Origin of the sequence: Microvirga flocculans ATCC BAA-817 (genome assembly GCF_000518665.1) — a bacterium.
GTDB lineage: Bacteria > Pseudomonadota > Alphaproteobacteria > Rhizobiales > Beijerinckiaceae > Microvirga > Microvirga flocculans.
Genome location: NZ_JAEA01000003.1, coordinates 54,675 through 110,108, shown reverse-complemented (window position 1 = coordinate 110,108; position 55,434 = coordinate 54,675). Strand labels below are relative to the sequence as shown.

General features: G+C 65.4%; 52 protein-coding genes (2 of these 52 running past the window's edge). 25 read left to right on the top strand and 27 right to left on the bottom strand.

The genetic code is table 11. The annotated features are described in order from the left end of the window. The 5 genes from L879_RS20585 to L879_RS0105555 all read right to left on the bottom strand — a co-directional run. On the bottom strand, positions 1-1,653 hold the 5' portion of the coding sequence (locus tag L879_RS20585; protein WP_084020742.1) for an ABC transporter permease. It extends 156 nt beyond the left edge of the window; only the first 1,653 of its 1,809 coding nucleotides appear in the window; it begins with the start codon at positions 1,651-1,653; the stop codon falls past the left edge of the window. Then, positions 1,650-2,627, bottom strand: coding sequence for an ABC transporter substrate-binding protein (locus L879_RS0105570; protein WP_027315235.1), 978 nt, complete (start codon positions 2,625-2,627; stop codon positions 1,650-1,652). The genes L879_RS20585 and L879_RS0105570 overlap by 4 nt, the downstream gene beginning before the upstream one ends. 149 nt (positions 2,628-2,776) lie before the next feature. Further along, entirely contained in the window at positions 2,777-3,973 is a 1,197-nt protein-coding gene (locus L879_RS0105565; protein ID WP_027315234.1) for a site-specific DNA-methyltransferase, read from the bottom strand. A 157-nt stretch (positions 3,974-4,130) separates the two neighbouring features. Beyond that, complete coding sequence (gene rnhB / locus L879_RS20580) at positions 4,131-4,772, bottom strand: ribonuclease HII (protein WP_051435080.1); 642 nt, start codon at positions 4,770-4,772, stop codon at positions 4,131-4,133. Positions 4,773-4,859: 87 nt separating this feature from the next. Next, positions 4,860-5,945 carry a PA0069 family radical SAM protein gene (locus tag L879_RS0105555; protein WP_245265176.1) on the bottom strand — a complete coding sequence of 362 codons (1,086 nt, stop codon included), beginning with the start codon at positions 5,943-5,945 and terminating at the stop codon, positions 4,860-4,862. Positions 5,946-6,390: 445 nt separating this feature from the next. Here L879_RS0105555 and L879_RS0105550 point away from each other — a divergent pair, with 445 nt between their 5' ends. Beyond that, the gene (locus L879_RS0105550) at positions 6,391-6,882 is read left to right on the top strand and encodes a glycosyltransferase family protein (protein WP_027315232.1); all 492 of its coding nucleotides are present in this window, start codon (positions 6,391-6,393) and stop codon (positions 6,880-6,882) included. A gap of 1 nt (position 6,883) precedes the next feature. Here L879_RS0105550 and moaB read toward each other — a convergent pair whose 3' ends face one another. The 10 genes from moaB to L879_RS0105500 all read right to left on the bottom strand — a co-directional run bounded on the left by moaB (position 6,884) and on the right by L879_RS0105500 (position 16,004). Next, entirely contained in the window at positions 6,884-7,438 is a 555-nt protein-coding gene (moaB, locus tag L879_RS0105545) for a molybdenum cofactor biosynthesis protein B (RefSeq protein ID WP_027315231.1), read from the bottom strand. A gap of 251 nt (positions 7,439-7,689) precedes the next feature. Next, on the bottom strand, positions 7,690-8,208 hold the full coding sequence (locus tag L879_RS20575) for a hypothetical protein (protein WP_051435077.1): 519 nt from the start codon (positions 8,206-8,208) through the stop codon (positions 7,690-7,692). A gap of 24 nt (positions 8,209-8,232) precedes the next feature. After that, positions 8,233-9,552 (bottom strand): GGDEF domain-containing protein, encoded by a 1,320-nt coding sequence (locus L879_RS20570; RefSeq protein ID WP_161634635.1) that lies wholly within the window; start codon positions 9,550-9,552, stop codon positions 8,233-8,235. A 424-nt stretch (positions 9,553-9,976) separates the two neighbouring features. Then, a complete protein-coding gene (locus tag L879_RS0105530; RefSeq protein WP_027315230.1) occupies positions 9,977-10,627 on the bottom strand; it encodes a hypothetical protein in 651 nt (216 codons plus the stop codon). Beyond that, positions 10,624-11,247 (bottom strand): hypothetical protein, encoded by a 624-nt coding sequence (locus L879_RS0105525; RefSeq protein ID WP_027315229.1) that lies wholly within the window; start codon positions 11,245-11,247, stop codon positions 10,624-10,626. The genes L879_RS0105530 and L879_RS0105525 overlap by 4 nt, the downstream gene beginning before the upstream one ends. Beyond that, positions 11,244-12,206, bottom strand: a complete 963-nt coding sequence (locus tag L879_RS0105520; protein WP_027315228.1) for an ABC transporter substrate-binding protein — start codon at positions 12,204-12,206, stop codon at positions 11,244-11,246. Before L879_RS0105520 ends, L879_RS0105525 begins: the two co-directional genes overlap by 4 nt. Next, positions 12,203-12,967, bottom strand: a complete 765-nt coding sequence (locus L879_RS20565; RefSeq protein WP_051435075.1) for an ABC transporter ATP-binding protein — start codon at positions 12,965-12,967, stop codon at positions 12,203-12,205. Before L879_RS20565 ends, L879_RS0105520 begins: the two co-directional genes overlap by 4 nt. Continuing rightward, entirely contained in the window at positions 12,960-13,736 is a 777-nt protein-coding gene (locus L879_RS0105510; RefSeq protein ID WP_027315227.1) for an ABC transporter permease, read from the bottom strand. The genes L879_RS20565 and L879_RS0105510 overlap by 8 nt, the downstream gene beginning before the upstream one ends. Before the next feature lie 494 nt (positions 13,737-14,230). Further along, complete coding sequence (ypfJ, locus tag L879_RS0105505; RefSeq protein ID WP_027315226.1) at positions 14,231-15,097, bottom strand: KPN_02809 family neutral zinc metallopeptidase; 867 nt, start codon at positions 15,095-15,097, stop codon at positions 14,231-14,233. A gap of 94 nt (positions 15,098-15,191) precedes the next feature. After that, a complete protein-coding gene (locus L879_RS0105500) occupies positions 15,192-16,004 on the bottom strand; it encodes a uracil-DNA glycosylase (protein WP_027315225.1) in 813 nt (270 codons plus the stop codon). Between the two features lie 308 nt (positions 16,005-16,312). Here L879_RS0105500 and L879_RS0105495 point away from each other — a divergent pair, with 308 nt between their 5' ends. The 3 genes from L879_RS0105495 to L879_RS0105485 all read left to right on the top strand — a co-directional run bounded on the left by L879_RS0105495 (position 16,313) and on the right by L879_RS0105485 (position 20,969). Further along, positions 16,313-17,977: an electron transfer flavoprotein-ubiquinone oxidoreductase gene (locus L879_RS0105495; protein WP_027315224.1), complete on the top strand. Its 1,665-nt coding sequence runs from the start codon at positions 16,313-16,315 to the stop codon at positions 17,975-17,977. 224 nt (positions 17,978-18,201) lie between these two features. Continuing rightward, a complete protein-coding gene (locus tag L879_RS0105490) occupies positions 18,202-19,989 on the top strand; it encodes a tetratricopeptide repeat protein (RefSeq protein WP_027315223.1) in 1,788 nt (595 codons plus the stop codon). A gap of 107 nt (positions 19,990-20,096) precedes the next feature. Next, entirely contained in the window at positions 20,097-20,969 is an 873-nt protein-coding gene (locus L879_RS0105485) for a 4-(cytidine 5'-diphospho)-2-C-methyl-D-erythritol kinase (protein WP_027315222.1), read from the top strand. A 93-nt stretch (positions 20,970-21,062) separates the two neighbouring features. Here the strand turns inward: L879_RS0105485 and L879_RS0105480 are convergent, their stop codons facing one another. Both L879_RS0105480 and L879_RS0105475 read right to left on the bottom strand, forming a co-directional pair. Then, on the bottom strand, positions 21,063-21,872 hold the full coding sequence (locus L879_RS0105480; RefSeq protein ID WP_027315221.1) for a MetQ/NlpA family ABC transporter substrate-binding protein: 810 nt from the start codon (positions 21,870-21,872) through the stop codon (positions 21,063-21,065). Between the two features lie 357 nt (positions 21,873-22,229). After that, positions 22,230-23,249 (bottom strand): polyprenyl synthetase family protein, encoded by a 1,020-nt coding sequence (locus L879_RS0105475; RefSeq protein ID WP_027315220.1) that lies wholly within the window; start codon positions 23,247-23,249, stop codon positions 22,230-22,232. 109 nt (positions 23,250-23,358) lie between these two features. On the opposite strand from L879_RS0105475, the gene L879_RS0105470 reads away from it, so the two are divergent. Further along, positions 23,359-23,583: a putative signal transducing protein gene (locus tag L879_RS0105470; RefSeq protein WP_027315219.1), complete on the top strand. Its 225-nt coding sequence runs from the start codon at positions 23,359-23,361 to the stop codon at positions 23,581-23,583. Continuing rightward, complete coding sequence (locus L879_RS0105465) at positions 23,576-24,328, top strand: tRNA1(Val) (adenine(37)-N6)-methyltransferase (protein ID WP_051435074.1); 753 nt, start codon at positions 23,576-23,578, stop codon at positions 24,326-24,328. Before L879_RS0105470 ends, L879_RS0105465 begins: the two co-directional genes overlap by 8 nt. Before the next feature lie 27 nt (positions 24,329-24,355). Here L879_RS0105465 and L879_RS20560 read toward each other — a convergent pair whose 3' ends face one another. Beyond that, on the bottom strand, positions 24,356-24,661 hold the full coding sequence (locus tag L879_RS20560; RefSeq protein WP_051435073.1) for a hypothetical protein: 306 nt from the start codon (positions 24,659-24,661) through the stop codon (positions 24,356-24,358). 186 nt (positions 24,662-24,847) lie between these two features. On the opposite strand from L879_RS20560, the gene L879_RS0105455 reads away from it, so the two are divergent. The 5 genes from L879_RS0105455 (at position 24,848) to L879_RS0105435 (ending at position 30,444) form a co-directional block, all read left to right on the top strand. After that, on the top strand, positions 24,848-25,708 hold the full coding sequence (locus L879_RS0105455; protein WP_027315217.1) for a S49 family peptidase: 861 nt from the start codon (positions 24,848-24,850) through the stop codon (positions 25,706-25,708). A gap of 180 nt (positions 25,709-25,888) precedes the next feature. Then, positions 25,889-26,830, top strand: coding sequence for a glycine--tRNA ligase subunit alpha (locus L879_RS0105450; RefSeq protein WP_027315216.1), 942 nt, complete (start codon positions 25,889-25,891; stop codon positions 26,828-26,830). Positions 26,831-27,005: 175 nt separating this feature from the next. Beyond that, on the top strand, positions 27,006-27,434 hold the full coding sequence (locus L879_RS23130; protein WP_084020738.1) for an endonuclease domain-containing protein: 429 nt from the start codon (positions 27,006-27,008) through the stop codon (positions 27,432-27,434). Positions 27,435-27,447: 13 nt separating this feature from the next. After that, positions 27,448-29,703: a glycine--tRNA ligase subunit beta gene (gene glyS / locus L879_RS0105440; RefSeq protein ID WP_027315214.1), complete on the top strand. Its 2,256-nt coding sequence runs from the start codon at positions 27,448-27,450 to the stop codon at positions 29,701-29,703. A gap of 99 nt (positions 29,704-29,802) precedes the next feature. Further along, positions 29,803-30,444: a L,D-transpeptidase gene (locus tag L879_RS0105435; RefSeq protein ID WP_035458786.1), complete on the top strand. Its 642-nt coding sequence runs from the start codon at positions 29,803-29,805 to the stop codon at positions 30,442-30,444. 68 nt (positions 30,445-30,512) lie between these two features. Here the strand turns inward: L879_RS0105435 and L879_RS0105430 are convergent, their stop codons facing one another. Then, positions 30,513-31,616 carry a calcium-binding protein gene (locus L879_RS0105430; protein WP_154664097.1) on the bottom strand — a complete coding sequence of 368 codons (1,104 nt, stop codon included), beginning with the start codon at positions 31,614-31,616 and terminating at the stop codon, positions 30,513-30,515. Positions 31,617-31,949: 333 nt separating this feature from the next. Here L879_RS0105430 and ppdK point away from each other — a divergent pair, with 333 nt between their 5' ends. The 3 genes from ppdK to L879_RS0105415 are packed head-to-tail and all read left to right on the top strand — an operon-like array spanning position 31,950 to position 35,275. Beyond that, positions 31,950-34,628, top strand: coding sequence for a pyruvate, phosphate dikinase (gene ppdK / locus L879_RS0105425; protein WP_027315211.1), 2,679 nt, complete (start codon positions 31,950-31,952; stop codon positions 34,626-34,628). Positions 34,629-34,633: 5 nt separating this feature from the next. Continuing rightward, positions 34,634-34,903 (top strand): hypothetical protein, encoded by a 270-nt coding sequence (locus L879_RS0105420; RefSeq protein WP_154664096.1) that lies wholly within the window; start codon positions 34,634-34,636, stop codon positions 34,901-34,903. Positions 34,904-34,924: 21 nt separating this feature from the next. Next, positions 34,925-35,275, top strand: a complete 351-nt coding sequence (locus tag L879_RS0105415; protein WP_084020736.1) for a GFA family protein — start codon at positions 34,925-34,927, stop codon at positions 35,273-35,275. A gap of 59 nt (positions 35,276-35,334) precedes the next feature. Here L879_RS0105415 and L879_RS0105410 read toward each other — a convergent pair whose 3' ends face one another. Continuing rightward, a complete protein-coding gene (locus L879_RS0105410; protein WP_051435071.1) occupies positions 35,335-35,736 on the bottom strand; it encodes a hypothetical protein in 402 nt (133 codons plus the stop codon). Between the two features lie 122 nt (positions 35,737-35,858). On the opposite strand from L879_RS0105410, the gene L879_RS0105405 reads away from it, so the two are divergent. From L879_RS0105405 to acuI, 5 genes are all read left to right on the top strand, one after another. Beyond that, entirely contained in the window at positions 35,859-36,698 is an 840-nt protein-coding gene (locus L879_RS0105405) for a helix-turn-helix domain-containing protein (RefSeq protein WP_035458785.1), read from the top strand. Between the two features lie 120 nt (positions 36,699-36,818). After that, a complete protein-coding gene (locus L879_RS0105400; protein WP_027315206.1) occupies positions 36,819-38,042 on the top strand; it encodes a cell wall hydrolase in 1,224 nt (407 codons plus the stop codon). Between the two features lie 165 nt (positions 38,043-38,207). After that, positions 38,208-39,572, top strand: a complete 1,365-nt coding sequence (locus L879_RS22615) for a M10 family metallopeptidase C-terminal domain-containing protein (protein ID WP_051435070.1) — start codon at positions 38,208-38,210, stop codon at positions 39,570-39,572. Between the two features lie 169 nt (positions 39,573-39,741). Then, the gene (locus tag L879_RS0105390; RefSeq protein WP_027315205.1) at positions 39,742-40,983 is read left to right on the top strand and encodes an MFS transporter; all 1,242 of its coding nucleotides are present in this window, start codon (positions 39,742-39,744) and stop codon (positions 40,981-40,983) included. An 85-nt stretch (positions 40,984-41,068) separates the two neighbouring features. Further along, complete coding sequence (acuI, locus tag L879_RS0105385; protein ID WP_027315204.1) at positions 41,069-42,055, top strand: acrylyl-CoA reductase (NADPH); 987 nt, start codon at positions 41,069-41,071, stop codon at positions 42,053-42,055. Position 42,056: 1 nt separating this feature from the next. On the opposite strand, the gene L879_RS0105380 is transcribed toward acuI, so the two are convergent. After that, on the bottom strand, positions 42,057-43,001 hold the full coding sequence (locus tag L879_RS0105380; protein ID WP_027315203.1) for a LysR family transcriptional regulator: 945 nt from the start codon (positions 42,999-43,001) through the stop codon (positions 42,057-42,059). Positions 43,002-43,172: 171 nt separating this feature from the next. On the opposite strand from L879_RS0105380, the gene wrbA reads away from it, so the two are divergent. Next, entirely contained in the window at positions 43,173-43,775 is a 603-nt protein-coding gene (gene wrbA, locus L879_RS0105375; RefSeq protein ID WP_027315202.1) for an NAD(P)H:quinone oxidoreductase, read from the top strand. A 22-nt stretch (positions 43,776-43,797) separates the two neighbouring features. Here wrbA and L879_RS0105370 read toward each other — a convergent pair whose 3' ends face one another. Beyond that, a complete protein-coding gene (locus L879_RS0105370) occupies positions 43,798-44,787 on the bottom strand; it encodes an L-threonylcarbamoyladenylate synthase (RefSeq protein WP_027315201.1) in 990 nt (329 codons plus the stop codon). A 105-nt stretch (positions 44,788-44,892) separates the two neighbouring features. Here L879_RS0105370 and L879_RS0105365 point away from each other — a divergent pair, with 105 nt between their 5' ends. The 4 genes from L879_RS0105365 to L879_RS0105350 are packed head-to-tail and all read left to right on the top strand — an operon-like array spanning position 44,893 to position 49,321. Beyond that, on the top strand, positions 44,893-46,671 hold the full coding sequence (locus L879_RS0105365; protein WP_027315200.1) for an acyl-CoA dehydrogenase family protein: 1,779 nt from the start codon (positions 44,893-44,895) through the stop codon (positions 46,669-46,671). 4 nt (positions 46,672-46,675) lie between these two features. After that, a complete protein-coding gene (locus L879_RS0105360) occupies positions 46,676-47,527 on the top strand; it encodes an SDR family oxidoreductase (RefSeq protein WP_027315199.1) in 852 nt (283 codons plus the stop codon). A 39-nt stretch (positions 47,528-47,566) separates the two neighbouring features. Next, positions 47,567-48,562, top strand: coding sequence for a magnesium transporter CorA family protein (locus L879_RS0105355; RefSeq protein ID WP_027315198.1), 996 nt, complete (start codon positions 47,567-47,569; stop codon positions 48,560-48,562). 9 nt (positions 48,563-48,571) lie between these two features. Beyond that, positions 48,572-49,321, top strand: a complete 750-nt coding sequence (locus L879_RS0105350) for an SOS response-associated peptidase (RefSeq protein WP_027315197.1) — start codon at positions 48,572-48,574, stop codon at positions 49,319-49,321. Positions 49,322-49,567: 246 nt separating this feature from the next. On the opposite strand, the gene L879_RS0105345 is transcribed toward L879_RS0105350, so the two are convergent. Together L879_RS0105345 and L879_RS0105340 are read right to left on the bottom strand one after the other, a co-directional pair. After that, positions 49,568-50,818 carry a class I SAM-dependent RNA methyltransferase gene (locus L879_RS0105345; protein ID WP_027315196.1) on the bottom strand — a complete coding sequence of 417 codons (1,251 nt, stop codon included), beginning with the start codon at positions 50,816-50,818 and terminating at the stop codon, positions 49,568-49,570. Further along, complete coding sequence (locus L879_RS0105340) at positions 50,811-51,539, bottom strand: TlyA family RNA methyltransferase (protein ID WP_027315195.1); 729 nt, start codon at positions 51,537-51,539, stop codon at positions 50,811-50,813. The genes L879_RS0105345 and L879_RS0105340 overlap by 8 nt, the downstream gene beginning before the upstream one ends. 104 nt (positions 51,540-51,643) lie before the next feature. On the opposite strand from L879_RS0105340, the gene L879_RS0105335 reads away from it, so the two are divergent. Further along, on the top strand, positions 51,644-52,357 hold the full coding sequence (locus L879_RS0105335; RefSeq protein ID WP_027315194.1) for a superoxide dismutase: 714 nt from the start codon (positions 51,644-51,646) through the stop codon (positions 52,355-52,357). On the opposite strand, the gene dxs is transcribed toward L879_RS0105335, so the two are convergent. The 3 genes in view from dxs to L879_RS0105320 are tightly spaced (at most 18 nt apart) and all read right to left on the bottom strand, a layout consistent with a single transcriptional unit that may run on beyond the window. After that, positions 52,358-54,265 (bottom strand): 1-deoxy-D-xylulose-5-phosphate synthase, encoded by a 1,908-nt coding sequence (dxs, locus tag L879_RS0105330; protein WP_027315193.1) that lies wholly within the window; start codon positions 54,263-54,265, stop codon positions 52,358-52,360. It abuts the gene before it with no gap. Between the two features lie 18 nt (positions 54,266-54,283). Then, positions 54,284-55,306, bottom strand: coding sequence for a PrsW family glutamic-type intramembrane protease (locus L879_RS22610; protein ID WP_051435068.1), 1,023 nt, complete (start codon positions 55,304-55,306; stop codon positions 54,284-54,286). Next, positions 55,306-55,434, bottom strand: the end of a protein-coding gene (locus L879_RS0105320) for a DUF2628 domain-containing protein (RefSeq protein ID WP_035458782.1). The gene runs 396 nt beyond the window's last position; the window shows 129 of its 525 coding nt (coding positions 397-525); its start codon lies beyond the right edge, outside the window; its stop codon occupies positions 55,306-55,308. The genes L879_RS22610 and L879_RS0105320 overlap by 1 nt, the downstream gene beginning before the upstream one ends.

The following is a 55,434-nucleotide window of genomic DNA, read 5'->3' as shown; positions in this document are numbered from 1 at the left end:
CATGGCGAGGGTCACCACGGCGACGATCGCGATGGCGACCGCCGAGGCCTGGCTGGCGAGGCCCGCCTCTTCGAGATTGTAGAGCACAACGCCGATGGTTTCCGTCCCCGCCGACCAGAGCAGGGCGGAGACGGTGAGCTCGCCGAAGGCGAGCAGGAAGGCCATCAATCCGCCCGCCACCGCCGCGGGCAGAAGCGAGGGAAGGATGATGTCGACGATGCGTCTCATCATCTGCGCGCCGTCGAGGGCGGCGGCCTCTTCCTGCGCGATGTCGACCTGCGCCATGCCTGCGAGAACGGGTTTGAGGGCCACGGACAGGAAGCGTGCGAGATAGGCGAAGACGATGATCCACGGCGTGGCGTAGAGCGCGATTCCGACGAGCGGCAGCGGCTTCAGGAACAGCAGGATGCAGGCGATGGCCAGTACGATGCCGGGCAGCACATAGGCGATTTCGAGAAGGGCGGCCGCCGGAATCCGGGCCGGTCCCATCAGGCGCACCAAACCGTAGGCCAACGGGATCGAAAGGCCGGCGAGCAGGCAGGCTGCGCCGCCGGCATAGAGCAACGAATTCACAAACGCGCGCATTGTCACGTCCTGCCGGGCCAGAACCTCGACGAAGTTGTCGAGGGTGATCGTGGCGAAGGTCAGGGGCATGCCGTAGGATGGCACGAGCGCCGATGCCAGCAGCGACAGCATGGGCAGCACGAGCGTCGCTGCGATGACGAGCACGACGAAGCCCTCGGCACCCAAGCGGGCGCGGCGAAGAGCCCAGAAAGGCATGAGAGGCGCGTCCTCCTCCAGCAGGACGTCGCCCCGGCGCATGAGCATCTGGCTCGCCACGACGCAGGCGATGGCGATGGCCGCGACGAGGAGGCCGAGCGTTGCGACATCGCCGAGGGCGCCCGTGCCGAAACTCGACAGGCGCCGATAGATGAGCACGGGCAGGGTGAGGTAGTTCACCGGTGCGCCGAGGAGGGCGGGGATGCCGAAATTGCCGATGCCCGCGACGAAGGCGAGCAGGGCCGCGCCCATGAGATGCGGACGCAGCAGCGGCAGCACATGGTCGGTCACGATCCGCAGCGACGGCGCGCCGTCGATCCGCGCTGCTTCCACGATGGCAAGCGGAATGCGCTTGAGGCCTGCGCTCATGACCACATAGACGAGAGGCGCATGGTGCAGCCCCATCACAAGGACGATGCCGCCGCGCCCGAGCATCGGGTTCGTGCTGCCCGCCTCCGGCGCGAGGCCCAGGGTGTGGAGAATCGGCGAGGCGGGACCTGCGAGGTGGAGAAAGGCCAGGGCGATCACCTGCGGCGAGATCATCACCGACAGGACGAAGAGAAACGAGGCGATGCGGCGTCCGCGCATGTCGGTGACGCCGAGCACCAGCGCCATGAGGGTGCCGAGCGGCACCGCCAGAAGGCTGGAGAGGAAAGCGGTCTCCAGCGTCGCCTGCGCGGCGCGCAGGGCCGAGCGGCCGGAGAGGACCGTGAGCGCCTTGGCCGCGTCGAAGACGCCGCCGGGCGCGAGGGCCGACGCGAGCAGGCGCGCGGCAGGCAGAACGTCGAAGACGGCTATCGCCAAAGCGACGAGAGCGAGGAGGCCGAAACCTCCTCGCTCCAGGAAAGACCTTGCGTGCGCGGAACGCTTCACTGCCCGAAGATATCGGCGAAGGCCGCCTTGTTCTTGGTCTCGTCGGCGAGCGCCCTGGCCGCGTCGAAGCTCATGACCTTGATCTGCTCGCGCGCCGGATAGCCGGGCGGCAGCGCGACCGCAGGGTGAGCGGCGATGTAGCCCTGCTTGAGCGCCAGTTCCTGGCCCTCCTTCGAGAGCAGGAAGTCGACGAAGGCGCGGGCGGCGTCCGGGTTCTTCGTGCTCTTGAGAATGGCGACGGGTTCGGACACCGCCGAGACCCCTTCCTTCGGGAACACGAATTCGACCGGCGCGCCCTTGGCCTTCTCGCGGATCGGCATGTAATCGACGATGACGCCGTAGAGCTTCTGGCCGCCGGCCACCTGCTTGAGCACGTCGCCGTTGCCGCCGCCGGCCACCGCATCGTTGTCCTTGAGCGCCTCGTAATATTTCCAGCCGCCTTCGAGATGGCCCGTGAGCGTCGCCGCATGGATCAGCGCCGCGCCCGAGGTGAGCGGGCTCGGCATGACGAGCTGGCCCTTCACCTCGGGTTTCGTGAGATCGAGCCAGGAGGTCGGCTTGAACGACGCCTTCGTGTTGTAGGCGATGCCTGTGGTGATGAGCTTGGTGGCGAACCAGAACTTCTGGGCATCGTGCGTTCCCGCCGGATAGGCCGAAACATCCGCCTTCTCGTGGGCGAGCAGGCGTCCTTCCTTCTTCAGGCCCTCCATGGTGACGCTGTCGGCAATCAGCAGCACGTCGGCCTGGGGCTGCCCGGCCTCGAACTCGGCGCTCAGCTTCGCGAGGATCTTCGGCGTGCCGTCGCGCACGAAGGTGACCGTGACGCCCGGATGCTTCGCCTTGAAGGCGTCGATGGTCTGCTGGGCGTCGGTGTTCGGCTGGCTCGTGTAGAGCACGAGATTGCCGGACAGGTCCTGGGCCTGCGCAATGGCAGGCACGATTGCGGCGAGAAGGGGGAGAAGAAGACGCTTCATGGACACGGGGCGGTTCCTCGTTTCGGTAAGGCTGTCCCCGCGCTAGCCGGATTGGATGACGCCTCTGTGACGAGAAGAGTAGTGCGAAAAGCGAAAAGGGCCAGCGATCCGCCGACCCTTTACATGATTGGGATTGCGACCGGAAGTCTTCAGGCCGCCAGCTCCGCCCGCACCTTCGCGCGGAACGCGTCGATGGAGACGAGCTTGCCGTCCCGCTCCACGTTCCAGAAGGTCCAGCCGTTGCAGGAGGGGAAGCCCTGGGTGAGCGCGCCGATCTTGTGGATCGAGCCGACGATGGCGCCGAGCGCCAGCGTGCCGTCGGCGCGCACTACCGCCTTGTGGCGGCGGCGCTCGTCCACCAGCGTCTCGCCCGCCTTCACGAACCCCGCTTCGATGAGGGAGAGGAAGGGTACGCGCACTTCCGTGCGCTTCTCGGGCGCGGCCGCAATCGACACGTCGGAGAGCGGAACGACCGCGTCGATGCGCCTGCGCGCGGCGTCGGCATAAGTCGGATCGCGCTCCAGGCCGATGAAGTTGCGGCCGAGCATCTTCGCGACGGCGCCGGTGGTGCCGGAGCCGAAGAAGGGATCGAGCACCACGTCGCCGGGATTGGACGAGGAGAGCAGCACGCGGGCGAGCAGCGCCTCGGGCTTCTGCGTGGGATGCACCTTGCGCCCGTTCCCGTCCTTCAGGCGTTCGTCGCCCGTGCAGATCGGGATGAACCAGTCCGAGCGCATCTGCACGTCTTCGTTGCCGGCTTTCAGCGCATCGTAATGGAAGGTGTAGCCCTTCGACTCCGCGCTCTTCGAGGCCCAGATCATGGTCTCATGGGCATTGGTGAAGCGACGCCCCTTGAAATTCGGCATCGGGTTGGCCTTGCGCCACACGATGTCATTGAGGATCCAGAAGTTCAGATCCTGAAGCGCCGCGCCCACGCGGAAGATGTTGTGGTAGGAGCCGATGACCCACAGCGTCGCGTTCTTCTTCATCACGCGGCGGACGGCGAGAAGCCATGCGCGGGTGAAGGCGTCGTAATCGGCAAAGCTCGCGAACTTGTCCCAGTCGTCGTCGACCGCGTCGACGAGGCTCTGGTCCGGGCGCGTGAGCGCCTGTTCGAGCTGGAGATTGTAAGGCGGGTCCGCGAAGACCACGTCCACGCTCTCGGGAGGAAGCTTCTCGAGATTGGCGATGCAGTCGCCGAGAAGGATCTCATTGAGAGGAAGGGAGTGCGGCAGGACGGAGAGGGAGGCTTTACGCCCCGTCCGAGGTGCCGGCGCAGACCGCCCGGTACGCGAGACATGGATCCGGGAGGCGGCGCCGGCAGCCCCGGTACGCAAGGTACCCATGGGTGATCACCGGTTACGCAACTGACACTCCGGATCATGATCGGTTAGGGTAAAGAGGAGGTTTCCAAATGCGGAAATTTCCAAATATTTTGGATCGGCAAAACTTGCCTAGATATTGGAAAGATTGAGGTTTTTCGTTAATCAGCGTTAAGGGAGGTTACAGATCCAGTAACCCTTGGCGCAGCGGCGCGAAACTCAGGCGATGAAACGGGCAGGGGCCCTCGCTCGCGACCGCCGAGAGATGCGCCTTCGTGCTGTAGCCCGCATTGCTGGCAAACCCGTAAGCCGGATAAGCGTTTCCAAGCCGCGCCATCATGCGGTCGCGGACTACTTTCGCGACGATGGAGGCCGCCGCGATCGAGGCGATGCTCGAATCGCCCTTGACGACCGCTTCCGTCGCGCAGGGCAGGCGCGGCGGGTCGTTGCCGTCCACGAAGGCCATGTCCGGCGTGCAGGGCAGCGCCGCGAGCGCACGGCACATGGCGAGCAGCGAGGCCTGACGGATGTTGATCGCATCGATCTCCGCATGGGACACGGAGGCGATGCCCACATGCGACGTCGCCAGGATCTCGCCGAAGAGCGCCTCGCGCCTGGCGGCGGTGAGCGCCTTCGAATCGGCGAGCCCCTGCGGCACGTTGTCGAGATCGAGCACGACCGCAGCCGAAACGACCGGCCCCGCCAGCGGCCCGCGCCCCACCTCGTCGAGGCCCGCGATGCAGGCATAGCCCTGGGCGCGGGCGGCAAGCTCGCGCTGGAGGCCGAGGCCGGCTGTCTTCGGGGTGCGAATCGGTGCGGTCATGGGCGGGGATCAAAGCGCCCCGGGACGGCCTTGTCATCCCTCCCGCTTCGGAAGCATGTGCGGCCCTTTCGCGGGGCCGAGCCGGGATCAGAACAGCGACAGCTGCCCCGTCTCCTTCGGGGGCACCTGGAACAGGTCCGTCCTCAGCCTCAAGGACCGCTGGTTGAGCCCCAGACGCTCGGCGGCGGTCTCGAATCTCCGGCCGATCATCCAGGCATAGGGGCCGACGCCCGATTGGCGGGTGCTCCATTCGGCATCGTAATCCTTGCCGCCGCGCGCCTCCTGCAGGAGCGTGAACACGTGCTTGAGCTTGTCGGGATAGTTCTCGACGAGCCAGTCGCGCATCAGGTCCTTCAGGTCGTGCGGCAGGCGCAGGAGCACGTAGCCCGCCTCCTGAGCGCCGGCCTCGGCGCAAGCCTTGAGGATCGCCTCGATCTCATGATCGTTGATGGCCGGGATGATGGGGGCGACCAGCACGGTCACGGGAATCCCGGCCTCCGAGAGCTTGCGGATCGTGTCGAGACGCCTGGCGGGCGTGGCGGCGCGGGGCTCCATCCTGCGCGCGAGCCTCGGGTCGAGTGTCGTGACCGAGATCGCCACCTTGACGAGCTGGCGGCCGGCCATCCGGCTCAGGATGTCGAGGTCGCGCGTCACGAGGGCCGATTTCGTCACGATGCCGACGGGATGGTTCATCCGGTCGAGCACCTCCAGGATCGAGCGCGTGATGCGGAACCGCCGCTCCACGGGCTGGTAGGGATCGGTGTTGGAGCCCAGCGCGATGGTGCTCGGCTGGTATTTCGGGGCCCGGAGTTCCTTCTCCAGCAATTCGGCGGCGTTGGGCTTGGCGAAGATCTTGGTCTCGAAGTCGAGGCCCGAGGACAGGCCCTGATAGGCGTGGGTGGGCCGCGCGAAGCAATAGGAGCAGCCGTGCTCGCAGCCGCGATAGGGGTTGATCGACTTCTCGAAGAGAATGTCGGGCGAGTCGTTCCGGGTGATGATCGTGCGCGGCTTCTCGACGATCACCTCGGTCGGCAGGGGAGGAAGCTCCTCCTCGATGCTCCAGCCGTCGTCGAACGCCTCCCGCTGCGCGGGCTCGTAGCGCCCGGACGGGTTCGCCGAGGCGCCCCGGCCCCGGCGGCGCTCCATCTCGACCCGGTAGGCCGGATCGTCCATGCGCCGCCGCGCGGCCTCGGCGGCCTCCAGGGGGGAGCGCTTCACGGGTCTCGAACCGACGGGATCGCGGGCGGAACTGTTGGCGCGAACGGTCATTGGCGGCCTCGAACGACTCTGTCATCGGAAGCTGCGAGTTTAAGAACAAAACAGGAACAAAATCAAGCGGCCATTGGTGGTATCGATCCGGGACCGCGCCGCTGACGTGCAAGCGGCTCATGTCTTCTCGGTCTGTCGTTCTTTCCGCGAACCCGGGTCGCTTCTTGAAAAAGCCCTGGCGACGAGCCGGCAAAGAAGGGCTAAAGCATCGGACCCAAAAGTGGACTTGCACTTTTGGGATCCATCCGATGCTTTCTTCTTGAGTGAGAGCATCGTTGAGAGCGGACCCGAAGGGCCGCGTCAGCGAAAACCGGGTCCACTTTTCCGCACGATGCTCTATAGGGTTCTCATGATTACCGTTCTCGTGCGCGTGACCTGTGGGCCGGAGGCCCTGGCCGCAACCCTCAGTGCGCTCGTTCCCGCCGTGGCCGCCGGTCTCGTCGGCGATGCCGTCATCCTCACGGAGGGACCGGATGAGACTCTGGACAAGGTGGCCGATGCCGCCGGGGCGACCCTGGTCGTGGCGGAGCGTGGCTCCTGGGCGGAGGGCGCGAAGGCGGCACGGCGCGACTGGCTCCTGTGCCTCGACGACGGCGACATCCCGCAGGAGGGCTGGATCCGGGTCCTCGACCGGTTCGTGGCCCTCTCCAGGCCCGAGCAGGGCCGGGCGCGGATGCGGCGTCACGGAGTTGGCCTGTCCAACCTCCTGCGCCGCGCCTTCGCGCGTTCGTCGGTACGCGCGGGAGATCTCGTCCACCGCCGCGTCCTGCTCGACGGGGCGAAGGCCCGGCCGCCGGTGCGCCTGCCTGCCAGCATCGAGCGCGATCCGCTGTTCGGCTGATTCAGCCCTGCAGCTTTCCGCGCTTCAGGTGCTCGTCGAGGCGCGGCATGATCTCGACGAAATTGCAGGGGCGGTAACGGTAGTCGAGCTGCGTGGAGAGGATGCCGTCCCACGCATCCTTGCACGCGCCCGGCGAGCCCGGCAGCACGAAGACGAAGGTCGCATTCGCCACGCCCGCCGTCGCGCGCGACTGGATCGTGGACGTGCCGATCTTGTCGTAGGAGATGCGGTGAAAGACGGCGGAGAAGCCCTCCATGCGTTTTTCGAACAGGGGCTCGACGGCTTCGGGCGTTACGTCGCGGCCGGTAAAGCCCGTGCCGCCCGTGGTGATGACCACGTCGATGGCGGGATCGTCGATCCAGCCTTTCACCTTCGCGCGGATCGCCTCCACGTCGTCCTGAACGATGGCCCGGTCGGCGAGCCTGTGGCCCGCCTTCGCGATGCGCTCGGCGAGGGTCGCGCCCGATTTGTCCTCGTCGAGCGAGCGCGTATCCGACACGGTGAGCACCGCGATGGAAAGGGGAACGAAGGTGAGCGTTTCGTCGATACCCGGCATGAGAGACATCTCGCGTGATGCATGAATATCTATCGCAATGCCGTCCGTTCGGCCATACGCGCCATTCCTGAGGAGAGCGGATGTTGGGGCAACATGCTTCTGATAGGGCTTGCGTCCTGGGCCGAGCCGCAGGTCTTGCCAAGTCCGACGCAGGGGAGCCTCCTGGATGAAACCCTGGTCAGATCGGGGTGAAGGCCTGTGGGCGCCGTTCCGTCCGGCCCCGCTGTTGCCGGATCACGAAAAGGGGAGGATCAAAACGACACGAGCTCGGCGCGATACTTTTCGCGAACCGCCGCCAGGGGCGCTCCGTCTTCACCGAGGACGACGGCTTCATGTTCGAGGACGGATTTCGAGAAATCTGCCTGCGTCGGAACTGGAAAAGAAACCGACAACGTGCGCCGGAACGGTTTGAGCGGGGCGATCGCCACGGCAAAGGGAATATCCGTCGCTGCAAGAGTATCCGCAGCCTCAGGCGACAGGCGTTGCGGGATGAACCAGTTCTCCGCATCGCTCAGGACGAGGCTGCCCCGGACCAGCTGAACCCGCCGATACCAGATGGTTTCCCCTGGACGGGTTTCCAGCTTGACGAGGACGTCCTCAGGGGGCTCAGGGGCGTGGGCATGGTGAAGGCGGACAACTGAAATCGGCCCCTGGGAGAGGCGATGCTCCTCGCACCACGCATGAAGGGTTCCGGTCGCCGTCGAGCCCTCGATGAGGCGCGCGCTCAGCTCCTTTACCCGCTCACGGACATCGGGTCCGTCAGTCGTCATCGGCATCTCATTCGGATCTGTGGTTCAGCCCGACGCCACCGTCGTCCGGTTACGTCCGGCCTCCTTCGATCTGTAGAGCGCCCTGTCGGCGGCGTCGACGAGGTAGGCGTAGTCCGGATGTCCCTCGTAGGTCGCCAATCCGATCGAGATGGTCACAGAGATTTTCGTGTCGTCGGAAAGGCGAAGTTCCCGTCCCAGGAGCGCTTGCCGCATGCGCTCGGCGATCTGGAAGCCCTGTTCCGCATCGGTTTCGATAAGCGCGATCAGAAATTCCTCGCCGCCATAGCGAAACACGAAATCGCTCAGCCGCACCGTGTCGAGAACGATCTCCGCGATCTGGCGCAGGATGGCATCGCCCGCGGAATGTCCCCAGCGGTCGTTGATCTGCTTGAAGTGATCCACGTCGATCATCAGCACCGTAAACGGCGTACGGTTTTTGGACGCAATGGAGATTTCGCGACTGAGGATCGACGGCAGGAAGCGGCGATTGAGCGTTCTGGTGAGGGGATCGCGTCCATTCTCAAATCCAGCGGCGCTCTGAAACAGATCCGCCAGCAGAAACTTGATTTGCTCGACCAGACCCTGCAGATCCTCGACGAGCCCTGTCAGGGATGGGTCCTGGGTCGCCCTGGCCTCATCGATCTTCGGCAGCAGCACCCTGTCGATCTGTTCCATCGCACCCTCGATGCTTTCGAGAGCGGGAGCATCCTGGAACATCACGCCGGCCCGATGGTAGAGCCACAGGCCGAAGGGGGAGCTGGAAATAGGCTTCAGCCCTGTCGCGGACCCGCTGCCGAACAGGGCGAAGAGAACGGCCTGGCTCCACTCCATCAGAGCAGCGCGTTGGCTCTCGCGCTCGAGGGTGATGTCCTGACCGAGAGCGAAAAGCCGAAAGGACTCGTCGAGCTGGGCGCGGCGCATGGATCCGGAAACATAGGCTTGGCTCATCAGCTGCATGCTGTAGTCGATCCGCCGACCGAGCTGCATGAGCGCTTCCCCCAGCACCTCCCGGCTGAGGTCGAGCTGCATGAGATGCCTGGCGACAGCGCCCTTGACCAGGGCCGCGCCTTCCAGGACCAGATGGATCGGTATCTTGATGCGGGCGTGAACCTCACCGATGGCGCGTTGCCTGTCCTCAAACCTGGATTTCTCCTCGGATGTGTCGGCGCGCAGGAGATTCAGCAGCCAGTCGCGGAGGGAGTGGCTGAGACGGCTATGGACGACCGAGTGGCTCAGGAAGGACGATGCTTCTTTGTCTTGAAGAAACGTATCGTAGAAGAGGCGAACGAGTTCGTCAGCCTTCTGCGTTACGACTGTCGCTAACACGTCTCGTGCGAGTGACACCGATTCACCGTCTGCTCGCGCCATGCTGCTGCGAGCAGACAAGACATCGTGCGTCATTTTTGACACCCTCTGCGATCCATCGAGAAGTTTGGTGGGCTAGAGCATTTTTCGGCGAAGTGGATCCGGTTCTTCGATAAAAAATGCGGCATGGCAAAGACGAGAGCCGATTCCACGTCAGTGAAGTCGGCTCTAACGGTAGCGCATGGGGAAGGCAAGAGGTCCGCTCGTCCCGCGACGGGCCGGATCGTCCCGGCTTTCCGTATGCTATATCGGCATACAAGTCCCAAAGAGATGCGGGTCAAGATAGCATGCTCGGGATGTCGGATATAGTTGCGGCGGGAGAAGACCGCACTCGTTCCGAGGCTCGTCCTGCGTTTGAACAGGAAGCCCGCCGCGCAACGGTCGCGCGGCGGAGAAAGGCTCTTCAGGGAGAGAGCGTCTTCCGGTTTCTGAACGCTGCGTCCGTCCAGTCCAGGAGCCCGGTGAGGAAGCGCTGCGCCGCCGGCATGAAATAGCTGCCGGTGTGATAGAAGGGGTCGAGGGTCGTCACGATCAGGCGGCCCTTGCCGTCCGCGATGCCGCGGTGATCGTAGAGGATCGTCCCGTCCGGGCCGCCGCCCGCTTCCGGCGCGATCGTCACGAGCGGAACGGCCCCTTTCGGCGGATGCAGCAGGCCATGGAAGTGCCAGATCACATCCTTGGGCGCCACATGCCGGAAGATCTCGTGGTCGGGCTCCACGATCCTGTGGCCGGGGTCCACGTCCTTGTCGAGCCACCACCAGAAGTTCGTGGGACGGAACGTCCATTCCACGCCGGGAGCCCAGGTATGGGCCTGGTTCTCGCCCAGCACGATGAGGGTTCCGCCGTTCTGGAGGAAGGCGTGCAGGATGCGCCGCTTCTCGCGCAGGATCGTCGGGCTGATCCGGTCGGCGACGATCAGGGCCTTGACGCCTTCGAGCGCGCCATCCGTCAGATCCGGCGCATAGATCGCCCGGTCGAAGCAATGGCGGAAGCGTTCCCCGTAGATGATGTCGTGGTGGTAATAGCAACCGCCATCGAGCACGGCGACAGTCATGGGCGTCCTCCCTGAATGCCGGCGCGGAGCCAGTCGAGCAGTTGCGGGCCGATGCGCGCCGCGCTGGAATCGGCTTCGAGATAGCCCCACAGATCCGCGCCCGCATGGACCAGGAGACGTCCGCCCGCGGCGGGCCTGCACTCGAAATCGACCGGGTGCCGGTCCGGCCCGAGGCCATGGATGATCGTCGCGCCCTGCGGAGGCGGATTGAAGCCGCGCCCATAGAATCCCGCGACGCCCCGCCGCCAGGTCAGGTCTTTGGTGTCAACGCCTGCCCAGACCGGGTGCTCGCAGACGCGGGATACGTCCAGATCCTCGACCCTGTAGTTCTGGATCGGCCGATAGGGATGAAGCTCGGGAAGGATGGGATAGGAGACATGGCCGCAGAACACGACCGTGCCGCCTCTTGCGAGATAAGCCTCGATCTGGGCCCGGCGGCCTGCGAGATAGCGCTGGTCGGCGTGGAGGCCGATCAGCAATCCGCGATAGCCGGACAGGTCCGTCCGTTCGAGACCGTAGAGGTTGACGACATCGAGCCTGGAGCCGAGGTCGGGCCGCTTCATGAGAATGTTCAGCCCGCCCTCGGTCTGCTCGCAATCGAGGAGCAATGCGTCGATCATTTCAGTTCGAATGCCTTCGGAGCGATGAGATCGGCCTTGATGTCGATGGTCTTCTTGAGCATCCCGCTCGACACCATGAAGGCCTGTTCGTCGGCGAGGTTCGCCACGTCCTTGTCGGTCATGCGGATGGAGAAATCGTACCAGCCCATCATGCGGCGGGCGTCGTCGAGGGAGATCTTCTGCTCCTCGGCGGCGAGCTTCAGGGCCTCATCCGGATTCTCGGCCATGAAGTCGAGCGCCTTGCGGTGGGCTGCAAGATAGGCCTCGACGAGATCGGGATGGTTGCGCAGGAACTCGCCGCGCACGCCGATGACCGTCGTGGGCGCGATGATGCCGTCGCCGTTGGCGATGATCTTGCCGCCGGCCTGCTCGACCGCGAGGGCGTTGTTGCCTGCGAGCGTCGCCGCATCGACCTTGCCCGCCAGGAGCGCCGCGCGGGCCGCGCCCAGGTCCATGTTGACGTGATTGACGTCGCTGAGGGTCAGGCCTGCCTTCGCGAGGGCGGCGGCGAGGAGCTGATGCAGGGTCGTGCCCTTGGGACCCGCGACGGTCTTGCCCTTGAGATCCGCGACGGAGGAGGGGCCGTCGCCCCGCGCCAGGATGCCGAAGGCCTTCGGGCTGCGGCTGTAGGCGGCGATCACCTGGACATCCGCGCCGTTGGCCTTGCCGAGAATGGCGGAAGTGCCGCCGAGCACGCTGGCGATCTGGATCTCGCCGGCGGCGATGGCCTGGACCTGCGCCGCGCCGGACGTGATCTCGGGAGATTCGACGCGAATGCCGAACGGCTTGAACGCTTCTTCCAGGTAGCCCTTGGCGCGCATGACGATGGAGGGCACGTTGAAGGGCGAGGACACATAGGTGATCCGCACCACCTCGGGCTTATCGGCCGCGCGCGTCTGTGGCGCGAGGCCCATGACCAGGGCAAGGCCGAGGGCGGCGCTTTGGAGCAATGTCTTCATGAGATCGACTCTTCTTGGTTGGTGAGAGGGGAGACAGCGGAGACGGGCTGCGATAGCCCTGCGAGAATGCGGCGTCGGAGCGCGATGAGGGCGGGATCGGTGGGCTCGCGCGGATGGCGCAGCGGGACATGGATGCTGTCGACGATGCGGCCTGCATCCATGTGCAGAACGGTATCGGCCAGAAGCACCGCTTCTTCCACATCGTGTGTGATGAAGACGATGGTCGGGCGCCGTGCATGCCAGATGGCCGACAGCTCCTGCTGGAGGCCTCGGCGCGTGAAGGCGTCGAGGGCCGCGAAGGGCTCGTCGAGAAGCAGCAGCTCCGGCTTCATGGCGAGCGCGCGGGCCAGGGCGACCCGGCTCGCCATGCCGCCGGACAATTGGTCCGGATGCGCATCGCGGAAGGCCGTCAGGCCGACGAGATCAAGGGCGCTTGCGATCCTGGCGTCGAGCTCGGCCTTTGGGAGCTTCCCGCTCAGCCCGAATGCGACGTTGCGGGCGACCGTGAGCCAGGGCATGAGACGCGGCTCCTGGAACACGCAGCCGATATTGGGCTTTTGCCCGCCTGCGTAATGAATGCTCCCCGCGCTCGGTTCGGTGAGGCTCGCGAGGAGGCGGAGCAGGGTCGACTTTCCGCAGCCCGAGCGCCCGACGATGGCGGTGAAGCTGCCCGGTTCCAGCCGGATGTCGACCTCCGACACCGCCGCAACATGGCGGCCGGGAATGGCGAAGGTCTTGCCCAGGCCGCGCGTCTCAAGCATGGCGCAGCTCCGTGCGGGCGGCGAGCCACGGGGCGGTCCGCGCGATCAGCGCGCGAATGCCGAGATCCGCCAGCACGCCGAGGCAACCGATGACGACGATGCCCACGAGGACGATGTCTGTGCGGGCCAGGTTCTCCCCATCGACGATCATGTAGCCGAGGCCCGCGGATGAGGCGACGAGCTCCGCGCCGACCAGGGCGCGCCAGCCATAGCCGAGGGCGATGCGCAGGCCGATCACGATGGAGGGCAGCGAGGCGGGAAGCACGACGCGCCGCAACACCTCCTGGTGCGTCAGCCCGCAGGACCGTCCCACCTCGACCAGCTTGGGATCGCATTGCGCGATGCCGCCGACGACTCCGAGAAAGATCGGGAAGAAGCAGGCGAGGATGATGATGCCCGCCTTCTGCGCCTCGCCGATGCCGAGCCAGAGGATGAGCAGCGGCATGAGCGCAAGCGGTGGAAGCTGTCTCAGGAATTCGAGCATCGGCTCGAGAATGCTGCGCAGCGATGAAGACGCGCTCAGCAGAAAGGCGAGGGGAAGCGCGAGGAGGACGGCGAGACCGTAGCCGACCACGAGACGCCGCACGCTGACCAACGTGTGGTGGAGGAGGCTTCCATCGAGAAGGGTCTCGATTCCCGTCGCCAGCACCGTCGAGGGGGGAGGAAGCAGAAACGGCGACACGAACCCGCTGGCCGCGACCAGCCACCAGGCTGCGACGATGAAGAGGAAGGAGGTGGCTCCTCTGAATATGTTGCTGGGGGTCTTCATCGGTGCTTTCGACGTATTCCGCTGCGGGCGGAGTAAATCAATGCAAGTGTCGAAGGCAATAGGCCCTAGCAAAAATTAGAATATTTTAATTTTGAAGTAGTTTTTAATAGTTCTAAAATGAAGAAAATAATAAAATTACTTAAGATTTATTGCGCAAAAAGATTCGTTTATGAGGGGTCGTTCATAGTAGGGCGGGTTTTGTCGAAGCGTTTCGGCATTTCGGCAAGGCAGTTCAGCCTAAGCCTCTGGCAAGGTTAGAGCTGCCGGTTGTTTTGACCGTCATTGTGATGGTTCGAAGATCCTGCTGCGCATCTACTGACGGCCGGGCGGGATCCCGGTGCGCGCAATCTTAAAAAGACATGACCGACCGAAGCGTCTTCCTCGATCGCTGGGCATCAAACCGTGGGTAGCGCCCGATCCCCTGCTGCGGCCCGGTCCGCGTTGAGCAGAAATGCGAAGCCGGACCATCCGATGGCGAGGGGGCGTCCCTCGATTTAGAGCCGCGCCGCCCTGAAGGTATCGCAGGCCTGGATCTGGCCGCTCTTCAGCCCCGTCATGAGCCAGCGCATGCGCTGCTCGGAGGAGCCGTGGGTGAAGGAATCGGGCACCACGCGGCCCTGGGACTGCTTCTGCAACCGGTCGTCGCCGATGGCTTCGGCGGCGCGGATCCCTTCCTGGATGTCGCCTTCCTCGAGGGACTTCCAGCGCTGGTTGGAATGATGTGCCCACACGCCCGCGAGGCAGTCGGCCATCAGCTCGACGCGCACGGAGAGCTGGTTGCCCTCCGAACGGCCCACCTGCTGCTGGCGCTCCTGCACCCGGGGCAGGATGCCCAGTTGGTTCTCCACATGATGGCCGACCTCGTGGGCCAGCACGTAGGCATAGGCGAAATCGCCGCCCGCGCGGAAGCGGCGCTGCATCTCCGCGAAGAAGGAGAGGTCGATGTAAACGGTCTGGTCGAGCGGGCAGTAGAAGGGCCCCATGGCCGATTGCGCGCCGCCGCAGCCGGAGCGGGTCGCTCCTGAGAACAGGACTAGCTTGGGCGGATCGTACCGGCGGTTGGCCTGCTGGGGCAGAACCGCGCTCCACACGTCCTCCGTGTTGCCCAGGATCGCGGATGCGAAGCGTCCGGCCTCGTCCTGCGGCGTGCCCTGGCGGCCCTGGCTCTGCTCATAGCCCGACCCGCCTCCGTTGAGCATTTCCGCGCCGCCGATCAGGAGGCGGGGATCGATGCCGAGCGCCCAGCCGATCAGGCCGAGAACCACGATGGTGCCGATGCCGAGCCCGCCCGCGCCTCCGGGAACCCCCATGCCGCGACGGTCTTCCACATTGGATGAGGTTCGAAAGTCTTCCCAGCGCATGATTCACCTTTTTCGCACGGCACAGGCCGCTCATCCCGCATGAGCTTAAAACGTAACCATACGGGCCGGTTCCAGGCAGCCCGCGCGGCGGCTCTCATTCCCGCCCGTCGAGCGCCCTCCGCAGGGCCTGGAAATCCCGCCACCCGAGACGCTTCTGCAGGGGCTGGCGCAGGAGATAGGCCGGGTGCAGGGTCGGAAGCGCCCGGATCTCGCGTCCGTCCTCGGTCTTGTAGGTGAACCATCGGCCCCGGGTGCGCAGGATTCCGTCCTTGAGCCCGAGGAGGTTCTGGGCCGCCGGGCCGCCGAGGCAGAGCAGGAATTCAGGCGACGCCAGCTCGATCTGCCGTGCGATGAAGGGCTTGCAGATGGCCACTTCCTGGGGCGTCGGGGTGCGGTTGCCCGGCGGACGCCAGGGCACGATGTTAGCCACATAGACCTGGGTCCGGTCGAGCCCGATCGTGGCGAGCATCCGGTCGAGCAGCTGGCCCGAGCGGCCCATGAAGGGCTTGCCGATCCGGTCCTCGTCTGCGCCGGGAGCTTCGCCCACCAGCATCACCCGGCCCTCCGGGTTGCCGTCCGCGAAGGCGAGGTTCTTGGCGGAGAATTTCAGGGCGCAGCCGTCGAAGCCCGCCAGGATCGCCTCGAGCTCCTCCAGGGACAGGGCATGCCGGGCCTGCTCGCGGGCGAGGCTGGCCACCTCCTCGGGAGCGCTCGCCGCCGCCTTCGGCAGGGCGCGGGGGGAGGGCGCGGACGGAGCCGGAGCGGCCTTCGGAACAGGCGCTTTCGCCGGGGCGGGCTCGGCAAAGCGGTTGTGCGGCGTCTCGTCGAGCGCAAGATCGACCCCCGCCTCGACATGGAAGTCGAGCAGCGCCTGAAGGGCATCGCGATCTGAGGGGAAGTCCTGCATGGGATCTATGTAAGCGTCCTGAGGGCTGTGAACAACTCGCATGCGGTGTCGGCCCCCCAGGAAAGGCGCGGGCGCCGGTCCCGCTCTGCTCCCGGCTGCCGCGAAAGCCGCCCATTGCCGCGAATCGGAGCCCGCGCATCCTCCAAAAAGCAGATGCTTTCGCATGACCTTATGAGGAAACAGAACTTTCCGTGTCGCTGCAACGGCGCTAGGAGAGCGTCGAGGACGAGAGCCGGACTTGAGAAGTCGGCTCGATTGTTCATATATAAACTATATGCCGCTTGAGAGTGCGCCCAGGAGGAGCCCCCATGTCCGATCTGCCCGCCCGTGAATCGATGGAGTTCGACGTCGTCGTCGTGGGCGCGGGTCCGGCGGGCTTGGCCACCGCCATCCGCCTCAAGCAGCACGCCGCGGAACAGGGCGCCGACATCTCCGTGGTCGTTGTCGAGAAGGGCTCCGAGGTCGGCGCGCACATCCTCTCAGGCGCGGTGATCGATCCCATCGGCCTCGACGCCCTCCTGCCGGACTGGCGCACCGATCCCGACCGGCCGCTCAAGACGGAAGTGACGGCGGACGAGTTTTTGTATCTGGGCCATGCCGGCGGCGTGCGCCTGCCGAACCTGTTCATGCCCAAGCTCATGAACAACCACGGCAATTTCGTCGGCTCGCTCGGCAATGTCGCCCGTTATCTCGGCCGCAAGGCGGAAGAGCTGGGTGTCGAGATCTATCCCGGCTTCCCGGCTTCTGAAGTGCTGGTCGAGGACGGCAAGGTGGTGGGCGTCGCCACCGGCGACATGGGCATCAGCCGCAATGGCGAGCCCAATGCCAACTTCACCCGCGGCATGGAGCTGCGCGCCAAGTACACCATCTTCGGCGAGGGAGCGCGCGGTTCGCTCACCAAGCAGATGGTCGAACGGTTCGGCCTGAATATGGGCCGCGATCACCAGAAATACGGCATCGGCATCAAGGAGCTCTGGCAGGTCAAGCCCGAGAAGTTCCAGGCAGGCCTCGTGCGCCACTCCATGGGCTGGCCGCTGCCGAACGATGCGGGCGGCGGCTCCTGGCTCTACCATTTCGACGACAATCTCGTCTCCGTCGGCTTCGTGGTGCACCTCAACTACAAGAACCCGACGCTCTCGCCCTTCGACGAGTTCCAGCGATTCAAGACGCATCCGATGGTGCGGGACGTGTTCGAGGGCGGAAAGCGCATCGGCTACGGCGCGCGCGCCATCATGGAGGGCGGCTGGCAATCGGTGCCGCGCCTGAGCTTCCCGGGCGGCTGCCTCGTCGGCGACAGCGCGGGCTTCGTAAACGTGCCGCGCATCAAGGGCAGCCACAACGCGATCCTGTCCGGTATGCTCTGCGCCGATCACGTCTTCGCAGCGCTCCAGGCGGGCCGGGCGAATGACGAGGTCGCATCCTACGAGGAGGCCTGGCGCTCCTCGCCCATCGGCCACGATCTCAAGCGGGTGCGCAACGTGAAGCCGCTCTGGTCGAAGTTCGGCACGGTGGCAGGCGTGGCGCTCGGCGGGCTCGACATGTGGCTCAACGAACTCTTCGGCTGGTCGCCCTTCGGGACGATGAAGCACGGCAAGGCGGACCACGAATGCCTGCTGCCGCTTTCCCAGGCAAAGCCCATCAAGTACGACAGGCCGGACGGGGTGCTCACCTTCGACAAGCTGTCCTCGGTGTTTCTGTCCAACACCAACCACGAGGAGGACCAGCCGGTTCATCTCAAGGTGAAGGATATGAGCCTGCAGAAGGCCTCCGAGCACGATGTCTTCGGCGGCCCCTCGCAGCGCTACTGCCCGGCGGGGGTCTATGAATGGGTCGAGGGCGAGGGCGGCCCGCGGTTCCAGATCAACGCGCAGAACTGCGTCCACTGCAAGACCTGCGACATCAAGGATCCGAACCAGAACATCACCTGGACCACCCCCGAGGGCGGCGGCGGGCCGAACTACGTGAATATGTAATGGCGCTGACTTGCGAGCCGCCATCCCGGATAGCAGCCGCGTAAGGCGCGTGTTTCCCTCCCCACAAGGGGGAGGAAGGCCTGCTCTCCTCTCCCCTCACGCGGCTTTTACGCCCCCAGCGGCAATTGTCCCCTTGCGGCTCTCGGAGGGAGACGCCATTCTCCGGCCTGATTTGGCGCACATCTCCTCCCGATGAGATGTCGCGATGATTGGAGCCGCGCTTCGTGCCCACCTTGAAAACGCCTCTGGTCCGGAAGGGCCTGCCTGCCCTGATGCTGATGGCCGCCAGCCTCCTGGCGGCGCCGGTCGCCGCCGCGAATACGGACGATGAGATCCTGAGGCCCGCCCAGAGCCTCGAAGGCAACTTCCTCTCGGCTTATGTGGCGGGCTCCGCGCGGGATACCGAGGCGGCGTCTATCTTCTTCCGCGAGGCGATCCAGGAAGATCCCCGTAACCAGGAGCTTCTGGAGCGCGCCTTCGTCGCCTTCCTGGCCAACGGCTCCATGGCGGATGCGATCCGCGCGGCGGAGCGCCTCTCGGCCCAGGACGCGTCGAACAATCTCGCGCAGTTCGCCTTAAGCGTCCGCTCCATGAAGAACCAGAAATACGCCGATGCCCGGGCCCGGCTCTCGAAGAGCATCCGCGGCCGGCAGGCGGACCTGACGGCGACGCTCCTGACGGCCTGGACCTATGCCGGATCCAAGGACGGCAAACAGGCGCTCGCGACCGTCGACAAGCTCAAGAACGAGCGCGCCTTCGACCAGTTCCGCGAATATCACGCCGCTCTCATCGCGGATGTGACCGGCAACCCGAACGAGGCGGAGAAGCGCTTCAAGGCGGCCTACGAGGGCGAACGCAACACCCTCCAGGTGGTCGACGCCTACGGCCGCTTCCTCGCCAAGCGCGGCCGCAAGGAAGACGCCCTGAAGATCTACAAGGCCTTCGACGAGGTGGCCCCGCGCCATCCCATCGTCCGCGCCGCCATGGAGGCTCTGGAGCAGGGCAAGCCGCTTGCGCCCCATGTCACCAATGCGCAGGAGGGCGCGGCGGAGCTGCTCTACGGCCTCGGCGTCGTGGGCAATTCCCAGGGCGACGAGCTGACGGCGATCATCTATCTGCGCCTCGGCCTCGATCTCAAGGGCGATCATGCGCTTGCCCTCATCACCCTCGGCGACGTCTATGAGCGCCTGAAGCAATACGACAAGGCGAACGCCATCTTCGACCGGGTTCCCAAGGATTCGCCCATTCGGACGAGCGCAGACATCTCCATCGGCCACAATTACGAGCTGCTGGGCCGGGGCGACGACGCCATCTCCCATCTCGACGCGCTCATGAAGGCGCGCCCGGACGACGTGGAAGTCATCATGGCGCTGGGCAACGTCCAGCGCTCGCGCAAGAAGTTCGCGGACGCCGCCGAGACCTACGACAAGGCCATCAAGCTGATCGGCCAGCCGGAACGCGGCCACTGGATCCTCTATTTCTATCGCGGCACCTCCTATGAGCGCGCGAAGCAATGGGACAAGGCCGAGCCGGACCTGAAGAAGGCGCTGGAACTCGTTCCCGAGGGGCTGCCGGCCGCCAGGGCGCAGGTGATGAACTATCTCGCCTATTCCTGGGTCGACCAGAACATCAACATCGACGAAGCCTTCAAGATGCTCACGAAGGCCGTGGAGCTCGCCCCCCGCGACGGCATGATCATCGACTCGCTCGGCTGGGCCTATTACCGCATGGGCCGCTACGAGGACGCCGTGCGCGAGCTGGAGAAGGCCGTGGAGCTGAAGCCGGGCGATCCGACGATCAACGATCACCTGGGCGATGCCTATTGGAGGGTCGGGCGCAAGCTCGAGGCGAAGTTCCAGTGGGATCACGCTAAGAACTCTGATCCGGAGCACGAGGAATTGGTGAAGATCCTTAAGAAGATCGACAACGGCCTGGGAGAGGACCCGAAGCCCGCCGCCGCCGAGAATGCGCCTCCGCCCCAGCCGGAAGCGCCGAAGCAGAACGGCGGGTAAGGCTTCTCCCGAAGCGGTTGATCCTGCATCGTGGCCGGGCTCGTCCCGGCCGCTTGCGTGTCAGGGCCGCTCTTCCCAACCGCCCCGCTCTGGGGCATGGAAGCGCCATGCCCCTGCCGCTCGCCACCCGCGCTCCCGCCAAGATCAACCTGACGCTCCACGTGCTCGGGCGCCGGGCGGACGGCTATCACGACCTGGAGAGCCTCGTGGCCTTCGCCGGAACGGGCGACGATCTGCGGCTCGAACCGGGGCGGACGCTCGCCCTCGATGTCCGCGGCCCGACGGCGCCCCTTGCCGGGAGCGATTCCGACAATCTCGTCCTGAAGGCGGCGCGCCTGCTCGCGGAGCGCGTGGAGGGTCTCAAGGTCGGGACGTTTCATCTCGTGAAGCGTCTGCCCGTGGCGGCCGGAATCGGCGGCGGTTCGTCGGATGCAGCCGCGGCCCTGCGGCTGCTGGCGCGGCTGAACGGCCTGTCCCTGACCCACCCGGCCCTGCGCGAGGCGGCGCGCCTGACGGGAGCCGATGTGCCCGTCTGCCTGGAGCCGAGGGCCCGCATGATGCGCGGGGCGGGGGAGGAGATCGGACCGCCGCTCGGCCTGCCGCGCCTCTTCGCCGTGCTGGTCAATCCGCGCGTGCCTGTGGAGACCCCGGCCGTGTTCAGGGCGCTCGGCCTTCGGCCGGGAGAGGCGCTGCCCGGCGCGCGCCACCCGGCGGTCGCAGGCCTTTCCGCGAACGCGCTTGTCGGGGTTCTTCAGGAGGGCCGCAACGATCTCGAGGCGCCCGCGCGCGCCCTTCAGCCCCTGATCGGCGAGGCGCTGGGCCTGTTGCGGGACACGCCGGGCTGCCGTCTTGCCCGCATGTCCGGCTCCGGAGCGACGGCGTTCGGGCTCTACGGCGATGCCGCCACGGCCGCCGAGGCGGGCCGGCGGCTCAGCAAGCTGCGGCCGGGCTGGTGGGTGCGGGCGACGAGCCTGCGGTAGATTCCCGGGTCGATCCGACCTCCACGAAACGAAATGGCCGGGACAAGCCCGGCCATGACGTGCAGCGATGATGAAAGGCTGCGGAGCGGCGGCTTACCACGCCGGAATGATGGCGCCCTTGAAGCGCTCGTCCAGGAACTTCGCGACCTCGGGCGACTGATAGGCCTCCACGAAGGTCTTGATCTCCGGGCGGTTCTCGTCGCCCTTCCGGGCGGCGACGAAGTTCGCGTAAGGATTGCCCTCGCGCTTCTCGACCGCGATCGTGTCCTTGCGGATGTCGAGACCGCCATTGAGCGCGTGGTCGGTGTTGATCACGGCCGCGTCGAGATCGGGCAGGGCGCGAGGCAGCTGCGCGGCATCGAGCTCCGAAATCTGGATGTTCTTCGGATTCTCGGCGATGTCGAGGAGCGACGGCGACAGGCCCTTGCCGTCCTTCAGCTTGATCAGGCCCTGGGCGGCGAGCAGGTTGAGTGCGCGTCCGCCGTTGCTCGGGTCGTTCGGGATGCCGATCTTCGCGCCGCTCTTCAGCTCTGCGACGGCCTTCACCTTCTTCGAATAGAGGCCGATGGGCTGCACGAAGGTGAAGCCGACGGGCATGATCTTGTAGCCGCGGGCGGCGATCTGCGCGTCGAGATAGGGCTTGTGCTGGAAGGCGTTGGCGTCGAGGTCCTTGCGCTCCAGCGCCTCGTTCACGAGCGCGTAGTCGGAGAAGGGAACGAGCTCGACGTTAAGGCCCTTCGTGGCCGCGACCTTCTTGACGACCTGCGCCACCTCTTCCTCGGCGCCGGACATGACGCCGACCTTGATGCTCTTCTGCTGGGCCGCGACGGGCAGCGCGGTGGTCAGGGCAGCGCCCAGCGCGATGCTGGCGGCCAGAAGGGTGCGGCGGGTGAAAACGGACATAGGAGTACCTTTCAGGCAAAGTTCGCCCGGTCTTCGGCACGAAGCCGGACATGTGGTTCGGGATGGAGGGAAAGGAATCAGGCCGTGAAGCGACGACACCGCTCGGCCGGAAGAGGCCGATGGGACAACAGGAATGCCGTCATAAGGAGAAGGCGCGTCATGGCCATGGATCCTCGTGAACCACGAGGCGGGATACGCTCCGTGGCGCTTTAGCGTTTGATCACGCGGCGCAAGCTGCTCGTCTCAAATCACCGCGGCCCCGGGGCGGCCGAAGCCGTCCCGCGACAGGAACCTTTTTAAACCTGATGATTTTTATGTCAACCGTTTTGTTCTTTAAAAAGAACAAATCTGCTATGCTCAATACGCCCGGGCGATGCAGAAGTCGACGGTGTCGAGAAGAGCCTGCTTCATGGGACCGGACGGGAAGAGGGCGAGCGCATCGCGGGCCATGGCGCCGTAATGGCGGGCGCGCTCGACGGTGTCCTCCAGCGCCCGGTGGCGGCGCATGATGGCGATGGCCTGTTCGAGATCGGCCTCCTCGATCTCGCTCCGCTCGAGCACGCGCTTCCAGAAGGCGCGCTCCTCCTCCGATCCGCGGCGGAAGGACAGGACGACGGGCAGCGTGATCTTCCCCTCGCGGAAATCGTCGCCCACGTTCTTGCCCAGCGTCGCGGCCTTGCCGCCGTAATCGAGGGCGTCGTCCACGAGCTGGAAGGCGATGCCGAGATTCATGCCGTAGGAGCGGCAGGCGGCCTGTTCGGCCTTGGGGCGTCCGGCGATGACCGGGCCCACCTCGCAGGCGGCGGCGAAGAGTTCCGCGGTCTTGCCGCGGATCACGGCGAGGTACTCGTCCTCGGTCGTCTCGGTGTTCTTGGCGGCGGCGAGCTGCATCACCTCGCCCTCCGCGATCACTGTCGCGGCGGCGGACAGGATGTCGAGGGCGCGCAGCGAGCCCACCTCCACCATCATGCGGAAGGCCTGGCCGAGGAGGAAGTCGCCGACCAGCACGCTCGCCTCGTTGCCCCACTTGATTCGGGCGGCGATCTTGCCCCGGCGCATGTCGCTCTCGTCCACAACGTCGTCATGGAGGAGGGTGGCGGTGTGCATGAACTCCACGGCGGCCGCGAGCTTCACATGCCCGTCGCCCTTGTAGCCGGAGAGGCCGGCGGTCGCGAGGGTCAGCATGGGGCGCAGGCGCTTGCCGCCCGAGGAAATCAGGTGATTGGCCACTTCCGGGATCATCGTGACGTCGGAACCGGTGCGCGACAGGATCATCGCATTGACCCGTTCCATGTCGGAGGCCACAAGGGACACGAGCTTTTCGATGCTCGCATTCTTTTCGGGATGCTTGTCTTCGAACGGAACGACGACGCCCACTTGTCATGACCCGGGTTGCCGGCCGGGATGGCCGGTAGGAATATGGACTGGCATGGCACTTTCCATGCTGCAAAGCAAACGCTTACCGCAAAGGAAGGGGCGCAAGCCGATGATCGAAATCGTCCGAACCAACGATCTCGTCCTGATCGGCTTCCTACAATCCTTGTTGGAAAACGCCAATATCCCGGTTCTCGTTGCGGATGCGCATATGAGCGCCCTGGAGGGCATGATCGGGGCCTTCCCGCGCCGGGTCCTCGTTCCCGAAGGGCATATGGCGCAGGCCCGCCGCCTGATCGCCGAGGCCGGTCTCGAATCCGAGCTGCGCCATGTCTGAGACCACCCTTGAGATCACGCAGGATTTACTGCTGGGCGGGCGGGTCCGCCTCCTTCAGCCCGCGAAGGGCCATCGCGCGGGTACCGATGCGGTGCTGCTGGCCGCCGCCGCCCCCGTGAGGCCCGGCGACGTGGCGATGGACGTTGGCGCGGCGACCGGCGCGGTCGGCCTCATGGCGGCGGCCCGCGTGCCGGATGCGCGTTTCGTCTTCGTGGAGCGGGATCCCGCGCTTGCCGCGCTCTGCCGCCGCAATTGCCGGGACAACAATCTGCATGGGGAGGTCGCCGTCGCCGATGTGCTCGACAAGGCTTCCCGCCACGATGCGGGCCTGAGGCCAGAGAGCGCCGATCTCGTCCTGACCAATCCGCCCTTCCTGGAAGAGGGGCAGGCCCGGATCTCGCCCGATCGGAGCCGGGCTGCGGCCCATGCCCTGCCGGCGGGCGGATTGGAGGCTTGGCTCAAGGCTTGCGCGGGCCTGCTCAAGCCCAAGGGGAGGCTCGTGATGATCCACCGGGCCGACCGGGTCGCCGAATGCCTCGCGATCCTGGAAGGGCGCCTCGGCGGGATGGAGCTGCGCTTCGTTCACCCGGCGGCCGACAGGCCTGCGATCCGCTTCCTGCTCTCCGGGACCAAGGGCGCCCGCGCGCCCTTGACCATTCTGCCGCCCGTGATCCTGAACGGCCCCGACGGGCGCTTCACGCCCCAGGCGGAGGCGCTGCACCTGGGCGAAGCGGCTCTTCTATGAAAAGGGCGCCTTTCGGCGCCCTTATGGTCAGTACCTGTAGTAGGGCCGCTGAACCGTGCGGCAGACCTCTACAGGACGGCGCACCCAGCCGTAATTCGTCCAGACCCTCCGTCGCTCGACCCAGCAGCGCCGGACCGTGCGGACCGGACGATAACCGTAATAGGGACGATAGGGGCGATAGCCGCGATAGGGGTGGCCGTAACGGTACTCGATCACCGGGCGATGGCCGTATCCATAGCCCCGGTAATAGGGCTGCGCTTCGGCCGGCTGGACGGAAACGGCGCCGAGGCCGAGGGCGGCAAAGCCGAGAAGGCCTACAATCAAACGACGCATCGACAATCTCCTCACCTTTGCTCCGGGCGGGCCGTGACGGCTTCGCCGCAGGGCTTTTCTCCATGCTTTCTGTTTAAACGGCCGTAACTGAATGGTGGCCAACAAGTTCCCTAACGGCACATTCATCTTGGGAAGCAGGGCCGTACACCCTACATAGGGGGCATGGCTCAAACTTCGTTCTCATCCATGCTTCCCGAACGTCTTCAGTTCCTTCTTCCGAGCAAGTATCGTCGCTACACGGTTCCCATCGTTCCCGTGGTGCGCCTGTCGGGCGCCATCGGCGCCGTGATGCCCCTGCGGCCAGGGCTCGCCATGTCGAGCGTGGCGCCCCTGCTGGAGCGCGCCTTTTCCGTGCCGGGGGCGAAGGCGGTGGGCCTCGTCATCAACTCCCCCGGGGGCTCGGCGGCCCAGTCGCACCTGATCTACAGGCGGATCCGCAGCCTCTCGGAGGAAAAGAAGATCCCCGTCATCGCCTTCGTGGAGGATGCGGCGGCCTCCGGCGGCTACATGATCGCCTGCGCGGCGGACGAGATTTATGCCGATCCGGCTTCCATCGTCGGCTCCATCGGCGTCGTCTCGGCCAGCTTCGGGTTCCATGAACTGATCGAGCGCATCGGCATCGAGCGCCGGGTCCATACGGCGGGCAAGAGCAAGGCGATGCTCGACCCCTTCCGGCCCGAGAACCCGGAAGACGTGGTGCGCCTGAAGGGGCTCCAGCGCCGGATCCACGACGTCTTCGCCGAACTCGTGCGCGAGCGCCGGGGCGAAAAGCTCAACGATTCCTACGACGACCTCTTCTCGGGTGCTTTCTGGGTGGGCGCGGAGGCGCTCGAACTCGGCCTCGTCGACGGCCTCGGCGACATCCGGCCCATCCTGCGCCAGCGCTTCGGCGAGACGGTGCGGTTCCGCATGATCGAGCCCTCCGGCCCGCCGCTGCTGGGCCGTCTCTTCGGCCGCCGGTCGCTCGGCCAGAGCAGCCTCATCGATCCCGGCGAGGTGGTGGGAGCCCTGGAGGAGCGGGCCGCCTGGGCCCGGCTGGGGCTTTAAGGTCTCGGTGGCCTTCAGGGCCTGCGACAGGATCCAGGGCCTTGAGCGGGCAGGGAAATTCCGTTGCCCGCCATGACCCTATCGACCGCGAATGACAGGGATGCCGCCCCAACGCTTGACTTGGGGCCTCCGTCATCCCAAGGGTTCGCCAGAGATTTTCAAGACAAACCGGACGCCGACATGACGAGCGAACCCGCGCACATGAACCCTGCGCGCTCTTTCCAGGGCCTGATCCTCACGCTCCAGCGCTATTGGGCGGAGCAGGGCTGCGTCATTCTCCAGCCCTACGACATGGAGGTCGGCGCGGGCACCTTCCACCCGGCGACGACCCTTCGGGCGCTGGGCCCGAAGCCCTGGCGCGCGGCCTATGTCCAGCCTTCCCGCCGCCCGAAGGACGGGCGCTACGGTGAGAACCCCAACCGGCTTCAACACTATTACCAGTTCCAGGTCATCCTGAAGCCGAACCCGCCGAACCTGCAGGAGCTCTATCTCGGCTCGCTCAAGGCCATCGGCATCGACACGGGTGTCCACGACATCCGCTTCGTCGAGGACGACTGGGAAAGCCCGACGCTGGGGGCCTGGGGCCTCGGCTGGGAATGCTGGTGCGACGGCATGGAAGTGTCGCAGTTCACTTACTTCCAGCAGGTGGCGGGCTTCGAGTGCTCGCCCGTGGCGGGCGAGCTGACCTACGGGCTCGAGCGCCTCGCCATGTATCTGCAGGGCGTGGAATCGATCTACGACCTCAACTTCAACGGCCTCGAAGGGGACCGGAAGGTCACCTATGGCGATGTGTTCCTCCAGGCCGAGCAGGAATATTCCCGCCACAACTTCGAATATGCAGACACGGAGATGCTATTCCGGCACTTCCGCGACGCCGAGGCCGCCTGCCGCAAGTATCTGGAGGACGGCGAGCCCAAGTCCGGTTCCAACGACCAGCGCCATCTCATGGCCCTGCCGGCCTATGACCAGTGCATCAAGGCCAGCCACATGTTCAACCTGCTCGACGCCCGCGGCGTGATCTCCGTCACCGAGCGCCAGAGCTACATCCTGCGCGTCCGCGAACTGGCGAAAGCCTGCGGCGCGGCATGGCTGAAGACCGAGGGCGGAGGCGCGGCGGCTTAAACAACAGATCTGGCCCTTCTCCCTCCCCCTTGTGGGGAGGGATCAAGGGTGGGGGTGCCAGCGCCAGAGCTGCATAGGTTATCGCTCACACCCCCACCTCCATCTCCTCCCCACAAGGGGGAGGAGGGTCGGGGCAGCGGTTCAAGCGAGAATTTGATAACGGAACAGACCTGAGATGCCTTCAACCCGCAAAATCGGCACGTCCCGATCTCGCGCTCTGCGTCGGAATGCAACCGATGCGGAAAAGGCTCTTTGGCGCGCCCTGAAGAACATACCAGTCTACGGCAGCCACTTCAGGCGGCAGGTGCCGCTCGGCCCCTATGTTGCCGATTTCGCCTGTCTGAAGGCACGTCTCATCATCGAGCTCGATGGCGGACAGCACGCCGAAGATGAGGTCGCTGCCCGTGACGAACATCGTACTCGCTGGCTTGAAAGCGAGGGCTACCGCGTCATGCGGTTCTGGAATGCCGAGCTGAGCAAGAATATGCCTGGCGTCCTCGACACCATTTACGCGGGCCTGTATGGCTCGCCTCAATCGGAAGCGCTCGCGCTGTCCACCCCACCCCGGCCTGACGGCCGCCCTTCCCTCTCAAGGGCAGGGTAGAGAACGCACCGCCATGCCCGATCTTCTCCTTGAACTCTTTTCCGAAGAAATCCCCGCCCGCATGCAGCGGCGCGCGGCGGAGGATTTGAAGAAGCTCGTGACCGACGCGCTCGTCGAGCGCGGCTTCCTCTACGAGGGCGCGAAGGCGTTCGCGACGCCGCGCCGTCTCGCGCTCCATGTGGCAGGCCTGCCCGTGAAGGGGCAGGACGTGCGCGAGGAACGAAAAGGTCCGCGCGTCGGCTCGCCCGATGCGGCCATCCAGGGCTTCCTGAAAGGGGCGGGGCTTTCCTCCATCGAGCAGGCGAAGATCGAGAGCGACCCGAAGAAGGGCGAGTTCTACGTCGCGATCATCGAGAAGCCCGGCCGCGCCACGCCGGACGTGCTGGCGGAGATCCTGCCGCAGATCGTCAAGAATTTCCCCTGGCCGAAATCCATGCGCTGGGGCGCGGCCTCCCGCGAGCCCGGTTCGCTGCGCTGGGTGCGTCCGCTGCATTCCATCGTCTGCACCTTCGGTCCCGAGACGGAAGATCCCGAGGTGGTGCGTTTCACGGTGGACGGCATCGCCTCCGGCGATATGACGAAGGGCCACCGCTTCCTCGCGCCGGGCGAGATCCGCGTGAAGCGCTTCGACGATTATGCGCCGGCGCTGGAGCGCGCCAGGGTCGTGATCGACACGGACCGCCGCAAGGACATGATCCTGCACGACGCGAAGGACCTCGCCTTTGCGCAGGGCCTCGAACTCGTCGAGGACGAGGGCCTCCTGGAAGAGGTCGCCGGTCTGGTGGAATGGCCCGTGGTGCTCATGGGCTCCTTCGACGAAGCCTTCCTGGATATCCCCCCTGAGGTGATCCGCACCACGATCCGCGCGAACCAGAAATGCTTCGTGCTGCGCGATCCGAAGACGGGCAAGCTCGCCAACAAATTCCTGCTCACCTCCAACCTCATCGCGGCGGATGGCGGCAAGACGATTGTCGGCGGCAACGAACGCGTGGTGCGCGCGCGCCTCTCCGACGCCAAGTTCTTCTGGGAGACGGACCAGAAGGTGAAGCTGGAAGACCGGCTGGAGAAGCTGAAGTCCATCGTGTTCCACGAGAAGCTCGGCACGCAGTACGAGCGCGTGGAGCGCATCGCGGCTCTGAGCAAGGAGCTCGCGCCCATTGTCGGCGCGGATCCCGCCTTGGCGGAACGCGCCGCGCGTCTCGCGAAGGCCGATCTCGTCACCGAAATGGTCGGCGAGTTTCCCGAGCTTCAAGGCCTCATGGGCCGCTACTACGCGACGCTCCAGGGCGAGAATCCGTCCGTCGCCGCCGCCATCGAGGAACACTACAAGCCGCTTGGCCCGTCGGACCGCGTGCCGACCGATCCGGTTTCGGTCGCCGTGGCGCTCGCCGACAAGATCGACACCCTCGTCGGCTTCTGGGCCATCGACGAGAAGCCGACAGGCTCGAAGGATCCTTACGCGCTGCGCCGCGCTGCGCTCGGCGTGATCAGGCTGGTGCTGGAGAATAACCTCAAGCTCCCGCTGATCTCGCTGCTGGCGAAGCCGTTTGCGCGCGATGCGAAGGACGTTTTGTTCGAGGAATTCCTCGAAGCCAAGAAGCTGGTTGAGGCGATCGACGACAGCGCCGTTGCAGGGCTCGTGCCTCATCCGGCCCTGCCTGATCTCGAATCCATTTTCCGGCAGAGGCAGCTTGGGAATGCCGAGGGTCTCGCGCGCCTCATGTATGTGCGCGCCCTCGACCTCCTCTCCTTCTTTGCCGACCGTCTGAAGGTCTATCTCCGCGACCAGGGCGCGCGTCACGATCTCATCGATGCCGTGTTCGCGCTGGACGGCCAGGACGACCTGCTCATGATCGTCCGCCGCGTGGAGGCGCTGGGCCGCTTCCTCGACACGGAGGACGGCGCGAACCTGCTTGCCGGTTATCGCCGCGCGGCCAACATCCTGCGCATCGAGGAGAAGAAGGACGGTCGTGCCTATAACGAGGCGCCGGATCTCCAGATCGTGAACGACCAGGGCCAGATCGAGGAGAAGGCCCTCGCCGTGGTTCTCGACGCCGCCAAGCGGGAGGCCGCCGCCGCCGTCCAGGCGGAGGATTTCGAGGGCGCGATGCGGGCGCTCTCCCGCCTGCGCCAGCCCGTGGATTCCTTCTTCGACAAGGTGACCGTGAATGCGGAGGATGCAGGCCTGCGCGCCAACCGCCTGCGGCTCCTCAACGACATCCGCGAGGCGACCCGCACGGTGGCGGATTTCTCCCGCATCGAGGGGTGACAACCTCTCATTCCCGTTAAGGTGTTGCGAAGGGGGCACAGCCAAGAGGTTCCCTTCGCTCTAGGTAGGCGTCAACCGATTCAAGTCAGAAGACCGAACATGATTCGACGCCTGCTGCTCGCCGCTCTCCTGAGCGCGTCCCTTGCTGCCTGCCAAACGGCCCAGGAACCCTACGAGGTCGCTTCAAGCGACGATTCCGGCTGGTATATCGGCACCATCCCGGACGAGCCGCACGACATCCCGCTGGTCGACCGCCGCAAGATGGACGCGAAATACGCGCGCCAGACAGTCGAGTACAAGGGCCCCGAGAAGCCGGGCTCCATCGTGGTCGATATCGACGAGCGGATGCTCTACCTCGTCCAGCCCGAGGGCAAGGCGATCCGCTACGGCGTGGGCGTCGGCAGGCAGGGCTTCTCCTGGAAGGGCATCGCAACCGTCGGCCGCAAGGGCGTGTGGCCCAACTGGTCGCCCACCAAGACCATGGTCGGAATCAAGCCGGACCTGCCCCGCTATGTGGAAGCCGGTCTCGACAACCCGCTCGGTGCCCGTGCCCTCTATCTCCACCAGAACGGCCAGGACATCCTCTTCCGCATCCATGGCACCAACGAGCCCTGGAGCATCGGCGAGCAGGTTTCCTCCGGCTGCGTGCGCATGCTCAATGAGGACGTGGCCGACCTCTACGAGCGCGTTCCCGTCGGCACGACGGTCTATGTGAAACGCAACGGGCGGTACCGAGTCTGATTCAGGGCTGCGATAGATAACGATAGGGGCCGGGCTTAGACCCGGCCTTTCCTTTTTGAAGGTCTTCCTCAGATCGTGAAGAAGTCAGCCGCCGTCATCTTCAGCCCCTTGGTGAGCTGGGCGAATTTGATTTGGGAGGACGATCCGGTTCCGTCGGGATCGTAATAAAGCGCGCCGGTCGTCTTGTTGTAGATGATCCGATCAGTCGCATCGTGCGCGCGGGAGCCGATATGGAAGGCGTCGGCCTTGAGCTTCGCAGGATGGGCGAGGTTGCCGGCCTTGCCGAGGCCCTTGAAGATGCCGTTCTCGAGCCAGATGCCGTCGTCGGCGACGCGGAAGTCCAGGATCTGATCGACATTGCCTGTCTTGCTCAGCTTCGTCGTGAACATGAAGACGTCCTTGCCCGACCCGCCGGTGATCTGGTCGTTTCCGGCGCCTCCGTCGAGTCGGTTGACGCTGCCGTTTCCGAAGAGGCGGTTGGAAAAGGCATTGCCCGTCAGGCTCAGCCGCCCGGCGCTGTCGAAAGCTTGCAGGCTTTCCACCGACACTCCCGCCGCAAGCCGGTAGTTCACGGTCGAGATCACGGTGTCGGAGCCTTGTCCGGCATATTCGGTGACAACGTCCAGGGCGTTGTCCACGTAGTAGAGGTCGTCGCCTCCCGAACCTTCGAGCCGGTCGATGCCCCGCCGGCCGTCGAGGGTGTCGCCCCATTGGCTGCCGATGAGCCTGTCGTTCCCATCGGCGCCGTAGAGGATCAGCTTGGTTCCGTCGGAGTCGAGCCGGTTCGACAGGCGTAAAATCGAGTTCGGCGTCATGTCCAATAGGGAGGGTATGGGGATTCCGCCGAGGGAGGTAGTTCCCGACCCCAGGGCAATGGACAGGGTAGCCAGTTGAGTCTCGGTCCCGCCTGCAGGCGTCACCGAAAGGGTTGCCGATGTAATCGTTCCGGCAAGTCCTCCATCGCCGATGGGGAACGAATAGTTCTTACCCAAAGTATTGATATTATAATACTTTGAACTGTCTGTGACGCCATTACTAACGGCATAGTAGCTCGCAGACCCGCTGGTCGGATTATAGCCGGCTCCTATCTCTCTCGTCGCAATCAAGCCGGGAAAGAAGAACGAGAGGTCCACGCCTGAGGAACTGGTAACGGTGACGGTGAAAACGGCCATGGCTTCCTCCGCTTGGAGACGCTGCGGGCGCTGCCTTCAGAAGAGGCCATTATGCCGCAGGACGGCTGCTCGCGGAGGGTTCCTGGGCGACTATTCGGCTTTGGGTCTGGAACTTAATGATTACTTGGGAACGGAGTAGTCCGTTCAGGCCAATGGGGCGTCCTGTTGGATCCCTGCTTGCCCTGGATCTTCGGCGGGTTCTGCAGAGGCGACATATTATCCGCTTCGATAGTTCGAAAGAACCGTAGCTGTTCAGCTTGCGTTCGGGCTCCACATGTTTCAAGCCAGCACCTGCGCTGGAGCAGGGCGCTTATTGAGCCAAGAGGTCGAGTGATGACGCAGTGGGTCTATACCTTCGGGGATGGTAGGGCCGAGGGCCAGGCAGGGATGAAGAACCTGCTGGGCGGCAAGGGGGCCAATCTGGCCGAGATGTCGAACCTGGGCCTGCCGGTGCCGCCGGGCTTCACCATCACCACGGAAGTCTGCACCTACTACTACGACCATGGCCGCGCCTATCCGCAGGAGCTTCAGGGCCAGGTCGAGAAGGCCCTGGATTTCGTCGGCAAGCTCACGGGCCGCACCTTCGGCGATGCCGAGAACCCGCTTCTCGTCTCCGTCCGCTCCGGCGCCCGGGCCTCGATGCCCGGCATGATGGACACGGTGCTGAACCTCGGCCTCAACGACGTGACCGTCGAGGCGCTCGCCAAGGGCGCGGGCGACGAGCGCTTCGCCTATGACAGCTACCGCCGCTTCATCACCATGTATTCCAACGTAGTGCTGGGCCTCGAGCACCATCATTTCGAGGAGATCCTCGACGAGTTCAAGGACCGCAAGGGTTACACCCTCGACACCGACCTTTCGGCCGAGGACTGGAAGGGCCTGATCCCGCGCTACAAGGCGCTGGTCGAGAAGGAGCTCGGAAAGCCCTTCCCGCAGGAGCCGCAGGAGCAGCTCTGGGGTGCCATCGGCGCTGTGTTCGGCTCCTGGATGAACAACCGCGCCATCAAGTACCGCGAGCTGCATGCCATTCCGGCGAGCTGGGGCACGGCGGTGAACGTGCAGGCCATGGTGTTCGGCAACATGGGCGAGACCTCCGCCACCGGCGTGGCGTTCACCCGCAACCCCTCCACCGGCGAGAAGGAGCTCTACGGCGAGTTCCTCATCAACGCTCAGGGCGAGGACGTGGTGGCGGGCATCCGCACGCCGCAGGACATCACGGAGAAGGCGCGCATCGCCTCGGGCTCCGACAAGCCCTCCATGGAAAGCGCCATGCCGGAGGCCTATGCCGAGCTGTGCCGCATCTACGGGATTCTCGAGAAGCACTACCGTGACATGCAGGACATGGAATTCACGGTGGAGAAGGGCAAGCTCTGGATGCTCCAGACCCGCAACGGCAAGCGCACGGCGAAGGCCGCGCTGCGGATCGCTGTGGAGCTCGCGAGCGAGGGCCTGATCACGCAGGAAGAAGCCATCACCCGCGTGGAGCCCGCGGCCCTCGACCAGCTCCTGCACCCCACCATCGACCCCAAGGCCGAGCGCAAGATCCTGGCTACGGGCCTTCCGGCCTCGCCGGGCGCGGCCTCGGGTGCGATCGTGTTCAATTCCGACGAGGCCGAGGCGGCCAAGAAGGCAGGCCAGAAGGTCATTCTGGTGCGCATCGAGACCTCGCCGGAAGACATCCACGGCATGCATGCGGCGGAAGGCATTCTCACCACCCGTGGCGGCATGACCTCGCATGCGGCGGTGGTCGCGCGCGGCATGGGCAAGCCCTGCGTCTCGGGCGCGGGCTCGATCCGCGTGGATTACGCCGCGCAGACGCTCACCGTCGCCGGGCAGACGCTCGGCAAGGGCGATGTCCTCACCATCGACGGCTCCAACGGCCAGGTGCTACTGGGCCAGGTGAAGATGCTCGAGCCCGAGCTGTCTGGCGAGTTCGCGACCCTCATGGGCTGGGCCGACAAGGTGCGCCGCATGAAGGTGCGCGCCAATGCGGAAACCCCGCTCGACGCGAAGACCGCGCGCACCTTCGGCGCGGAAGGTATCGGCCTGTGCCGCACGGAGCACATGTTCTTCGAGGGCGACCGCATCGTGGCGGTACGCGAGATGATCCTCTCCGACGACGAGGCGGGCCGCAGGGCCGCGCTGGCCAAGCTGCTGCCGATGCAGCGCAAGGACTTCGTCGAGCTATTCTCGATCATGAGCGGCCTGCCGGTCACGATCCGTCTGCTCGACCCGCCGCTGCATGAGTTCCTGCCGCATTCGGAAGACGAGATGCAGGAAGTGGCGAAGGCGATGAACGCCTCGGTCGAGAAGCTCAAGCACCGCGCCCGCGAGCTGCACGAGTTCAACCCCATGCTCGGCTTCCGCGGCTGCCGCCTGGCGGTGGCGTATCCTGAGATCGCCGAGATGCAGGCCCGCGCCATCTTCGAGGCGGCGGTGGAAGCCGGCAAGACGACGGGCCGGCCCGTCGTGCCGGAGATCATGGTGCCGCTCGTGATGACGAAGCCGGAGCTCGACCTCGTGAAGGAGCGCATCGTCGCCATGGCGGAAGCCGTGAAGGCGGAGAGCGGCGTCGCCATCGAATATCAGATCGGCACGATGATCGAGCTGCCGCGCGCCGCCTTGCGCGCGGGCGAGATTGCGCAATCGGCCGAGTTCTTTTCGTTCGGCACCAACGACCTGACGCAGACCACGCTCGGCATCTCGCGCGATGATGCGGCCTCGTTCCTGGGAGCCTACACGCAGAAAGGCCTGCTGCCCGCCGATCCCTTCGTGACCATCGATCAGGACGGCGTGGGCGAGCTGGTGAAGCTCGCCGTCGAGCGCGGCAGGAAGACCCGTGCGAACATCAAGCTCGGCATCTGCGGCGAGCATGGCGGCGATCCGGCCTCGATCCAGTTCTGCGAAGAGACGGGCCTCGATTACGTGTCGTGCTCGCCCTACCGCGTGCCGATCGCGCGCCTTGCCGCCGCGCAGGCCGCGCTCGGCGCCAAGGCCGCAAGTCAGGCGTGATGCACATGACCCTGGCGCGCAGCCGTTTGCTCTACATCGTCGCGGTGCTGGCCTCCGGCATCGCGATCGGCCTCATTGCGGTCCTGCAGCCTCATCTGCAGCAGGCGGCCGTGCCTCCGGCCGCCTGGCCCTTCGCGGTCTCGCTGGTGATCGATCTCATCATCGGCCAGAGGGCGGCGCAGGGCAGGGCGGAGCCCCTCACCATGGGCGACCGTTTCGTGGCGGTGATCGGAGCGGGCCTGATCGTGACGGCGATGGTGGCGTTCTCAGGCTAATCATCTTCAAGGAGGAAGCGAGTGGCGCTGCACAAGGGTTCTTGCCATTGCGGCAAGGTCGCGTTCGAGGTCGAGACGGATCTCGAACAGGTCATCGAATGCAATTGCTCCATCTGCCGGCGCAAGGGTTATCTCCTGACCTTCGTGCCGCGCGGGGCGCTGAACGTGACCCGCGGCGAGGAGGATCTTGCCACCTACACCTTCAACACGCACACGATCCGGCACCGCTTCTGCTCCACATGCGGCTGCGGGACCTTTGGCGAGGGAAGGCAGCCCACGGGCGAAGCGATGGCCGCCATCAACATCCGTTGTCTGGAGAATGTCGAACTCTCCGACATCAAGACGATCCCGTTCAATGGGCGGGATCGATAGGAACAGGCCGCATCGTCATCCCGGAAGGCGCTCCGGGATGACGTGCGATGCGCCGGCGGTCACGCCAGCGATTCCGTCGAGCGGCGCAGGCCCACATACTGGAATTCCGCGTACATCAGCACCACGAGGGCTTGAGCGATCACGAAGGCGTAGCCCGCGCTCGTCGGCGCGATCCAGCCGCTCATCAGGAGCAGCGCGCTGTCGGCGACCCACAGGGCGTTGCCGAGAACCACGGCCCAGGCGACGGGCTTGAGGATCGCCTCGCGTACCCCGAGCCAGCCGAGGAAGCCCGCATAGGGCAGAAGAGCGATTCCCGCGATGCGCAGGAGCGTTTCCGGCAGGCCGAGAAGGCCGCTCAGCGGGCCGGCGCCGATCAGCATCAGCAGCCCGAAGGCGCCGCTGGTGGCGGCATCGGCCAGGAGGGCCTGGCGGAGAAGCGGGGAGGCATTGATCGTCGTCATGGTTGTCTCCTTGGGTATCGGTTGAGGCTTCAACCTGGCCCTAAGGATTTCGCAGGCCGTGAGCGCCGTCGATTACCTCCGAGGTCATGGAAGACGGGCGCGTCACAGGCTATGGTCCCCCCATGAAGACCGCAAAAAGCCAATCCGTGACTGCCTCCCTTCCTGTCGGCGACTACCTGCGCGAGTGGCGCCAGCGCCGGCGCATGAGCCAGATGGATCTGGCCCTCGAGGCCGAGATCTCCACGCGCCACCTGAGCTTTCTCGAGACCGGCCGCTCCCAGCCGAGCCGCGAGATGGTGCTGCTGCTCGCCGAGAAGCTCGACATGCCCCTGCGTGAGCGCAACATCATGCTGGTCTCGGCGGGCTATGCGCCGGTCTATTCTGAGCGCTCCCTGGACGATCCGGCGCTCGCAAGCATGCGTCATGCGGTCGATCTCGTGCTCAAGGGGCACGATCCCTATCCCGCGCTCGCGGTCGACCGGCATTGGTCCCTGGTCTCGGCCAACGAGGCGCTCGTTTCCCTGATCGGCGATGTGGACCCGGCGCTCATGAAGCCGCCGGTCAATGTGCTGCGCCTGAGCGTTCATCCCGCAGGGCTCGCTCGGCGCATCGTCAACTTTACCGAATGGCGGCATCATCTCGTGCACCGTCTGCAGCATCAGGTGGATGCGACGGGCGATGCGGTGCTGGCGGCCCTGACCGAGGAGCTGCGCTCCTATCCGACGCCCGATGCGGCTGTGCGAGGCCCTCGGCAGGGTCATGACTATGCGGGCCTCGTGGTGCCGCTCCAGCTCGTGACGGAGGAGGGCGTGCTGACGCTCTTCAGCACCATCACGATCTTCGGCACGCCGGTCGACGTGACGCTCTCCGAACTCGCCATCGAGGCCTTCTTTCCGGCCGATGCGGAGAGCGGGGAAGCGCTCAGGCGCATGGCCGGGAAGCGTCAGGCTGCCGCAGGCTGATCCGGACGGGTCCGGCCCTGCCTTAACCAGCCATCAACCTTAACCCGCGATAACTTTAAGCCAACGGAGCCCTCCTGCTGGATGCTCCGGGTCGTGTCGAGTTTTTGCAGGGTGTTTCGCGTGCGTGTTCGGAACCGTCGATCTCGGGTGAAATGGATCTGCGCCACCACGGCTCCCTGGGCGCTTGCGACGGGCCTCCTGATCTCGTTCACGGCGTCCGCCAGCAACGATCTGCATTCCGGCGTGAGCTTTTCTCCCCGCAGCGCGGCCGCCCGCATCGCGGATACGGCCCTCATCCCCCCGACCGGCGCCTCCATCGCCGGGGGCAAGCTCGGAATCGACCGCGACATTCTCCGTTCCCTGCCGCGCTACGACCTGCCGGACGAGACGGCCGATTCAGGCCCGCTCAAGGCCGACCGGAAGGCGGATGCGGGCGCCGACGCCATCGTCGACCGTTCGCTGAAAGGCCATCCGCTGGTCGCGCCGCACGCTACCCTGTCCCGCCGCGCCAAGCAGCTGGGCCCCACCCTCAACCAGGTCGGCAGCGCGCGGTTGCTGTATGGCCAGGACGAGCGCCTTCTGCCCCCGACCGTGCTCATGGAGGGCCAGCTCGAGGCGCCCGAGATGGAGCAGGTCTTCGAGCCGTGGCAGGCTCCCGAATACACCACCACGCGGCAGGCCACCTCGATCCAGTCGCCGGCCGCTGCCGCGGCCGGATCCACCGGAGCCGCGGCAAGCCCCACCACGCCCATGGTGAAGCGCGCCATCGCCCTGTCCTCCACGACGCCGGCTCCGGTCGACGCCATGCCGATCGAGATCGCGGCGGCGCCCGTCTCGCTGCAATCGCCGCGCCTGGACCGGGGCGACATGACGATCCTGCCGAAGGCCGAGGACGAGGATCGTCCGCGCTATGCCGACCTGATCGATCCCGACGATCTCACCAAGGAACAGCGCTGCCTTGCCGAGGCCGTCTATTTCGAAGCCCGTAGCGAGCCGCCGGAAGGGCAGGCCGCCGTGGCGCAGGTGGTGCTCAACCGCGTGAAGAGCGGGCTCTACCCGTCCAGCATCTGCGGCGTGGTCTATCAGAACCGCCATCGCCACTTGGCTTGCCAGTTCACCTTCGCCTGCGAAGGCAAATCCCTGCGCATCCGCGAATCCGATGCCTGGGAGCGGGCGAAGGAGGTCGCGAGCGCGGTGCTCGAAGGCAAGACCTATCTCGCCGATGTGGGCGGGGCGACGCATTACCATGCGAACTACGTCCGCCCCTATTGGGCCCGACGCCTGAAGAAGATGGACGTCATCGGCCGTCACGTCTTCTACAAGCTCAAGCCGGGGCAGACCTGAGAGAAAAGAATCGTCGCGCGTGCGTTTCGGCACTTTAAAAAATGGCGTAATCAAATAACAGGTGAAGGATAGAGTGCAGGCGAGAAGGCGATGGCAACCGTTCGAGAAGATGTCCCTGGCCGTGGTTACGGAGGCATCTACGTCGATTCTCTAATCTGGGGCGGGATGGCCTGGGATACGGCCGCGCCGGTCAAGGTCTGGTTCGGCAGCTCGTCGGACTTCGATCAGGCCCGGAATGTCCATGGCGACAGCGAATACCTGACGAGCGGCGACGCAGCGATTGATTGGACCGAAGACGAGATCCTGGCGTTTGCTTACGTTCTCTATCTTTACCAGAGCGTGTGCGGGCTGACATTCGAGTTGATCGACCCGGAGATCGAAGGCGTTGCAGAGGCCTATATCGTCTGGTGGAAAACCGATCTGGGCGATGACGTGCTTGGCGTTCACGAAATGCCTCAGGCAAGCCAGAGGTGGGGCTACTTCAATCCCAACACCGAATCCTGGAAAAACATGCATTTCGGGGGCGATGGGCTCAACACCGTGATCCACGAGCTGGGCCATGGCATGGGGCTGGCGCATCCGCACGATGGCGGAGACCGGGAAGACGGAACGACGTTCCCCGGGGTGACGGATTCGTCACCGACCGGCACCTACGGACTGAACCAGGGAATCTGGACGGTCATGTCCTACAATTCCGGCTGGGACCGGACCGGCTATGATCTGGCCTATGGTAACCAGGGAGGGCTCGGCGCTTTTGACATCGCGGCGCTGCAGGCTCTGTATGGGAAGAATTTAACGACGGCGACAGGCAACGATGTCTACACGTTGCCGTCCTTCAGCCTTTACACCGGGATACAGGGCTGGTTTTGCATCTGGGATGCGGGCGGGCAGGATACGATTTCCGCCGTCAAGGCCGTGAGCTCGGTCGAGATCGATCTGCGCGCCGCAACTCTCAGTGACAATGATCCCAATGCCGGGGGCTTCGTTTCACGCGAAGCGGGGGTTGCCGGCGGTTTCACGATCGCGAACGGCGTGACCATCGAAAATGCCCATGGCGGTTCCTACAACGACCGGCTCTACGGCAATTCCGTCGCCAACATGCTGAAGGGCAACGGCGGAGCCGATACGCTCCTCGGCAATTCGGGCAATGATGTCCTGTGGGGCGGCTCCGGCAACGACCGTCTCTATGGCGGTTCCGGAAGCGATGTCTTCGTGTTCAACACGAAGACCAGCAAGACGTCGAACGTGGATCGGATCTACGATTTCAATCCACAATATGATGCGATCCAGCTCGACAACGCAGTCTTCACCAAACTGGGATCCGGCTCAGCGTCGAGCCCCAGGAAGTTCAAGACCGACATGTTCGTCAAGAGCACGAAGGCCAAGGACCGGGAGGACCGCATCGTCTACGACAAGGGCACCGGCGCGCTCTACTACGATGCCGACGGCTCGGGCTCCAAGGCGCAGGTGAAGATCGCGACCCTCGCGAAGAGCCTCAAGCTCACCTATCATGATTTCTTCGTGATCTAGGGGCGCATAGGCGTTGAGCGGGTTCATGTCTTTACGAACGACGCTCTTGGAGTGATGCGTCGCACGACCTATCACAAACCCTCATACCAAAGGCTACAAACTTTCAATATTGCTGATGCCGGACTTGGGATAACGTACGCGTCCTGCTTCTTTGCTTGAGTCCGTGCCCATGTCCGCATCGCCCGTTCGCTCCCGCGTCTCGCCGGAACTCATCGTCGTCGCCGGCTGCCTGATCGCCCTGATCTCGTTCGGCCCCCGAGCCTCCACGGGGCTGTTCCAGCTTCCCATGGTCACGGAATTCGGATGGGGGCGCGATACGTTCGGCTTTGCCATCGCGATCCAGAATCTCCTGTGGGGGGTCGGCCAGCCCTTCGCAGGAGCGGTCGCGGATCGGTTCGGCGCGTTTCGCGTGCTCTGCGTAGGCGCTCTTCTGTATGCATTGGGCCTCGTCGTCATGGCCTATGCCACGACGCCCGGCCTTCTGCATCTCGGTGCGGGCGTGCTCATCGGCTTCGGCCTTTCCGGCTGCTCGTTCAATCTGGTGCTCGGCGCCTTCGGCAAGCTCCTGCCGGAAAAGTGGCGTCCCATGGCCTTCGGCGCGGGAACGGCCGCGGGCTCCTTCGGACAGTTTCTCTTTCCGCCCATCGGCAACGTGCTGATCGATCAGTTCGGCTGGCATCAGGCTCTGCTGGTCTTTGCCGCGAGCGTTCTGCTCGTCATGCCCCTGGCACTTGCCCTTGCAACCCGACCGACCGGCGATTCCGCCCAGGCGGGGGCGGCTGCGATGCCGAACCAGTCCATCCGCCAGGCCCTGACGGAAGCCTTCCGGCACCGTTCCTACGTGCTGCTCGTCCTCGGCTTCTTCACCTGCGGATTCCAGCTCGCCTTCATCACCGTGCACCTGCCGGCCTATCTGAAGGATGCCGGTCTTTCGGCGGCCGTCGGCGGATGGACGCTGGCGACCATCGGGCTTGCCAACGCGGTCGGCTCGCTCGCCTCGGGCTGGCTCTCCACCCGCATGTCGAAGCGCTGGCTCCTGGCCTGGATCTATCTCGGCCGCTCGGTGGCGATCGCGGCCTTCATCCTGATCCCGGCCTCTCCCGTCACCTCGATCCTGTTCGGCGTCTCCATCGGCTTGCTCTGGCTTTCCACCGTGCCGCCCACATCCTCCCTCGTGATGCTCATGTTCGGCACCCGCTACATGGCCATGCTCTACGGCTTCGCCTTCTTCTTGCATCAGGTCGGCGGCTTCCTGGGCGTCTGGCTCGGTGGCGTTCTCTACGAGATCAACGGCAGTTACAGCATGGTCTGGTGGCTCTCGATCCTGCTCGGCCTAGCCTCGGCCCTGATCAACCTGCCGATCAAGGAACAGCCCGTCGTGCGCGCTCCGGCCCTGCAACCGGCGGAGTAGCCCTCTCTCTGCTGCGAAGGGCTAATGCCCCGGCGCTTGCCCTGATCCTTCCCCGCGCCACAAATGGAGGCGAGGAGGAATCGGCATGAGCGCGTTCAAGGCTGTCGTCATCGAGAAGACCGACGCGGGGCAGACGGTCGGAATCTGCAGCTTCGACGAGGCGGATCTCATGGACGGGGATGTAACAATCCGCGTGTCGCATTCGACGCTCAATTACAAGGACGGGCTTGCGATTACCGGCAAGGCGCCGGTGGTGCGGCGCTTTCCCATGATTCCGGGCGTCGATCTCGTCGGCACGGTCGAGGCATCCTCCAACCCTGCGTTCAAGCCCGGCGACGCGGTCTTGCTCAACGGCTGGGGCTTGGGCGAGACGCATCTGGGCGCCTATGCGGAGAAGGTCCGCGTCAAGGGAGATTGGCTGATTCCGCTCCCGCAGGGGCTCACGCCGCGGCAGGCTATGGCCATCGGCACGGCGGGCTACACGGCGATGCTCTGCCTCATGGCATTGGAACGCCACGGCCTGCGCCCGGAGCGCGGTCCCGCCATCGTCACGGGAGCCGTCGGCGGCGTGGGCTCGGTCGCGGTGGCACTGCTTGCCAAGGCGGGCTGGCATGTGATCGCCTCCACCGGGCGGCCCGGGGAAGCGGATTACCTGAAGAACCTGGGAGCGGCCGAAATCCTCGACCGCAGCGAACTGACCGGTCCCGCCCGTCCGCTCGCCAAGGAGCGCTGGGCGGCGGGCGTCGACACGGTGGGCTCCACGACGCTCGCCAATGTCCTGTCCATGACGAAATACGGCGGCGCCATCGCGGCCTGCGGCTTGGCTGGCGGGATGGACCTGCCCACGACCGTCGCGCCCTTCATCCTGCGCAACGTGGCCCTGCTCGGGGTCGACTCGGTGATGGCTCCCAAGGCGCTGCGGCTCGAGGCCTGGAACCGGATCGCCCATGAACTCGATCACGACAAGCTCGCGGCCATGACCTCCACCATCCCGCTCGACCGGGTGCTCGAGGCAGGCAAGGACATCGTGGAAGGTCGGATCAAGGGCCGGGTGGTCGTGGAGATCGGCTGATCTATTCCGCCTGGTCCGGGATGGGTGCTCCGGTTCCACCCTCGATGCGCTTCCTCTGCTTCGCGATTTCGGCGGCCATGAAATCCATGAAGGCCCTGACGCGGGCGGATTGGCGCAGGTCCGGATGGGTCAGAAGCCACAGCCCAGCCTGAAAATCTGGGTTGATGTCCGACAGCCGCACGAGGTTTGGGCTCGCATTGGCGATGAAGCAGGGCAGCGGGCCGATGCCGGTCCCGGCCTCCACGGCTTCGGCGAGGCCGAGCACCGTGTTGACCTTGTAGACGATGTTTTCCGGCGCCACGTGATCGCGCACGAAGCGGGCGACCTTCAAGGTGGCGAGGTTGTCGCCGAGCGCGACCCAGTGCCGGTCGAAGAGATCGGCGAGGGTGACGTCCTCCGGCTTGCGCATCTCGGGGAAATCCGCTGCCCGGCCGTAGATCGCCCAGGCGATGGTCGCCACGCGCCGCCCCACCAGCGTCTCCGGCGGATCGTCGGTCGCGCGGATCGCCACGTCCGCATCGCGCTTCGACAGGTTGAGCGCCTGGTTGGCAAGAACCACGTCGAGCCGCATCTCCGGGCAGGCCTTGATGAAGCGGGCGAAGATCGGCGTCAGCAGGTGAACGAGCAAGGTGTCGTTGGTGGTGACGCGCAGCTCGCCGGCCGGCGCGACGGCCTGGCCCGCGAGCTTGCGGGTGAAGGAGGTGACGTTCTCGTCCATCTGCTCGGCGAGGGCCTTCATTTCCTCGCCGGCCGGCGTCAGCACATAGCCGGTGCGGTGCCGCTCGAAGAGCTTGACCCCGAGATTCTCCTCCATCTGGCCGAGCCGCCGGAAGACCGTGGAGTGATTGACCCCGAGGCGCTCGGCGGCCCCGGCCAGGCCGTTGGCCTCGGCGATGATCTTCACGAGACGGAAATCGTCCCAGTCGAGGTTCTGCTGCCTGGCCATCGGTTTGCATTCTCGCAAGAGATATCGTGCATATCTAGCACTGGTTTTGCAGGGAAGAAAGCTTATCCTCGGAAGGGTCGCATATCGGCAGATCGGAGCGGAGCCGGGCCCTCGCCACGAGGAGATCCGGCGGCATTCGGTCTGCATCCCACCCAACCGATCGGAGTTCACATGACCAAGGTTCTGGTTCTTTACTATTCGTCCTGGGGCCACATCGAGCAGATGGCCTATGCTGCCGCCGAAGGCGCCCGCGAGGCCGGCGCCGAGGTCGTCGTGAAGCGGGTGCCGGAGCTGGTTCCGGCCGAGATCGCCCAGGCTGCTCACTACAAGACCGACCAGAAGGCCGCCATCGCCACGGTCGAGGAGCTGCCGGAATACGACGCCATCATCATCGGCACGCCGACCCGCTACGGCACCATGACCGCCCAGATGAAGAACTTCCTCGACCAGACCGGCGGTCTGTGGGCGAAGGGTGCGCTCATTGGCAAGGTCGGCTCGGTCTTCACCTCGACGGCCACCCAGCACGGCGGCCAGGAAGCCACGATCCTCACCACGCTGCCGGTGCTCCTGCATCACGGCATGGTCGTCGTCGGCTTGCCGTATTCCTACCAGGGACAGATGGGCGTCGATCAGATCCGCGGCGGTTCGCCCTACGGCGCTTCCACGGTCGCGGGCGGCGACGGCTCCCGCCAGCCGAGCGAGATCGATCTCGACGGCGCCCGCTTCCAGGGCAAGCACGTGGCCCAGATCGCGGCCAAGCTCGCTGCGAAGTAAGATGCGAAGGCGGCGGAGCGGGTTACCGCTCCGCCGCTGCGCGTCTCAGCCGGTCGTTGATGGCCTCGCCCAGTCCCGTTTCGGGAATCGGGCTCACCGCAATGGTCGCGGCCCCCGACGCGTCGAGCTGCCTCAAAAAGGAAAACAGATGAGCGGCGGCCTCCACGAGGTCGCCGTTATTGCTGAGGTTGAGGCTCGTTCGCGCCGTCTCGATGCCGGGGAGGGCGGCGGAACCGAACAGCAACGCGGCTTCGTCCTGCCCGATCTCCGTGGCATTCAGGCGCACCCGCGCCCGCGGCGCGTAATGGGAGGCGAGCATGCCCGGCGCGAGCGGGCTTTTGCCGCCTTCCGGTCCGCCCTCCAGCTTCATGCCGATCAGCGCCTCGATGGCCTCGCGCGGCACGCCGCCGGGACGCAGCAGGCGGGGCGAGCCGCCGAGGCAGGCGACGATGGTCGATTCGACACCCACCTGAGACACACCTCCGTCGAGCACCGCATCGATGCGCCCGTCGAGATCGCCCAGGACGTGACCGGCATCGGTGGGGCTCACCCGGCCCGAGCGGTTGGCGGAGGGCGCCGCCACGGGGCGTCCGGTCTTCTGCAGCAGCGCATGGGCGAGGGGATGGGCCGGCACGCGCAGGCCCACGCTGTCGAGCCCGGCGCGGGCGAGATCCGAAATCGTGCAGCCGGGCGCGACCGGCACCACCAGGGTCAGCGGCCCCGGCCAGAAAGCCTCCGCCAGTCGCCGGGCGGTTTCGTCGAATACGCCCTGAGCCTTGGCGGATTCGAAGCTGTCCAGATGGGCGATGAGCGGGTTGAAGCTCGGGCGCTCCTTTGCGGCGTAGATCCGCGCGACCGCCTGCGGATCGGTCGCATCCGCGCCGAGGCCGTAGACCGTCTCCGTCGGAAAGGCGACGAGGCCGCCATGCCGCAGGATACCCGCCGCGCGAGCGATGCCCGCATCGTCGGCTTTCAGGCGCTCCGTTTGGAGCATTGACCCGGGATCGTTCACGTCTAAACTATTCCTTGCCCGAGGAGCATTGAACTTCCTGGGGGGTTTAACGGCGCGCCGAACCGCGTCAACATCAAAAGCCCAGACGTCTTAAGAGGATTTGCCATGACCTACCGCGCGCCAGTGTCGGACATCGTTTTCACCATGCGACACGTGGCAGGCCTCGACCGCGCCGTGGCCGACGGGGTGTATGGGGATCTGTCGGTGGATCTCAGCCAGGCGATCCTGGACGAGGCGGGCCGCTTCGCCAACGACGTGATCGCGCCGCTCAACCGCGAGGGCGACAAGCATGGCGCGACGATCGAGAACGGCGTCGTGACAACCGCACCCGGCTGGAAGGAAGCCTACAAGGCCTGGAGCGAAGCGGGCTGGAACGCGCTTCCGGGGCCGGTGGAATATGGCGGGCAGGGCTTGCCGACGCTGCTCAACTCGGCCTGCGTCGAGATGTGGAACGCCGCCTCCATGGCCTTCGGCATCGGACCCGTGCTCACCATGGGCGCCATCGAGGCGCTCGTGGCGCATGCCTCCGACGACCTCAAGAGCCGCTATCTCGAAAAGCTCGTCTCCGGCGAATGGACCGCGACGATGAACCTCACGGAGCCGCAGGCGGGCTCCGATCTCGCGGCTTTGCGCTCCCGCGCCGAACGGTCGGGCGACGGCACCTACAGGATCACGGGCCAGAAGATCTTCATCACCTACGGCGAGCACGATCTCACCGACAACATCGTCCATCTCGTGCTCGCGCGCCTGCCCGATGCGCCGGCCGGAACCCGCGGCATCTCGCTCTTCCTCGTGCCGAAATTCCTGCCCGACGGCACGCGCAACGACGTGCGCTGCCATTCCCTCGAGCACAAGCTCGGCATTCATGCCTCGCCCACCTGCACCATGATCTTCGGCGATAACGGCGGCGCCGTCGGCTGGCTCGTGGGTGAGGAGAATCGCGGCCTCAACTGCATGTTCACGATGATGAACAACGCCCGCCTCGCGGTGGGGCTGCAGGGCGTGGCGATTGCCGAGCGCGCCTATCAGCAGGCGCTCGCCTACGCCCATGAGCGCAGGCAGGGACGCGCCATCGGCACAACGGAGGGCATGAGCCCGATCGTCGCGCATCCCGACGTGCAGCGCAATCTGCTCACCATGAAGGCGCTCACCGCCGCCGCGCGCGCGATCTGCTACATGACGGCGGAGGCCATCGACCGCGCGCATCTGGAGCAGGACCCGGCGCGCAGGAAGACGGCGCATGAGCGGGCCTCCCTGCTCACGCCGGTCGCCAAGGCCTTCTCCACCGATATCGGCATGGAGGTGGCATCGCTGGGCGTGCAGGTTCACGGCGGCATGGGCTTCGTCGAGGAAACCGGCGCGGCGCAGCACCTGCGCGACGCGCGCATCGCGCCGATCTACGAGGGCACCAACGGCATCCAGGCCATCGACCTCGTGACCCGCAAGCTGCCGCTCTCCGGCGGCGAGACGGTGCGGGCGCAGATCGCCGCCATGCGGGCCGTCGTGGGGCGGCTCCTGAAGGAGAGCACGCCCGCCTTCGGCGCCACCGCGCCGCGCCTGCGCGACGCCATCGAAAGCCTCGACCGGGCGACGAGCTATCTGCTCCATGCGCTCGCCTCGAATGCGCAGGGCGAGGCGCTGGCTGGCGCAACGCCCTATCTCCGGCTCTTCGCCCTGGCGCAGGGCGGCGCGGCGCTCGCCGAAATGGCGCTGACCGCCAATGCCCTGGGGGCCGGTGGCGACAAGGATCCCGCCCATGCGGGCCGCATCGCGCTCTGCCGCTTCTTCGCCGAGAACATCGCGGTCGGCGCGAAGGGCCTGGAGGAGACGGTGATGGGCGGAGCGGGCTTCCTGCAGGATGCAACACTGGCGCTGGCGAGCTGATCCCATGACCCTCAAAGGAAAAACCCTTTTCATCACCGGCGCCTCACGCGGCATCGGTCTCGCCATCGGCCTTCGCGCGGCCAGGGACGGCGCGAACGTGGTCATCGCGGCCAAGACCGCCGAGCCGCATCCCAAGCTGCCGGGGACGATCTACACGGCGGCGGCGGAGATCGAGGCGGCGGGCGGCAAGGCGTTGCCGCTGGTCGTGGACGTGCGCGACGAGGAGGCGGTGAAGGGCGCGATCGGGAAAGCGGTCGAGACCTTCGGCGGCCTCGACATCGTGGTCAACAACGCCAGCGCCATCAGCCTGACGCCGACGCCACAGACCGACATGAAGCGCTTCGACCTGATGCACCAGATCAACACGCGCGGCACCTACATGGTCTCGAAATACGCCATTCCGCATCTGGAAAGGGCCGAGAACCCGCACATCCTCATGCTCTCCCCGCCGCTCGACATGAAGGAGAAATGGTTCGCGCCGCATCTTGCCTATTCCCTGGCGAAATACGGCATGAGCCTCTGCGTGCTGGGCCTGGCCGGGGAGCTGCGGGGCAGGGGCATCGCCGTCAACGCCCTGTGGCCGCGCACGACGATTGCCACCAGCGCGGTCAGGAACATGCTGGGCGGGGACGAGATCGCTCAGGCGAGCCGCACGCCGGACATCCTGGCCGATGCGGCCCATGCGATCTTCCGGAAGCCCTCGAAAAGCTTCTCCGGCCATTTCCTCATCGACGACGTGTTCCTGACGGGCGAGGGCGTGACCGACTTCGAAAAGTACCGGGTGGACCCGTCCAGGGAGCTGATACCGGACATCTTCCTCCCCGACGACACGCCGCCCCTCTCGCCGTCGTCATGAAAGTTGGGTTAGAACATATCCCGTAACGCGGAGACGGGTATGATTGTGATCCACAGGCCGGCGCAGGCGACAGGGCCGCAGGGCGAGTCCCTCGATCGCTATGTTCTCCCGCCGGGCGAGCCGATTCCTGCCGACGCCCTGTGGGTCGACATGATCGAGCCGACCCGAGAGGAGGACCGGCTCGTCGAGGCTCATCTCGCGATCGAGATTCCGACGCGGGAGGAAATGGCCGATATCGAGCCGTCCGAGATCCTTTATCACGAGAACAATGCGCGCTACATGACGGCGCGCGTCCTGTGCAGTTCGGATACGGACAACCCGAAGCTCATCGACGTTTCCTTCATCCTCACCGAGCGCGCGCTCGTGACCGTGCGCTACGGCGAGCCGCGATCCTTCAGCATGTTCATGGCCCGCGCCATGAAGCCCGGCGGATGCCGGCACCAGCCCGAAGCGGTGCTCGACGGATTGCTGGAGACCATCATCGACCGTGCCGCTGAGATCCTGGGAAGCGTCGGAACGCGCATCGACCGCCTGTCGCAGTCGATCTTCGAGAACGAGCGGCAAGGCGCCAAACGGGCCGCGTCGTACCGCGCGGCGCTCAAGTCCATCGGGCGCAAGGGCGACATCATCTCCAACGTGCGCGAGAGCATGGTGTCCGTGGAGCGCATGCTGCTCTTCCTGTCGGCCAGCATGCCGCGCCCCCAGAAGACGGCGGGCTATCAATCGGAATGGCGCACCGCCCTGCGCGACGTGCAGTCCATCGAGGAGCATGCGACCTTCCTCTCCAACAAGATCCAGTTCCTGCTCGACGCGACGCTCGGCCTCGTCACCATCGAACAGAACGACATCATCAAGATCTTCTCGGTGATGTCGGTGATCTTCCTGCCGCCGACCCTGGTTTCGTCCCTCTACGGCATGAACTTCAAGATCATGCCCGAACTCGACTGGGAACTCGGCTATCCCTGGGCGATCGCCCTCATGATCCTCGCCGCCGTGCTGCCCTATCTGTTCTTCCGCTGGAAGCGGTGGCTTTAGGAGAGCATCATGTGCGGGCGCTATGCGATCACGCTGCCTCCCGAGATCTACCGGGAGTTCTACGGCTACGCCGAGCAGCCGAATTTTCCCCCGCGCTACAACGTGGCGCCCACCCAGCCCGTGCCCATCGTGCTGGAGGATCGCGGCGAGCGGCATTTCATGCTCGTGCGCTGGGGCTTCCTGCCCTCCTGGGTGAAGGACCCGAAGGACTTTCCCCTCGTCATCAACGCGCGCGGCGAAACCCTGCAGACGAAGCCCACCTTCAAGGCGGCGCTGAAGCGCCGCCGCTGCATCTTCCTCGCGGACGGCTTCTATGAATGGCAGCGGCAGGGGCGCGAGAAGACTCCGTTCCTCATTCGTCCGCGCAACCGCAAGCCCATGCCGATGGCCGGATTGTGGGAGACCTACATGAGCCCCGACGGGGCCGAGATCGACACCGCCGCCATCGTCACCACCGATGCCAACGGCGCGCTCTCGGCGGTGCACGACCGCATGCCGGTGATCCTCTCGCCCGACGATATCGGCGCCTGGCTCGACGTGCGCGACGAGCGCGCGGACGTGATGGGGCTTGTGCGGCCCTGTCCCGACGATTGGCTCGACGTGCTGCCGGTCTCGAGCCGCGTCAACAAGGTGGAGAACGACGATCCGGGCCTGATGGAGCCTCTGGCAGGGCCGGAGCCCGCGCCTGTGCGGGAGAAGAAGCCCAAGGCGAAGAAGCCGCTCTCCAGCGACGAGGACGGGCAGGGGAGTTTGTTTTAAACTTTCTCAAATGCCGTCATAGCGGACGGCGGAGCCGATCCGGGGTCGCGAGACGAGTTTGGTGCCTGAAACTCCACTGTCATCCCCGCGCAGGCGGGGATCCATAGCCGCTGACGGTGCAAGCTGAACTACTGTCGTGTTTATGGATTCCGGGCTCCGCTACGCGGCCCCGGAATGACAATGCCAGGCTGGTTCTAGCGATCCCGGATCTGCGCTGACGCTTCGTCCGGGATGACATTGGTCGTCTTACCGCCGCTTCTTCGCCACGTCCCGGCGCAGGATGCCGACGACTTCCAGATGCGGCGAATGCTTGAACTGGTCGACGGGGATCACACGCTCCAGCCGGTAGCCGCCGGCCATGAGAATGGCGGCGTCGCGTGCGAAGGTGGCGGGATCGCAGGAGACGCTGACCACGAGCGGGACCTTCGATGTCGCAAGCTGCTTCGCCTGCGCCTCCGCGCCCGCGCGGGGCGGATCGAGCACCACCGCGTCGAAGGCGTTGAGTTCCGGCGTGAGCAGAGGGCGGCGGAAGAGGTCGCGTGCTTCCGTGGTGATGCGGCGCAGGCCCGGCGTCGCGCGGAACGCCTTGTCGAGCGCCGTCATTGACCCCTTGTCGAACTCGACCGCGTGGACTTCCGACGTTTCGGCGAGCCGCAGGGAGAAAGGCCCGGAACCGGCGAAGAGATCGGCCACGCGCCTGGCCTTCACGCAGGCCTGCGTGACGAGCCCGGAGAGCACTTCCTCACCGCGTTGCGTCGCCTGCAGGAACGAGCCCGCAGGCGGCACGACGGAAGCGCGGCCCATGAGGATCGCGGGCGGGCAGCGTTCCACGATCACGTCGCCGTGGATCGAGAGACGCGACAGGTCAAGGGTGTTCGCGAGGTCGATCAGGCTCAGCCGTTCCGCATCCTTCATGGGACCATGCCCGCGCACATCCACGTCGAAGCCGGTCTGCGTCTGCGTGATCTGGATGTCGAGCGGCTTGCGCGGGCCTTTCAGATGCTCGCCGATGGCGCGCGCGATCATGGGCGCCCTGTCCTTCAGGCCGGGCTCGGCGACGGGGCAGGAAGCGATCTCGACGATCTGGTGGCTGCGCGGGGCCATGAAGCCCACATGCATGGCGCGGTCCGGAAAGCGAACGTGCAGGGTCAGGCGCCGCCGCCCTTCTCCATGGGCATCCACGAGAGGTTCGACGGGGGCCTCGATGCGCGCCTGGCGCAGGGTATTCGCCAGGATCTCCTGCTTCCAGGCCCGATAGAACCCGTGCATCATGTGCTGCGTCGCGCAGCCGCCGCAGGCGTCGAAATAAGGACAGAACGGCGTCTCGCGCTCGGGCGAGGGACTATCGACGCTCACGAGCCGCGCATGCGATCCGTCGCGCTCGATGGTGACGGTCTCGCCCGGCAGCACCTTCGGCACGAAGATGGAGCCGGAGGCGCTCTCCGCGATGCCGTCGGCTTTTGCGCCGATGCGGGTGATGGTTACCTGTTCAACCACGGCGGGCTCCCAATAGAAATTCACGATTGCCGTCCCCGCCCGCGATGGGCGAGGGGACGAGCCCGATGATGGTGAAGCCCAGCGAGGCGACGAAAGCTTCGATATCCTCGCACACGGCGCGATGCACCGCCTCGTCGCGCACGATGCCCTTCTTCACATGGTCGCGCCCGGCCTCGAATTGCGGCTTCACGAGAACCGCCAGCTCCGCGCGCGGCTTCAGCAGGGCAATGGCAGGAGGCAGCACGAGCTTCAACGAGATGAAGCTGACGTCCGAGACGAGAAGATCGGCCTTGTGCGGGATGAGCTCATCGGTCAGCGCGCGGGCGTCCGTTCCTTCGAGATTCGTCACGCGCGCATTGCCTACGATGGTGGGATGCAGCTGGCTGTGCCCCACATCCACCGCATAGACATGCGCCGCGCCGCGCGTGAGCAGCACCTCCGTGAAGCCGCCGGTCGAGGCTCCGATATCGAGGCAGATCTTGTCCTTCGGATCGATGTGGAAGGCATCCAGCGCCGCGGCGAGCTTCACGCCGCCGCGCGACACGTAAGGATGCGGCTGCTCGGCCGTGATCACGGCTTCCTCCGGCACCGTGTCGGAGGCCTTGCGGACGACGAGCCCGTTCACCGTGACGAGGCCTGCGGCAATGGCCTCCTGCGCCCGGGCGCGGCTTGCGAAGAAGCCGCGCTCGACGAGCACCACGTCGGCGCGCTTGCGGGTCATGGGAGCCTCGAATCCATCGGTGTTCACGATCCCTTCATGGCCGGAACCACGTTCCGCCCTAGAACTTCTCCGTCTGCAATCCCTTCGATGCCAACGGAGACCCTATGATCAGCCGCCGACATCTCCTGACAGGCGCCACCCTGCTCGCCGCCAGCGCTGCCATTCCCAGGGCCTGGGCGCAAGCCCCGACGGGGCCGTTCAAGCTCGATCCCTTGCCCTATGCGCCGTCCAAGAACGAGCCGCATATCGATACGCAGACCATGGAGCTGCACCATGACAAGCATCATGCCGCTTATGTCAACAACCTGAACGCCGCCCTGAGCCAGAATGCCGAGGCGGCCAGGATGCCGCTGCACGACCTGCTGGCCAATCTCGACAAGGTGCCGGAAACGATCCGCACCGCCGTCCGCAACAACGGCGGCGGGCACGCCAACCACAGCATGTTCTGGCAGATCATGGGCGGGCCGGGCGGCGAGCCCTCGGGCGAACTGAAGAGCGCCATCGAGCGGGATCTCGGCGGCTTTGCCAAGTTCCAGGAGGATTTCAACGCGGCGGGAGCACGGCAGTTCGGATCGGGCTGGGTCTTCGTCACCGTGACCCGCGAGGGCAGGCTCGCCCTCGCGGCGAAGCCCAACCAGGACACGCCGCTCATGGAGGGCCAGCGCGTTCTCATGGGCAACGACGTGTGGGAGCACGCCTATTATCTCAAGTACCAGAACCGCCGGCCCGATTATCTCAAGGCGTGGTGGAACGTGCTCGACTGGAACCGGATCGGCGAGCGCTATGCCGCGGCGAAGGCCGGAACGCTGACGATCTGATCAGGCGCGCGCCTTGCGGCCTTCTTCCTGGCCCAGGGCCTCGAAGACCTTGGTCACGATCCCAGCGGCGTCGAGCCCGGCCGTGGCATACATGCGCTCCGGCTTGTCCTGGTCGAGATAGGAATCCGGCAGCACCATGGAGCGCACCTTGAGCGTTCCGCGATCCAGCGCACCCTTGTCGGCGAGAAGCTGCAGCACGTAGGAACCGAAGCCGCCGACGGAGCCTTCCTCAATGGTGACGAGCACCTCGTGCTCGCGCGCGAGCCGCAGGATCAGCTTCTCGTCGAGAGGCTTGGCGAAGCGGGCATCGGCCACGGTGGTGGACAGGCCGCGCGCTTCGAGCTCTTCTGCGGCCTTGAGGGCTTCCGCAAGGCGCGTGCCGAGCGACAGGATGGCGATGCGGCTGCCCTGGCGGACGATGCGGCCCTTGCCGATGGCGAGCGGCACGCCCTGTTCCGGCATGTCGACGCCTACCCCCTCGCCGCGCGGATAGCGGAAGGCGATGGGGCCGGAATCGTAGGCCGCTGCGGTCGCGACCATGTGCACCAGCTCCGCCTCGTCGGCGGCCGCCATCACCACCATGTTCGGCAGGCAGCCGAGATAGGCGATGTCGAAGGAGCCCGCATGAGTCGGTCCGTCCGCGCCCACGAGGCCCGCGCGGTCGAGGGCGAAGCGGACGGGAAGGTTCTGGATCGCCACGTCGTGCACCACCTGATCGTAGGCGCGCTGCATGAAGGTGGAATAGATCGCGCAGAACGGCTTGAAGCCCTCCGTCGCCATGCCGGCTGCAAAGGTCACCGCATGCTGCTCGGCGATGCCCACGTCGAAGGTGCGCGTGGGGAATTCCTTGCCGAAGAGATCGACGCCTGTGCCCGACGGCATGGCCGCCGTGACCGCGACGATCTTGTCGTCCTGCCGCGCTTCCCTGATAAGGCTCTCGCCGAAGACCTTTGTGTAGGAGGGCGCGTTGGCCTTCGCCTTGGCCTGCGCGCCGGTCACCACGTCGAAGGTCACGACGCCGTGGTACTTGTCGTCGGCGGCCTCCGCCGGGGCATAGCCCTTGCCCTTCTTGGTGACCACATGGACCAGGATCGGGCCTGTCTCGGAATCGCGCACGTTCTTGAGGATCGGCAGCAGGTGATCGAGGTTGTGTCCGTCGATGGGGCCCACATAGTAGAAGCCGAGCTCCTCGAACATGGTGCCGCCGGTCCAGAAACCGCGGGCGAATTCCTCGGCCTTCGCCGCCTTGTCATAGATGAATTTCGGCAGCTTCTTCGCCAGCTGCTTGGCGGTTTCGCGCAGGCCCCGGTAGGCGCCGCCCGACACGAGCCGCGCGAGATAGGACGACATGGCGCCGGTGGGCGGCGCGATCGACATGTCGTTGTCGTTGAGGATCACGATGAGGCGCGAATGCATGGCGCCCGCGTTGTTCATGGCCTCGTAGGCCATGCCCGCCGACATGGCGCCGTCGCCGATCACGGCGATGACGTTGTTGCGCTTGCCCTCCAGGTCCCGCGCCACGGCCATGCCGAGGCCCGCCGAGATCGAGGTGGAGGAATGCGCCGCGCCGAAGGGATCGTACTCGCTCTCCGCGCGCTTGGTGAAGCCCGACAGGCCGCCCGCCTGGCGCAGGGTGCGGATCCGGTCGCGCCGGCCGGTGAGGATCTTGTGCGGATAGGCCTGATGTCCCACGTCCCAGATCAGCCGGTCGCGGGGCGTGTCGAACACGTAATGCAGCGCCACCGTCAGCTCGACCACGCCTAAGCCCGCGCCGAGATGGCCGCCGGTGACGGACACCGCGCTGATCGTCTCCGTCCGCAATTCGTCCGCGACCTGCCTGAGCTGGTTTTCGGACAGCCGGCGCAGGTCGTCGGGGGTCTTGATGGTGTCGAGAAGAGGTGTGGACAACGTTGTACTCGCCAAGCTTCAGCCGGAGGCTAGATCCTTTGAGATAGGGACTTGAGGTGAGACGGTCAAATCAGAAGGATGATCTTTGGCTGTCAGGCATAGGAGCCTTGTTGTGTACGCGATCCCTAGCCAAGCTATGCCCGCCCCGGCGAAAGCGGAAATATTGTGCCGCTTCCAGACCCCGAAAATGCCGAGGCCGATCAAGCCAATGGCAATGAGCATGGTTAGGATGAGAAGCATCCTAAAGGAATACTCGATCCATCGGGACTGGCCGCTGCGAAGGGGCGGGGCAAGCGTCTCGTGCCATCGAGACCTGCCGTAGCGCACGAGAGCGAATGCCAACCAAGCCTCGAAGGTCATGACTACGCCTAGTCCGAGCGCAAGATGCCAAGGTTCTGCCGAGAAGGGCAATCCGTTCGCTTGCTCGCGGAGGGATACAACACAGACATCGTAGAGGCCATGGAGGAAAAAAGGGATCAGGAACGAGGCGATCATCCACCGCGCTTTATGGGCCCTCTCCTCCAAACTGCTTGCAAGAAGGATTCCCATCAACACACCCGACATGGTGTGGCTCGGTACGGCAGTAGCCGCCCGAGCTATGGCTAGGCTTAGCCATTTGCCATCCCCGTCCGCGAATTCTCCGAATACATAGAAAATGTTCTCAAGGCCTGCAAATCCCAATCCGACCCAGCCAGCGGTCAGGATGTAGTCTAGAGGACTGATTACATCCTCATGCCGATAAACGATGGTCAGGATAACGGCGAGCTTGGCAGCTTCTTCGGGTAGGGCAGCCGCCAGGAAGCTGGTAGCGAAAACCCCTTTTAGGCTGATTACGTCGCTTCCGGCGGTTACCGCTGCGACAGTCAGAAAGGAGATGCCGACCGTGAGAGCCGAGAGGAAGCCCATGGTAAAAGCGGTCAAGATCGCTTCAGCAGTAACTCGTCTCCGGGCGGCATAGATAAGAAGCAAACCAAGCCAGACGACAGGGAATACGGCACTGAAAAGGGCGGCCGACCTATGCAGATAATCCTGCCCTGCCATTAGTCGTGCTTGGCGAAGCTGCTCATAAAGGCCAGCACATTGAATCCAATGAACAAAACGGCGCCGATTACCGCTCCTGGTATGGAAACACCGCCAGCCTTTTTGACGAGAGCCTCCAACTCTTCCTC

What these genes read in the sequence shown, in the direction of transcription:
- L879_RS0105570 (WP_027315235.1), bottom strand. Translation starts at nt 2,627, where the DNA reads ATGAAGCGTCTTCTTCTCCCCCTTCTCGCCGCAATCGTGCCTGCCATT.
- L879_RS0105565 (WP_027315234.1), bottom strand. Translation starts at nt 3,973, where the DNA reads ATGGGTACCTTGCGTACCGGGGCTGCCGGCGCCGCCTCCCGGATCCAT.
- rnhB (WP_051435080.1), bottom strand. Translation starts at nt 4,772, where the DNA reads ATGACCGCACCGATTCGCACCCCGAAGACAGCCGGCCTCGGCCTCCAG.
- L879_RS0105555 (WP_245265176.1), bottom strand. Translation starts at nt 5,945, where the DNA reads ATGGACGATCCGGCCTACCGGGTCGAGATGGAGCGCCGCCGGGGCCGG.
- L879_RS0105550 (WP_027315232.1), top strand. Translation starts at nt 6,391, where the DNA reads ATGATTACCGTTCTCGTGCGCGTGACCTGTGGGCCGGAGGCCCTGGCC.
- moaB (WP_027315231.1), bottom strand. Translation starts at nt 7,438, where the DNA reads ATGCCGGGTATCGACGAAACGCTCACCTTCGTTCCCCTTTCCATCGCG.
- L879_RS20575 (WP_051435077.1), bottom strand. Translation starts at nt 8,208, where the DNA reads ATGACGACTGACGGACCCGATGTCCGTGAGCGGGTAAAGGAGCTGAGC.
- L879_RS0105530 (WP_027315230.1), bottom strand. Translation starts at nt 10,627, where the DNA reads ATGACTGTCGCCGTGCTCGATGGCGGTTGCTATTACCACCACGACATC.
- L879_RS0105525 (WP_027315229.1), bottom strand. Translation starts at nt 11,247, where the DNA reads ATGATCGACGCATTGCTCCTCGATTGCGAGCAGACCGAGGGCGGGCTG.
- L879_RS0105520 (WP_027315228.1), bottom strand. Translation starts at nt 12,206, where the DNA reads ATGAAGACATTGCTCCAAAGCGCCGCCCTCGGCCTTGCCCTGGTCATG.
- L879_RS20565 (WP_051435075.1), bottom strand. Translation starts at nt 12,967, where the DNA reads ATGCTTGAGACGCGCGGCCTGGGCAAGACCTTCGCCATTCCCGGCCGC.
- L879_RS0105510 (WP_027315227.1), bottom strand. Translation starts at nt 13,736, where the DNA reads ATGAAGACCCCCAGCAACATATTCAGAGGAGCCACCTCCTTCCTCTTC.
- ypfJ (WP_027315226.1), bottom strand. Translation starts at nt 15,097, where the DNA reads ATGCGCTGGGAAGACTTTCGAACCTCATCCAATGTGGAAGACCGTCGC.
- L879_RS0105500 (WP_027315225.1), bottom strand. Translation starts at nt 16,004, where the DNA reads ATGCAGGACTTCCCCTCAGATCGCGATGCCCTTCAGGCGCTGCTCGAC.
- L879_RS0105495 (WP_027315224.1), top strand. Translation starts at nt 16,313, where the DNA reads ATGTCCGATCTGCCCGCCCGTGAATCGATGGAGTTCGACGTCGTCGTC.
- L879_RS0105485 (WP_027315222.1), top strand. Translation starts at nt 20,097, where the DNA reads ATGCCCCTGCCGCTCGCCACCCGCGCTCCCGCCAAGATCAACCTGACG.
- L879_RS0105480 (WP_027315221.1), bottom strand. Translation starts at nt 21,872, where the DNA reads ATGTCCGTTTTCACCCGCCGCACCCTTCTGGCCGCCAGCATCGCGCTG.
- L879_RS0105470 (WP_027315219.1), top strand. Translation starts at nt 23,359, where the DNA reads ATGATCGAAATCGTCCGAACCAACGATCTCGTCCTGATCGGCTTCCTA.
- L879_RS0105465 (WP_051435074.1), top strand. Translation starts at nt 23,576, where the DNA reads ATGTCTGAGACCACCCTTGAGATCACGCAGGATTTACTGCTGGGCGGG.
- L879_RS20560 (WP_051435073.1), bottom strand. Translation starts at nt 24,661, where the DNA reads ATGCGTCGTTTGATTGTAGGCCTTCTCGGCTTTGCCGCCCTCGGCCTC.
- L879_RS0105455 (WP_027315217.1), top strand. Translation starts at nt 24,848, where the DNA reads ATGCTTCCCGAACGTCTTCAGTTCCTTCTTCCGAGCAAGTATCGTCGC.
- L879_RS0105450 (WP_027315216.1), top strand. Translation starts at nt 25,889, where the DNA reads ATGACGAGCGAACCCGCGCACATGAACCCTGCGCGCTCTTTCCAGGGC.
- L879_RS23130 (WP_084020738.1), top strand. Translation starts at nt 27,006, where the DNA reads ATGCCTTCAACCCGCAAAATCGGCACGTCCCGATCTCGCGCTCTGCGT.
- glyS (WP_027315214.1), top strand. Translation starts at nt 27,448, where the DNA reads ATGCCCGATCTTCTCCTTGAACTCTTTTCCGAAGAAATCCCCGCCCGC.
- L879_RS0105435 (WP_035458786.1), top strand. Translation starts at nt 29,803, where the DNA reads ATGATTCGACGCCTGCTGCTCGCCGCTCTCCTGAGCGCGTCCCTTGCT.
- L879_RS0105430 (WP_154664097.1), bottom strand. Translation starts at nt 31,616, where the DNA reads ATGGCCGTTTTCACCGTCACCGTTACCAGTTCCTCAGGCGTGGACCTC.
- ppdK (WP_027315211.1), top strand. Translation starts at nt 31,950, where the DNA reads ATGACGCAGTGGGTCTATACCTTCGGGGATGGTAGGGCCGAGGGCCAG.
- L879_RS0105420 (WP_154664096.1), top strand. Translation starts at nt 34,634, where the DNA reads ATGACCCTGGCGCGCAGCCGTTTGCTCTACATCGTCGCGGTGCTGGCC.
- L879_RS0105410 (WP_051435071.1), bottom strand. Translation starts at nt 35,736, where the DNA reads ATGACGACGATCAATGCCTCCCCGCTTCTCCGCCAGGCCCTCCTGGCC.
- L879_RS0105405 (WP_035458785.1), top strand. Translation starts at nt 35,859, where the DNA reads ATGAAGACCGCAAAAAGCCAATCCGTGACTGCCTCCCTTCCTGTCGGC.
- L879_RS22615 (WP_051435070.1), top strand. Translation starts at nt 38,208, where the DNA reads ATGGCCTGGGATACGGCCGCGCCGGTCAAGGTCTGGTTCGGCAGCTCG.
- L879_RS0105390 (WP_027315205.1), top strand. Translation starts at nt 39,742, where the DNA reads ATGTCCGCATCGCCCGTTCGCTCCCGCGTCTCGCCGGAACTCATCGTC.
- acuI (WP_027315204.1), top strand. Translation starts at nt 41,069, where the DNA reads ATGAGCGCGTTCAAGGCTGTCGTCATCGAGAAGACCGACGCGGGGCAG.
- L879_RS0105380 (WP_027315203.1), bottom strand. Translation starts at nt 43,001, where the DNA reads ATGGCCAGGCAGCAGAACCTCGACTGGGACGATTTCCGTCTCGTGAAG.
- wrbA (WP_027315202.1), top strand. Translation starts at nt 43,173, where the DNA reads ATGACCAAGGTTCTGGTTCTTTACTATTCGTCCTGGGGCCACATCGAG.
- L879_RS0105365 (WP_027315200.1), top strand. Translation starts at nt 44,893, where the DNA reads ATGACCTACCGCGCGCCAGTGTCGGACATCGTTTTCACCATGCGACAC.
- L879_RS0105360 (WP_027315199.1), top strand. Translation starts at nt 46,676, where the DNA reads ATGACCCTCAAAGGAAAAACCCTTTTCATCACCGGCGCCTCACGCGGC.
- L879_RS0105355 (WP_027315198.1), top strand. Translation starts at nt 47,567, where the DNA reads ATGATTGTGATCCACAGGCCGGCGCAGGCGACAGGGCCGCAGGGCGAG.
- L879_RS0105350 (WP_027315197.1), top strand. Translation starts at nt 48,572, where the DNA reads ATGTGCGGGCGCTATGCGATCACGCTGCCTCCCGAGATCTACCGGGAG.
- L879_RS0105340 (WP_027315195.1), bottom strand. Translation starts at nt 51,539, where the DNA reads ATGACCCGCAAGCGCGCCGACGTGGTGCTCGTCGAGCGCGGCTTCTTC.
- L879_RS0105335 (WP_027315194.1), top strand. Translation starts at nt 51,644, where the DNA reads ATGATCAGCCGCCGACATCTCCTGACAGGCGCCACCCTGCTCGCCGCC.
- L879_RS22610 (WP_051435068.1), bottom strand. Translation starts at nt 55,306, where the DNA reads ATGGCAGGGCAGGATTATCTGCATAGGTCGGCCGCCCTTTTCAGTGCC.